The 57,671-nt window shown below is 38.2% G+C and carries 54 protein-coding genes, 2 pseudogenes and 1 riboswitch (2 of these 57 cut by a window edge); of the genes and pseudogenes, 9 read left to right on the forward strand and 47 right to left on the reverse strand.

Features of this window, described 5'->3' with window-relative positions; translation table 11 throughout:
- The 3 genes in view from paaC to paaA are tightly spaced (at most 32 nt apart) and all read right to left on the reverse strand, a layout consistent with a single transcriptional unit that may run on beyond the window.
- Positions 1 to 149, reverse strand: the beginning of a protein-coding gene (gene paaC / locus HMPREF0013_RS09090) for a 1,2-phenylacetyl-CoA epoxidase subunit PaaC (RefSeq protein ID WP_002114543.1). Its footprint begins 607 nt before the window's first position; the window shows 149 of its 756 coding nt (coding positions 1-149); its start codon is at positions 147 to 149; its stop codon lies off the left edge, out of view.
- A 12-nt stretch (positions 150 to 161) separates the two neighbouring features.
- Positions 162 to 452, reverse strand: a complete 291-nt coding sequence (gene paaB, locus HMPREF0013_RS09095) for a 1,2-phenylacetyl-CoA epoxidase subunit PaaB (protein WP_000389648.1) — start codon at positions 450 to 452, stop codon at positions 162 to 164.
- A 32-nt stretch (positions 453 to 484) separates the two neighbouring features.
- Entirely contained in the window at positions 485 to 1,423 is a 939-nt protein-coding gene (paaA, locus tag HMPREF0013_RS09100) for a 1,2-phenylacetyl-CoA epoxidase subunit PaaA (protein WP_002114317.1), read from the reverse strand.
- A gap of 266 nt (positions 1,424 to 1,689) precedes the next feature.
- Between paaA and paaZ the strand changes: the two genes are divergently transcribed.
- Positions 1,690 to 3,792: a phenylacetic acid degradation bifunctional protein PaaZ gene (gene paaZ / locus HMPREF0013_RS09105; protein WP_025464099.1), complete on the forward strand. Its 2,103-nt coding sequence runs from the start codon at positions 1,690 to 1,692 to the stop codon at positions 3,790 to 3,792.
- 43 nt (positions 3,793 to 3,835) lie between these two features.
- Here the strand turns inward: paaZ and HMPREF0013_RS09110 are convergent, their stop codons facing one another.
- On the reverse strand, positions 3,836 to 5,215 hold the full coding sequence (locus HMPREF0013_RS09110; RefSeq protein WP_002114276.1) for an L-serine ammonia-lyase: 1,380 nt from the start codon (positions 5,213 to 5,215) through the stop codon (positions 3,836 to 3,838).
- A gap of 470 nt (positions 5,216 to 5,685) precedes the next feature.
- Between HMPREF0013_RS09110 and HMPREF0013_RS09115 the strand changes: the two genes are divergently transcribed.
- Positions 5,686 to 6,309 carry a hypothetical protein gene (locus tag HMPREF0013_RS09115; RefSeq protein ID WP_002114520.1) on the forward strand — a complete coding sequence of 208 codons (624 nt, stop codon included), beginning with the start codon at positions 5,686 to 5,688 and terminating at the stop codon, positions 6,307 to 6,309.
- A 72-nt stretch (positions 6,310 to 6,381) separates the two neighbouring features.
- Here HMPREF0013_RS09115 and HMPREF0013_RS09120 read toward each other — a convergent pair whose 3' ends face one another.
- The 3 genes from HMPREF0013_RS09120 to HMPREF0013_RS09130 all read right to left on the reverse strand — a co-directional run bounded on the left by HMPREF0013_RS09120 (position 6,382) and on the right by HMPREF0013_RS09130 (position 7,940).
- Entirely contained in the window at positions 6,382 to 6,816 is a 435-nt protein-coding gene (locus HMPREF0013_RS09120; protein WP_005076719.1) for an I78 family peptidase inhibitor, read from the reverse strand.
- Positions 6,817 to 6,979: 163 nt separating this feature from the next.
- Complete coding sequence (soxR, locus tag HMPREF0013_RS09125; protein WP_002114278.1) at positions 6,980 to 7,444, reverse strand: redox-sensitive transcriptional activator SoxR; 465 nt, start codon at positions 7,442 to 7,444, stop codon at positions 6,980 to 6,982.
- A 202-nt stretch (positions 7,445 to 7,646) separates the two neighbouring features.
- Entirely contained in the window at positions 7,647 to 7,940 is a 294-nt protein-coding gene (locus HMPREF0013_RS09130) for a hypothetical protein (RefSeq protein ID WP_005076724.1), read from the reverse strand.
- Between the two features lie 455 nt (positions 7,941 to 8,395).
- Here HMPREF0013_RS09130 and HMPREF0013_RS09135 point away from each other — a divergent pair, with 455 nt between their 5' ends.
- A complete protein-coding gene (locus HMPREF0013_RS09135; protein ID WP_005802520.1) occupies positions 8,396 to 9,055 on the forward strand; it encodes an epoxyqueuosine reductase QueH in 660 nt (219 codons plus the stop codon).
- Between the two features lie 273 nt (positions 9,056 to 9,328).
- Here HMPREF0013_RS09135 and HMPREF0013_RS09140 read toward each other — a convergent pair whose 3' ends face one another.
- On the reverse strand, positions 9,329 to 10,804 hold the full coding sequence (locus HMPREF0013_RS09140) for a PLP-dependent aminotransferase family protein (protein ID WP_002114242.1): 1,476 nt from the start codon (positions 10,802 to 10,804) through the stop codon (positions 9,329 to 9,331).
- 112 nt (positions 10,805 to 10,916) lie between these two features.
- Here HMPREF0013_RS09140 and HMPREF0013_RS09145 point away from each other — a divergent pair, with 112 nt between their 5' ends.
- Positions 10,917 to 11,372: a GNAT family N-acetyltransferase gene (locus tag HMPREF0013_RS09145; protein WP_002114351.1), complete on the forward strand. Its 456-nt coding sequence runs from the start codon at positions 10,917 to 10,919 to the stop codon at positions 11,370 to 11,372.
- A 38-nt stretch (positions 11,373 to 11,410) separates the two neighbouring features.
- Here the strand turns inward: HMPREF0013_RS09145 and HMPREF0013_RS09150 are convergent, their stop codons facing one another.
- The 4 genes from HMPREF0013_RS09150 to HMPREF0013_RS09165 form a co-directional block, all read right to left on the reverse strand.
- On the reverse strand, positions 11,411 to 12,568 hold the full coding sequence (locus HMPREF0013_RS09150; protein ID WP_002114394.1) for a winged helix-turn-helix domain-containing protein: 1,158 nt from the start codon (positions 12,566 to 12,568) through the stop codon (positions 11,411 to 11,413).
- Positions 12,569 to 12,696: 128 nt separating this feature from the next.
- Positions 12,697 to 13,878, reverse strand: coding sequence for a cyanate transporter (locus tag HMPREF0013_RS09155; protein WP_002114197.1), 1,182 nt, complete (start codon positions 13,876 to 13,878; stop codon positions 12,697 to 12,699).
- Entirely contained in the window at positions 13,878 to 14,360 is a 483-nt protein-coding gene (locus HMPREF0013_RS09160; protein ID WP_002114526.1) for a nucleoside deaminase, read from the reverse strand. The genes HMPREF0013_RS09155 and HMPREF0013_RS09160 overlap by 1 nt, the downstream gene beginning before the upstream one ends.
- A gap of 16 nt (positions 14,361 to 14,376) precedes the next feature.
- Positions 14,377 to 15,045: an ankyrin repeat domain-containing protein gene (locus HMPREF0013_RS09165; RefSeq protein ID WP_002114539.1), complete on the reverse strand. Its 669-nt coding sequence runs from the start codon at positions 15,043 to 15,045 to the stop codon at positions 14,377 to 14,379.
- Positions 15,046 to 15,192: 147 nt separating this feature from the next.
- Here HMPREF0013_RS09165 and HMPREF0013_RS09170 point away from each other — a divergent pair, with 147 nt between their 5' ends.
- The gene (locus HMPREF0013_RS09170) at positions 15,193 to 16,050 is read left to right on the forward strand and encodes a LysR family transcriptional regulator (protein ID WP_002114403.1); all 858 of its coding nucleotides are present in this window, start codon (positions 15,193 to 15,195) and stop codon (positions 16,048 to 16,050) included.
- On the opposite strand, the gene HMPREF0013_RS09175 is transcribed toward HMPREF0013_RS09170, so the two are convergent.
- The 9 genes and pseudogenes from HMPREF0013_RS09175 to HMPREF0013_RS09210 form a co-directional block, all read right to left on the reverse strand.
- Complete coding sequence (locus tag HMPREF0013_RS09175) at positions 16,047 to 17,000, reverse strand: M15 family metallopeptidase (protein WP_005076734.1); 954 nt, start codon at positions 16,998 to 17,000, stop codon at positions 16,047 to 16,049. The two genes, HMPREF0013_RS09170 and HMPREF0013_RS09175, sit on opposite strands and share 4 nt — an antisense overlap.
- Positions 17,001 to 17,007: 7 nt before the next feature.
- Positions 17,008 to 17,631: a hypothetical protein gene (locus HMPREF0013_RS09180; protein WP_002114473.1), complete on the reverse strand. Its 624-nt coding sequence runs from the start codon at positions 17,629 to 17,631 to the stop codon at positions 17,008 to 17,010.
- 12 nt (positions 17,632 to 17,643) lie between these two features.
- On the reverse strand, positions 17,644 to 18,450 hold the full coding sequence (gene icmH / locus HMPREF0013_RS09185) for a type IVB secretion system protein IcmH/DotU (protein WP_002114531.1): 807 nt from the start codon (positions 18,448 to 18,450) through the stop codon (positions 17,644 to 17,646).
- Between the two features lie 17 nt (positions 18,451 to 18,467).
- Positions 18,468 to 19,622 (reverse strand): annotated as a pseudogene (tssK, locus tag HMPREF0013_RS25405) (type VI secretion system baseplate subunit TssK); the annotation flags it as partial.
- Positions 19,614 to 20,699: pseudogene (locus HMPREF0013_RS25410) on the reverse strand (biotin carboxylase N-terminal domain-containing protein); the annotation flags it as partial. The pseudogenes HMPREF0013_RS25410 and tssK, both read right to left, overlap by 9 nt.
- Before the next feature lie 2 nt (positions 20,700 to 20,701).
- The gene (locus tag HMPREF0013_RS09195; protein ID WP_000217380.1) at positions 20,702 to 21,355 is read right to left on the reverse strand and encodes an urea amidolyase associated protein UAAP2; all 654 of its coding nucleotides are present in this window, start codon (positions 21,353 to 21,355) and stop codon (positions 20,702 to 20,704) included.
- A gap of 15 nt (positions 21,356 to 21,370) precedes the next feature.
- Positions 21,371 to 22,111: an urea amidolyase associated protein UAAP1 gene (locus tag HMPREF0013_RS09200; RefSeq protein WP_002114455.1), complete on the reverse strand. Its 741-nt coding sequence runs from the start codon at positions 22,109 to 22,111 to the stop codon at positions 21,371 to 21,373.
- A 28-nt stretch (positions 22,112 to 22,139) separates the two neighbouring features.
- Positions 22,140 to 22,235, reverse strand: a riboswitch (guanidine-I (ykkC/yxkD leader).
- 187 nt (positions 22,236 to 22,422) lie between these two features.
- The gene (locus tag HMPREF0013_RS09205) at positions 22,423 to 23,586 is read right to left on the reverse strand and encodes a zinc-dependent alcohol dehydrogenase (protein WP_002114280.1); all 1,164 of its coding nucleotides are present in this window, start codon (positions 23,584 to 23,586) and stop codon (positions 22,423 to 22,425) included.
- 238 nt (positions 23,587 to 23,824) lie between these two features.
- Positions 23,825 to 24,775 (reverse strand): 3-hydroxyacyl-CoA dehydrogenase NAD-binding domain-containing protein, encoded by a 951-nt coding sequence (locus HMPREF0013_RS09210; protein WP_002114299.1) that lies wholly within the window; start codon positions 24,773 to 24,775, stop codon positions 23,825 to 23,827.
- A 203-nt stretch (positions 24,776 to 24,978) separates the two neighbouring features.
- On the opposite strand from HMPREF0013_RS09210, the gene yddG reads away from it, so the two are divergent.
- Both yddG and HMPREF0013_RS09220 read left to right on the forward strand, forming a co-directional pair.
- Positions 24,979 to 25,911 (forward strand): aromatic amino acid DMT transporter YddG, encoded by a 933-nt coding sequence (gene yddG / locus HMPREF0013_RS09215; protein WP_002114502.1) that lies wholly within the window; start codon positions 24,979 to 24,981, stop codon positions 25,909 to 25,911.
- Positions 25,912 to 26,039: 128 nt separating this feature from the next.
- Positions 26,040 to 26,471, forward strand: a complete 432-nt coding sequence (locus HMPREF0013_RS09220; protein ID WP_002114206.1) for an SRPBCC family protein — start codon at positions 26,040 to 26,042, stop codon at positions 26,469 to 26,471.
- A 50-nt stretch (positions 26,472 to 26,521) separates the two neighbouring features.
- On the opposite strand, the gene HMPREF0013_RS09225 is transcribed toward HMPREF0013_RS09220, so the two are convergent.
- From HMPREF0013_RS09225 to HMPREF0013_RS09305, 17 genes are all read right to left on the reverse strand, one after another.
- On the reverse strand, positions 26,522 to 27,088 hold the full coding sequence (locus HMPREF0013_RS09225; RefSeq protein ID WP_002114385.1) for a TetR/AcrR family transcriptional regulator: 567 nt from the start codon (positions 27,086 to 27,088) through the stop codon (positions 26,522 to 26,524).
- A 788-nt stretch (positions 27,089 to 27,876) separates the two neighbouring features.
- Positions 27,877 to 28,392 carry an SMI1/KNR4 family protein gene (locus tag HMPREF0013_RS09230; RefSeq protein WP_005070062.1) on the reverse strand — a complete coding sequence of 172 codons (516 nt, stop codon included), beginning with the start codon at positions 28,390 to 28,392 and terminating at the stop codon, positions 27,877 to 27,879.
- 268 nt (positions 28,393 to 28,660) lie between these two features.
- Positions 28,661 to 30,061: a hypothetical protein gene (locus HMPREF0013_RS09235; RefSeq protein ID WP_002114038.1), complete on the reverse strand. Its 1,401-nt coding sequence runs from the start codon at positions 30,059 to 30,061 to the stop codon at positions 28,661 to 28,663.
- An 11-nt stretch (positions 30,062 to 30,072) separates the two neighbouring features.
- Entirely contained in the window at positions 30,073 to 36,144 is a 6,072-nt protein-coding gene (locus HMPREF0013_RS09240) for a DUF637 domain-containing protein (RefSeq protein ID WP_005802541.1), read from the reverse strand.
- A gap of 46 nt (positions 36,145 to 36,190) precedes the next feature.
- Complete coding sequence (locus tag HMPREF0013_RS09245) at positions 36,191 to 37,930, reverse strand: ShlB/FhaC/HecB family hemolysin secretion/activation protein (protein WP_002122106.1); 1,740 nt, start codon at positions 37,928 to 37,930, stop codon at positions 36,191 to 36,193.
- A gap of 342 nt (positions 37,931 to 38,272) precedes the next feature.
- Positions 38,273 to 39,493, reverse strand: a complete 1,221-nt coding sequence (locus HMPREF0013_RS09250) for a chloride channel protein (protein ID WP_002163229.1) — start codon at positions 39,491 to 39,493, stop codon at positions 38,273 to 38,275.
- A gap of 303 nt (positions 39,494 to 39,796) precedes the next feature.
- The gene (locus HMPREF0013_RS09255) at positions 39,797 to 41,515 is read right to left on the reverse strand and encodes an acetyl/propionyl/methylcrotonyl-CoA carboxylase subunit alpha (RefSeq protein ID WP_002163233.1); all 1,719 of its coding nucleotides are present in this window, start codon (positions 41,513 to 41,515) and stop codon (positions 39,797 to 39,799) included.
- Positions 41,512 to 43,098: an urea amidolyase family protein gene (locus HMPREF0013_RS09260; RefSeq protein ID WP_002163212.1), complete on the reverse strand. Its 1,587-nt coding sequence runs from the start codon at positions 43,096 to 43,098 to the stop codon at positions 41,512 to 41,514. The genes HMPREF0013_RS09255 and HMPREF0013_RS09260 overlap by 4 nt, the downstream gene beginning before the upstream one ends.
- A gap of 32 nt (positions 43,099 to 43,130) precedes the next feature.
- Positions 43,131 to 43,946 carry a putative hydro-lyase gene (locus HMPREF0013_RS09265; RefSeq protein WP_005802547.1) on the reverse strand — a complete coding sequence of 272 codons (816 nt, stop codon included), beginning with the start codon at positions 43,944 to 43,946 and terminating at the stop codon, positions 43,131 to 43,133.
- 2 nt (positions 43,947 to 43,948) lie between these two features.
- Complete coding sequence (locus HMPREF0013_RS09270; protein ID WP_002163220.1) at positions 43,949 to 44,713, reverse strand: LamB/YcsF family protein; 765 nt, start codon at positions 44,711 to 44,713, stop codon at positions 43,949 to 43,951.
- 34 nt (positions 44,714 to 44,747) lie between these two features.
- Entirely contained in the window at positions 44,748 to 46,001 is a 1,254-nt protein-coding gene (locus HMPREF0013_RS09275) for an NRAMP family divalent metal transporter (protein ID WP_079377711.1), read from the reverse strand.
- Between the two features lie 298 nt (positions 46,002 to 46,299).
- On the reverse strand, positions 46,300 to 47,211 hold the full coding sequence (gene mumR, locus HMPREF0013_RS09280) for a LysR family transcriptional regulator MumR (protein WP_002163208.1): 912 nt from the start codon (positions 47,209 to 47,211) through the stop codon (positions 46,300 to 46,302).
- 91 nt (positions 47,212 to 47,302) lie between these two features.
- Positions 47,303 to 47,482 carry a zf-HC2 domain-containing protein gene (locus HMPREF0013_RS09285; protein WP_002163210.1) on the reverse strand — a complete coding sequence of 60 codons (180 nt, stop codon included), beginning with the start codon at positions 47,480 to 47,482 and terminating at the stop codon, positions 47,303 to 47,305.
- On the reverse strand, positions 47,476 to 48,096 hold the full coding sequence (locus HMPREF0013_RS09290; RefSeq protein ID WP_002163216.1) for an RNA polymerase factor sigma-70: 621 nt from the start codon (positions 48,094 to 48,096) through the stop codon (positions 47,476 to 47,478). The genes HMPREF0013_RS09285 and HMPREF0013_RS09290 overlap by 7 nt, the downstream gene beginning before the upstream one ends.
- 2 nt (positions 48,097 to 48,098) lie before the next feature.
- The gene (locus HMPREF0013_RS09295) at positions 48,099 to 48,854 is read right to left on the reverse strand and encodes a DNA-binding domain-containing protein (RefSeq protein ID WP_002163215.1); all 756 of its coding nucleotides are present in this window, start codon (positions 48,852 to 48,854) and stop codon (positions 48,099 to 48,101) included.
- The gene (locus HMPREF0013_RS09300) at positions 48,805 to 49,668 is read right to left on the reverse strand and encodes a DUF692 domain-containing protein (protein ID WP_002163211.1); all 864 of its coding nucleotides are present in this window, start codon (positions 49,666 to 49,668) and stop codon (positions 48,805 to 48,807) included. Before HMPREF0013_RS09300 ends, HMPREF0013_RS09295 begins: the two co-directional genes overlap by 50 nt.
- A 69-nt stretch (positions 49,669 to 49,737) precedes the next feature.
- Positions 49,738 to 50,046 (reverse strand): hypothetical protein, encoded by a 309-nt coding sequence (locus HMPREF0013_RS09305; protein ID WP_002122109.1) that lies wholly within the window; start codon positions 50,044 to 50,046, stop codon positions 49,738 to 49,740.
- 163 nt (positions 50,047 to 50,209) lie between these two features.
- On the opposite strand from HMPREF0013_RS09305, the gene HMPREF0013_RS09310 reads away from it, so the two are divergent.
- On the forward strand, positions 50,210 to 50,812 hold the full coding sequence (locus HMPREF0013_RS09310; RefSeq protein WP_002163207.1) for a DoxX family protein: 603 nt from the start codon (positions 50,210 to 50,212) through the stop codon (positions 50,810 to 50,812).
- A gap of 128 nt (positions 50,813 to 50,940) precedes the next feature.
- Here HMPREF0013_RS09310 and HMPREF0013_RS09315 read toward each other — a convergent pair whose 3' ends face one another.
- The 9 genes from HMPREF0013_RS09315 to HMPREF0013_RS09355 form a co-directional block, all read right to left on the reverse strand.
- On the reverse strand, positions 50,941 to 51,885 hold the full coding sequence (locus tag HMPREF0013_RS09315; protein WP_002163232.1) for a DUF4424 family protein: 945 nt from the start codon (positions 51,883 to 51,885) through the stop codon (positions 50,941 to 50,943).
- Between the two features lie 126 nt (positions 51,886 to 52,011).
- Complete coding sequence (locus tag HMPREF0013_RS09320; protein WP_005076764.1) at positions 52,012 to 52,356, reverse strand: hypothetical protein; 345 nt, start codon at positions 52,354 to 52,356, stop codon at positions 52,012 to 52,014.
- Positions 52,357 to 52,668: 312 nt separating this feature from the next.
- Positions 52,669 to 53,127, reverse strand: coding sequence for a hypothetical protein (locus tag HMPREF0013_RS09325; protein WP_002163226.1), 459 nt, complete (start codon positions 53,125 to 53,127; stop codon positions 52,669 to 52,671).
- 250 nt (positions 53,128 to 53,377) lie between these two features.
- Positions 53,378 to 53,572, reverse strand: a complete 195-nt coding sequence (locus HMPREF0013_RS09330; protein WP_002163204.1) for a hypothetical protein — start codon at positions 53,570 to 53,572, stop codon at positions 53,378 to 53,380.
- Positions 53,573 to 53,746: 174 nt separating this feature from the next.
- Positions 53,747 to 54,064: a hypothetical protein gene (locus HMPREF0013_RS09335; RefSeq protein WP_005802557.1), complete on the reverse strand. Its 318-nt coding sequence runs from the start codon at positions 54,062 to 54,064 to the stop codon at positions 53,747 to 53,749.
- 165 nt (positions 54,065 to 54,229) lie between these two features.
- Positions 54,230 to 54,922, reverse strand: coding sequence for a hypothetical protein (locus tag HMPREF0013_RS09340; RefSeq protein ID WP_005802559.1), 693 nt, complete (start codon positions 54,920 to 54,922; stop codon positions 54,230 to 54,232).
- Between the two features lie 2 nt (positions 54,923 to 54,924).
- Complete coding sequence (locus HMPREF0013_RS09345; protein ID WP_002163221.1) at positions 54,925 to 55,482, reverse strand: hypothetical protein; 558 nt, start codon at positions 55,480 to 55,482, stop codon at positions 54,925 to 54,927.
- A 173-nt stretch (positions 55,483 to 55,655) separates the two neighbouring features.
- Complete coding sequence (locus tag HMPREF0013_RS09350; protein ID WP_016803396.1) at positions 55,656 to 56,360, reverse strand: hypothetical protein; 705 nt, start codon at positions 56,358 to 56,360, stop codon at positions 55,656 to 55,658.
- Positions 56,361 to 56,645: 285 nt separating this feature from the next.
- Complete coding sequence (locus HMPREF0013_RS09355; RefSeq protein WP_002163218.1) at positions 56,646 to 57,503, reverse strand: SDR family oxidoreductase; 858 nt, start codon at positions 57,501 to 57,503, stop codon at positions 56,646 to 56,648.
- A gap of 127 nt (positions 57,504 to 57,630) precedes the next feature.
- Here HMPREF0013_RS09355 and HMPREF0013_RS09360 point away from each other — a divergent pair, with 127 nt between their 5' ends.
- A protein-coding gene (locus HMPREF0013_RS09360; protein ID WP_002163205.1) for a winged helix-turn-helix transcriptional regulator crosses the window boundary here: on the forward strand, positions 57,631 to 57,671 show its 5' portion. The gene runs 313 nt beyond the window's last position; only the first 41 of its 354 coding nucleotides appear in the window; the start codon lies at positions 57,631 to 57,633; the stop codon falls past the right edge of the window.

Genomic DNA, 57,671 nt, shown 5'->3' on the forward strand with positions numbered 1-57,671 from the left:
TGACCTAACAAGTCCAAGCCGATATTTGCTAAGGCAATATCAATTTCTAGCTCAGGTGCATGCCCGCACCATTCAGCCAAACGCTGAGATAAAACCAGTTGACTGTCGCCAATATGTAATAAGAATTTAGATAAAACTGAATGATTCATTTGCCATTCCCCTTACATGTGCTCAATGCCGTCTGGGATATGGTAAAAAGTCGGATGACGATAAACCTTGTCTAAAGAAGGATCGAAAAATTCAGCTTTTTCATCTGGTTGTGATGACTTAATCAGTTCTGAACGAACCACCCAAATGCTAATTCCTTCATTACGGCGCGTATAAACATCACGAGCATGTTGTAGTGCGATTTCATCATCAGGTGCTCTTAAGCTGCCTACATGACGGTGGCTTAAGCCTTGTTTACTACGTACAAATACTTCGTAGAGCGACCAGTTGTTTTTATCTTCCATTTTGATTTCCTCAAATTTTTCCATAAATCTTGTTAAGCCACTTTATTCGCTTCAAGCTGCTGTTTTTTCGCGTAGACCACTGCTGCATCACGAACCCATTTGCCGTTTTCCCATGCTTTACGGCGTGCTTCGATACGTTCGTGATTACATGGTCCACGTCCGGCAATCACTTCATTAAATTCGTGCCAGTCAATCTCGCCAAACTCATAGTGGCCTGTTTCTTCATTGAGCTTTAAATCTGGGTCCGGTACTTCCAAACCAAGTTGCAACACTTGTGGTACGGTGTTATCGACAAACTTTTGACGTAATTCATCATTACTAAAACGCTTGATTTTCCACGCCATGCTTTGTGCGCTGTTTGGAGAATGCTCATCACTTGGACCAAACATCATCAGTGCTGGCCACCAGAAACGGTTCACTGCATCTTGTGCCATCTGTTTTTGTTCCGGTGTACCGTTTGCCAAAGCCATCATGGCTTCAAAACCTTGGCGTTGGTGGAAACTTTCTTCTTTACAAATGCGTACCATCGCACGTGCATATGGCCCATATGAAGTACGGCAAAGCGCAACTTGGTTCACAATGGCGGCCCCATCGACAAGCCAACCAATTGCAGCGACATCTGCCCAAGTCAAAGTTGGATAGTTAAAGATTGATGAGTATTTCATTTTCCCATTAATCAACTTTTCCATCATGTCATCACGGTCAGCACCTAAGGTTTCTGCAGCGCTATACAGATATAAACCATGACCCGCTTCATCTTGTACTTTCGCGAGCAAAACCGCTTTACGTTTTAAAGTCGGCGCACGCGTAATCCAGTTTCCTTCAGGCAACATACCTACAATTTCAGAATGGCCATGTTGCCCGATTTGACGAATCAATGTTTTGCGGTAGGCATCAGGCATTTGATCCTTAGCCTCGATCGTAATTTCATTGGCAATATTTTGTTCAAATTTCTGGTAATTGTTTTCCATTCTTTCATTCCCTGTAGGCATCACCCTTAAATCTATTTTTCGATACACAAAAAAACAAAGTCAACTAATTTTTTAGTATCAAATTAAATTCACAACAACAAAACAATTCAAACCATTGAAATAAATAAAATTAAGTTAAATGTAAAAAACTTTTTTACTTTTAAAAATCAAAATAAAGTTGACTTTTATACAAATTAATCTGAAATTATGAATCATATTTTTGCAATTTTTATAATTGATGTATCAAATAAAAAAGGAGTTTGGTCATGCTTGAACAAGCACACCTAGAAGGAACCTCAACTGACACAGATTTTCAGCAGTCTGAGCATCAACTGCCTCATCTTGCTTCTTATGTCTATGGAACTTGGCATTCGTCTGACGAAGAATTACGTACCGTTTATCATGCCATTACAGGTGAATCGATTTATGCCGTAAGTAGTCATGGCATAGATATGAAACGTGTTGTTCAATATGCGAAACAAAATGGTTCAGAACTGGCTAACTGGACGTTTCACCAACGTGCCAATGCGTTAAAACAAATTGCCCAACATTTACTTGAGCGTAAGGAAGACTTCTACAAACTTGCTTATGCAACAGGTGCGACTCGTAAAGATGCATGGATTGATATTGAAGGTGGCATCCAGACATTATTTGCTTATTCGAGTCTGGTTCGTCGTGAACTCAATGACGAAAAAATTATTACCGAAGACAACTGGATTCAATTATCTAAAAATGGAACTTTCGGCGCTAAACACATTTTAAGCCCAAAAGCAGGTGTTGTCGTTCACATCAACGCATTTAACTTCCCAATTTGGGGAATGCTTGAAAAAATTGCACCGACGCTACTTGCAGGTGTGCCATGTATTGTAAAACCTGCAACCGATGGCTCTCAATTAACTCAAGCTGTTGTAAAAGCCATTGAAGAAGCACATGTATTACCAAAAGGCTCGCTACAACTCATTTGTGGTCAGACTTATGACTTGTTCGACCACTTAGGCCCACAAGACTGCGTGACTTTTACAGGTTCTGCCTACACAGGCCAAAAACTACGTAACCACCCTCACCTCAATAAATATTCGATTCCATTTAGCATGGAAGCCGACTCGGTAAACAGCGCAATTTTAAGCCCTGATGCAAATGAAGAAACTGTCGATTTATTTGTGCGTGAAGTCTTCCGTGAAATGACTACAAAAGCAGGTCAAAAATGTACTGCGGTTCGTCGCGCTTTCGTTCCTGAAAATTTGTTAGCGACTGTGCAAGAGAAGCTAACTGCCAAACTTGCTAAAGTTGTGGTGGGTGACCCTCAAAAAGAAGAAACCACCATGGGCGCTTTAGCCAGTATTAAACAAAAACATGACGTTGCAGAAAAGGTTGCCGAACTCAGCAAAGACGCAAAAATTGTTTTTGGTGGCAATGATAGCTTTACATTTAATGCAGACCATCCTGAAAAAGGTGCTTTTTTCGCTCCAACTTTATTGGTGTGCGAACAACCTTTACAAGCGACGAATGTTCATACCACAGAAGCTTTCGGTCCGGTATGTACACTCATGCCATATCAAAATATTGAAGAACTAGCTGATCTTGTTTCACGTGGTGAAGGTAGCCTAGTGGCTTCTGTCGTTAAAAATAATGATGAGAATATTGAACAAATTATTCAAAAAATTGCGCCTTGGCATGGCCGTGTGCATGTACTTGATGCAGAGTCAGCAAAAGAAAGTACAGGACATGGTTCACCACTTCCACATTTAGTACACGGCGGCCCTGGTCGTGCAGGTGGCGGTGAAGAGTTAGGTGGTATTCGTGCAGTTAAACATTATATGCAACGCACTGCAATTCAAGGTTCTCCAAACAGTTTAACGCAAATTACCCACTCATGGACTGCTGGCTCGAAAGTTAACGAAGACCGCGTACATCCATTTAAAAAGTCTTTTGATGAGTTAGTGATTGGTGAACGACTATTAACAGCACGCCGTACAGTCACTGAAGCTGATATTGTCAATTTCGCGTGTTTAAGCGGTGACTACTTCTATGCACATACTGACAAAATCGCAGCGGCCGAGTCTTTCTTTGGTGAACGTGTGGCACACGGCTACTTCATTGTGTCTGCCGCAGCAGGTCTATTTGTAGATGCAGCACAAGGCCCTGTGATTGCCAATTACGGTATGGACAACTTACGCTTTGTTGAACCGGTTAAAATTGGTGACTCAATCCAAGTTGAACTCACCTGTAAACAAAAAACACCTAAGCCACAAAAAGACCCGTCTCAGCCTGCGCATGGCGTTGTGGTGTGGGATATTAAAGTCAAAAACCAACGTGGTGAACTTGTCGCAACTTACGATATTTTAACTTTAGTTGCTCGCGAAGCTTAATGGTTAAAATGAGATGGGGTCACCTCGTCCCCATCTCATTTTTTTAGCACTCAATGGCGTTAACAGCAAGGCCACCTTTTGAAGTCTCTTTATATTTCTCAGACATATCTTTGCCAGTTTCTTTCATGGTCTGAATCACTTTATCTAGCGTGACAAAGTGTTCATCGTCATCATGAAGTGCCATTTGGGCTGCATTAATGGCTTTTACAGCGGCAATTGCATTTCGTTCAATACAAGGCACCTGAACCAAACCACCAATCGGGTCACACGTTAAACCCAAATTATGTTCAAGCCCAATTTCAGCCGCATGTTCCACTTGCTCAGGTGAGGCACCTAAAATTTCGGCTAAACCCGCCGAAGCCATCGCACACGCTGAGCCGACTTCGCCCTGACACCCTACTTCTGCACCAGAAATAGAAGCATTGAGTTTACATAAAATGCCAACGGCTGCTGCACTTAAAAAGAAACGAACCACTTTATCTTCGGAAAAGTCTTTAGAGAAAGTCACATAGTAATATAAAACTGCCGGAATAATTCCTGCTGCCCCATTTGTGGGTGCCGTCACTACTCGACCGCCAGCAGCATTTTCCTCATTTACCGCTAAGGCAAATAAATTGACCCATTCCATCGCATGAAAGGTCGTCACAATCAGGTTTGAATTTTTCTTATTTAATAACTTATCATGAATTTTTTTAGCCCGACGTTTTACATTTAAACCACCCGGTAATATGCCTTCATTAATTAATCCGTTGTGAATACATTGCTGCATCACTTTCCAGATTTCCATAATCTTGCTGCGAATTTCAGCTTCACTACGCCAGCTTTTTTCATTTTCAAGCATTAACTCGCTCACTGATAAATGATGAGTTCTACATAAGCTTAAAAGTTCAGCCGCACTGTGAAATGGATATGGAACTTTAACGTCGTTGGTTTCAGTTTGGGTATGTGTTAATTGTCTTTCACTGACAATAAAGCCACCACCAACCGAATAGTAAGTTTCTGTATATAAAATTTCTTGAGCCCCGTTATACGCAATCAGTTCCATTGCATTGGGGTGATAAGGCAAAGATTCATCTAAAAAAAGCACATCATGCTTATAGTCAAAAGAAATACTCTTTTGCTGATTAAGCTGGATGGCTTTATTTTCAAGAACATCTTCGATCAAGCTTGTACTTACTTGAGTATCAATATGTTCAGGGTCAAAACCCATTAAACCTAACAGAACAGCCTTATCTGTCGCATGACCAACACCAGTTGCCGACAGCGAACCGTATAACTTCACCTGAACTCTAACCGTGGCTTGTAAATCGTTTTGCTTCAATAAATCTTCCACAAAACTGTATGCCGCACGCATTGGTCCAACTGTATGGGAGCTAGATGGGCCGATGCCAATTTTAAAAAGATCAAATACACTAATAAACACGTGGTCCTACCTTCGATTCATTATTATTCGTATGTTCGTCATTATTTTGTCCTTTCGGATAGCTCTAAAATTATCATTAAGCCAAGTACAAATCACGAATAACTCTTCGGCAGTAGCACAAAAAGACAACGGTTGAACAATCACTATAAATAACTTTGTTCACAGCCATAACTTTTGTAGTTTTTATTAACAAATATAAATGTATTAGCGCCCCCTTCCTTAAAACAAGTACAGGAAGTTGTACAAATAAAAAACTACAAATATTAGCCATTAGTCGCACCTCCCTATTTTTATTCATTTTTGCTGGTAAAGTGCTTTACATGGTTTGATACAACCTACTTAACTCAGATGCATAATTCACCTGTTCTTGCATCTGATGTTTTTCTGCCTCTAGTCCGCTAGGGGCTTTTTTTATTATTGATTTAAAAGCTGATATATTAAATTTCTAGACATAATTAAAGACAAGAAAAATGGATCGAGTTTTCAAATTAAGTGTTTTAAGTTGCCCTATTTTATTATTAAGTGGTTGTATTGGTTGTTATAACCCAACAGGCTGTAACCGTGATGATTCGCCTTATTTCTATACAACACAAATCACTCAAGTCAAAGGTGTAACGGTTCCTGTTGGAACAAAACTGGTTTACAAATCTCAAAAGTCAAAACAGAAAAATGAGCAAACTGCACCTCTTAAAGAAGAGAATATAACGTGGATAAAGCTACCGAAAGATACGGCTATACTTTGGGGAGGAATGCCTACCAATCATCTCCTTCAGTTTGCTAATCCTGAAATGCAAGGATTTACAGCCTACCGAGCACAAGAAGCTCCAGCTGTATATTCCAATCAATTTTTAAAACTCTGGAAAGAATGTGATAGTGATTTAGATATCTCGATCAAAAATAAAAATGACTGGAGCTTTAACCCTGCAAATATGAAAATTATTGGATGCGGAATTAACTATCAAGAAAGAGCTTCATACAACACCAACAATCCAAGCCAATACAAAGTGGATATTTTTCTCATCAAAATTAATCAGGCTTTACAGAAGCTGCCACAACAAAAAGAGTATCCCCTTATCCATTATTCCGAAAATTAAAGTAAAAAAAGCCTGCATTTTCAGCAGGCTCTTTTCTTTAAAATTTGATTTAGCAAACTTTAATTAAACATATTAACCACAGGTTGCCTGAGTAATTTTCTTAGAAGCAGGATCAATAGTAACTGTAACTCGGTTTGTACGATAATCCATAGTCATTGGTTGACCTGGAGCCACTTTGCGCACAATTTCTGATTTAGTTTTTTGTTTAATTTGATCATCAGTAAGGCCAGATTGACCCACTAATTTTTGAGCTTCTTCTGCTACACAGTTCGCTTGGTTATCACGGAATAATTTCCATTCTTCCACGACTTGGCCATTTGGTAAGTGACAATACCCAACCTGACCATTTGCTTCATTTCTAATTTCTAATTTCCCGCCTTGTTCAACACAATATTGACTAGCTGGGTTTGGTGAACCAATTTTTGGTGGAGTTGGATCTTTATGTTGTACAGATGAACAAGCCGTTAACGAAACAAGCGCTAAACCAAGAAAGATAATTTTTTTCATAAATTTTTGCTTCTTAATAAAAAAATTAAAGATATCAAAAAAATTCATGTTTCATGTGACTTGTTTACAATAAAAAACTCACTTAGAAGTTCTATTAACCATATATTTAATTTATTGGAATTTAAGATATTCCCTCCTAAAAATAATTATTGAAATATTGCAATTAAGGCCTTTCCAAAATTCGTGGTCCAGATCCCTCTTGCCCCAAAACATCTTCTGGATTTCTTAAAGGGCATTGCTCTAGTGATAAGCAACCACAACCAATACACCAGTCCATTTCATCCCGTAACCTCGTTAATTTTTGAATACGATCATCAAGATCTTTTCGCCAATGGCTTGATAACTCTTTCCACTGTTTAGCTGTTAATTTGCTCCCCATAGGATATGCGCTAAGAGCCTCTTTAATTTCATTTAAAGGAATTCCTACTCTTTGAGCAACTTTAATAATCGCAATATATCTTAAAACGATTAATGGAAAGCGACGCTGATTACCATTGGTTCTTATACTTTTTATCAGCCCTTTCGCCTCATAAAAATGTAGGGTCGAGACAGGAACTCCACTCCTTTTGGCAACTTCCCCCACCGTCAAAACTCGACTAGAGTCAGTTTTTTTATTTTCACTTATCATGCTTAACCTCAACGTTACTCGAGGTTTATAAAAGAGCATCTTTACTTTGTCAAATAAAAATCCAAACACCTTAACTGCTAAAAACCACTTTGATGAGCTTATCTGTCTTGGCTTTTCTATAAACGCTGTGAAAATAAATTTGATACGATTATTAATTCAATTAAATTTATAAAATAAGCTGCTGACATTTAAATTAAAAAAATTAATTTTTTAGGGTACATGGGCACCCGCAAACCCAAAACATGTTGTAAACGAAAGGCATTGGTGCTCCTAATGGATAGACCTTAGCTTGTTCGATCTTATAAGTTTTTTTGCGTGACTCAATGTGAAGTATATTATCGTAGCGAGCAACTACAATTCCCTTTTTATATAATTTTTTCCGTTCATTCTTTGCATCAAATTTATATACCAAAAAGTAAACTTTTTCTCCTACACTGATCTTTGAATGATTAACCATAATGTAACCATTACAATACTTACATTGCCAATCTTTCATATCTCAAATAATCACACACTTAAATTTAAAAACACATCAAGTTTTATAGTATAGATTTATTAAAGCTACAAATCTAAAGAAATATTTTAATTGAAAAAATAAGGTTTATCTGTGACACACATCACAATAAAAACATAAAAAAATTTCAAATTATATTTAGAAACATCAATCACTTACCTAGCTATCTTTTAATATTATTATTTTAAAAAATATTAAATTTATCTATATTTTATATTACTATATAGTATTTCGGTTAATAAATTTAAAAGCGACGATATAAATAATTTTAATATTTAATAATCTAATTATTTCATTATATTCAACTAAACCACAAATAAAGTAATAAATAAATTTTAAAATATTAAATAAATTTCATGTTTAATTGAAAATAATTCAGTTCACATTATACAAAATAAAAATATATAATTATTAGAATTGCAATTTATTTTTTTATTATGTCAACCCAACGTTTAAAATTAGAACTCCCATCTGGACATGATCAATTATTACTTCATTCTTGCTGTGCTCCTTGTTCAGGAGAAGTTATGGAAGCATTAATTGATTCTAGAATTAAATTTTCGATATTTTTTTATAATCCTAATATTCATCCGGTAAAAGAATATCTCATCCGTAAGGAAGAAAATATTCGTTTTGCAGAAAAGCATAATATTCCATTTATCGATGCCGATTATGATACGGATAATTGGTTTGCTCGAGCTAAAGGTATGGAAGATGAACCAGAACGCGGTATTCGTTGTACCATGTGTTTCGATATGCGTTTCGAGCGAACCGCCCTTTATGCACATGAACACGGCTTTAGTCTCATCAGTAGTTCGTTAGGAATTTCTCGTTGGAAAAATATGGCTCAAATTAATGATTGTGGAATTCGGGCAGCATCCCATTATCCAGATATTCAATATTGGGATTATAACTGGCGAAAAAATGGTGGCTCTAGTCGAATGATTGAAATCAGTAAGCGAGAGGAATTCTACCAACAGGAATATTGCGGCTGTGTATATTCTTTACGTGACACCAATCGCTGGCGTATGAGTAATGGACGAGATCGAATTAAACTAGGTGTTAAGTTTTATAGTAATGCCATGGAAGAAGATTAAATCTTATTCTCCTTAAAAAATTAATTCATTCTAAGCTATATTTATTCCCAATAAAAAAAGGCCACATCTGGAGAATGTGGCCAAAAGGTGTACTGTACTGAGCTTTGATATTATTAGAATAATGAAGTTAGCTTAAAATAAGATTAATAAATCTTTTAAATTTAAATTTTTTAAAATTTCATCAAAATATTTAAATCAATAAATACTTTACCCTTCTCATTAAAAATAAAATCACTCTAAAATCCAGATATAATTTTGAAAAGTTTAGCTATTTTACTTTTTGATACTCATGGCTAGTCTCTTAATATTTTTCACCATTTCCTCAGGTTGATGGGCAGCATAGCCCAAAAGAACCGCTGCTTTTTTCGACTCAAGTTGACAATATCTTGATAGAGGTTGAATCTCCAAATCCAATGCCGAGCAATGAGAAATAAACTCCTGCTCAGTCCATGATGCTTTTAACCAACATATAAGATGAATGCCTGAATCTGTTGGCTGAACATCGAGTACATCTGAAAGGTATTCATTAATAGCGTTAATCAATACTTGTTGACGCTCATAGCATGCTTTTCGAACTTTACGTACATGTCGAGCATAGTGGCCTTGTTGAATGAATAGAGCTAAAGCGACCTGCTCTAAATATGAACTTCGCACGTCAGTATAATATTTAGCTGCACTAAAGGTTTCAATTAATGCTTCAGGTACAACCATGAACCCTAAACGAAACTCTGGAAACATCATCTTGGTAAAAGTGCCAGAATAAATGACTCTTTGCTGCTGATCTAAACCTTGTAGAGCTTGAATTGGGTGAGTGCCATAGCGAAACTCACTATTATAATCGTCTTCAAAAATCCATTTTTCTTGTTTGTTTGCCCAATCTAATAAAGCAAAACGGCGAGCTAAACTTAAAGTTCCTCCTAAAGGAAATTGATGTGAAGGTGCTGTATATACCAGTTTGCTTTTGAAGTAATGATTTGTAATGTCAGAGATTTGCATTCCCTCCTCATCACTTTCGATCAAATTTACCTGCGCACCAAAACTTCGAAAAATCTTAAAAGCTGCATCATATCCCGGCTCATCCAAACACACTTCATCATTTGCTTGAAGTAAGGCATAGGCCGTTAAATGAATAGCTTGCTGCGTTCCGTTTACGATAATAATTTGCTCTTCGTTGCAGTTCAGCCCTCGAGTGGAGCGAACATATTCAGAAATTGCCTGACGCAAAGGTAGATAGCCACGTGGGTCGTAAAATTGACCAAGCTGATAATACGACTGCCGCCAAGCTTGCGTTAATAACTTGCCCCACAGTTGATGAGGAAATAAATCAATACAGCCTACCCCTACATGAAACATCTTTTTCTTTTTACTTAACCATGACTGCTTTCGCCATGAATCCAATAAAGTTTCAAGATTTGGATTAATATTTAAGGAACGATGAGTATTTTTAGACGTTTCTTTTGAATTTTTTTGAACATGTATTAACTGATCTGGCACAACCTCAGCAACATAGGTACCCGAACTTGGTTTGGTAAATAAATATCCCTCATCCAGTAATCGTTCAAGAGCCGCCAATACAGAATTCCTTGAAATTGACATCATCTCTGCCAAAGCACGACTTGAGGGTAATTTTGTTCGGGCAGTTAGCCTTCCATCTAAAATCGCATCACGCAAAGCCGTATATAACCCATCTTTAATCTGGCCTTTTGGCAAAATTAAATGGGGAAAAGATGCAGAAATCGAAGCTGCCATATCAAAACTGGTACTGTAAAAAATATCAAAAGTGTATCTTATAAAAATACCACTATCAAAACTACACTCAAGTTGTCGATTTTTTATTACTTTAAAACAGAGTGTAATTATTATGCAAAATCAAGGTCTTCAAATCGTTCCTGTTCAGCAGCAAGATTATTCACAATGGGAAAAATATTGGCTTGCTTACCAAAATTTTTATCAAGTGAATTTACCCCTTCATGTCACAAAAGTAACATGGGAACGTTTCTTCGATGAGAATGAACCTATGTACTGTGCCGTTGCTAAACAAGGTGAGCAGGTTTTAGGAATTGTGCACTATGTTATTCATCGTTCAACATGGGCAGAAAATAATTACTGTTATCTAGAAGACCTTTATGTTTCACCTGAAGTTCGTGGACAACACATTGGTAAGCAACTCATTGAATATGTGCAGAAGCAAGCAATCAAACACAACTGTGACCGTTTATACTGGCATACTCAAGAAACCAATGTAACAGCGCAAAAGCTTTATGACTGGATTGCACAAAAACCAGGAGTTATTCAATATCGTATGCCTTTGAACTAAAAAAGTGAAAACACCAAAAGCTGGAGTGCTTTTGGTGTCTAAATTTTAGTACGAATACGCTGAATCACTTTGTCATTAATAGTTGAGCATTGATTAAACGCAGCAAAACGCTTGAACTCTTGTTCCAGTTCGAAGAAGAAGAGCTCCTTATTTTTTACTGTTTTTTCCAGATGTAGGCTAATCACTTCTAATTCTTTGATAGAACGATGCGCTTTACAATCTACTCGGCCTACTAACTCATCTTGATATAGGATCGGCAAACAAAAATAACCATATACACGTTTGGCTGCTGGTACATAGCATTCAATCCTATAATCAAATTCAAATAAAGAAGCTAAACGGTCACGATGAATAAGAGAATTATCAAAAGGTGAAAGTATTTTTAAACCAAAATCAGTACTAACCTTTTGTTCCATTGCAGCAACATCAACATATAAAGTTTGACCATTCTCAAGCTTAATTACAGATACTACACCTGCGTCAATCTGCTCTTTCAGAACGATGCGCATAATTTCTTTTAAATCATTTTTCTTTAGATGAACTAATTGTTTCCATGTAAATGCACCATGCGCTCGAAGCGTATTATTAAACAAATACTGCGCATATTCATAAAGCGCAGGCATACTTAAATCAATATTTTCAGGCAAGCAGCGCTCGGTCAAATCAAAGACCTTTTCCATTCCGTTACGCTCACAGATCATCAGGTCACCCTGCATATATAACTGCTCAAAAGCACGGCGGCCTGGTCCGGTATTCCACCAGTTTCCCAAACTTTTTTTATTATTTTTATCAATATCACGGAGGCGAATTTTTCCTTCAGCACGAACACGGGCTAAAATTTCATTCATAAGGTGTTGATCACCTCTATTGAAATAACGGCTTTCTCCGTTTCTGACAGACATCATGGCAGGCAATGCATAGCGATAATCTTTCATAGGAAGATAAGACGCTGCATGATACCAATATTCAAAAATCTGCCGCTCGCCAACCAAACTATTGAGATGACTTAACTCATAATCAGGTACTCGGCTCCACAATATATGGTGATGAGCTCGCTCTACAACCGATATGGTATCAATCTGCACATATCCTAAATGCTCAATAGCCTGTAAAGTTCCATCCACGCCTTTTGCAAATCGACTGGTTTTTCCTAAGCCTTGATTAAATAAAGTGAGCTGTTTCAAAGAAGAAGTCATAGAAATCAAATATTGTTGTATTCATTTAGAAGCGGAAAAATTTCAGTTCTATCGTATCACTATTTCCTCATTTGCTTGTGATTATAGGAGTAGCAATTCTTAAAAAGAATCTTGACTAATTCAACGTTTTACAGACTCACTTTAAAATAACTTTTGGGATTCAATCTAATTACTAAAACAACTACTAATATCACACTGGCTAAATGGAAAAGCCATCCCGCTTTGTAAGCCCCCGTAAGATCATGCAAGATTGCAATAATCCACGGCGGGATTGCTGCGAGTAAAAAACCACCACCCTGCATCAGTGCAGATAAAGCACCTGCATGTGTCGGTTCATCAAAATGATCTAATGCAACTATAAGCGTTAAGGCAAAACATCCTCCCAAGCCCATACCTAAACAAATTGCCCAAAGCATAGAGGCAAAATCAGGGATAAAAGCCATTCCAGAAAAACCGACTAGTTGCATTGCTAACGTAAACCATAACCATGGACGTCGATCTTTATATTTCCTAGCTAAAACAGGCAAAATGAGCGCTGAAGCTGCTTGGCTCAAGGCCAGCAAAGCGAGTAATTTTCCACTTTGTGCTGCACTCCAACCCTGATCTTGAAAAGAAGGTGCCAACCACGCTACTACTGACGAGTAGCCACCATTTACAAGTCCAAAGCACATCATTAATAACCATGTTCGAGGTTGATTTAACAACTTGCGTACAGGCGGATGATGAATGGATGAACTAACTTTTATAGGTAAAAAGACAAGCGCCAATATAAATGCAAATAAAGCTGGAATGGAAAAAAAAGCTAGGCCAATCGACCAGACACCCGTTATATTTGAAATTATGGGAGCTAACCATGCACCTAGTGCTCCTCCTCCCATGAGCATAGCCGAATAAAGCCCCATCATCGGCCCAATATATTGGCTAAATTCTCGTTTAATCATGCCGGGAAATGCCACTTGTATCATCGCAACGCCAAATCCAATTACTATTGCGCTAATAATTAATCCTTCGGATGTAGGCAATAAAAAACGGACAGCACATCCTCCACAAATGGCCAGCAATGCACCAAGAATAGCTTTTCGTTCGCCGACATAGTTCTGCAATATTGGGCCAACAAATGCAATGAGGCCCATAAGCATCATCGGTAACAAAGTAAGTAGTGCTATCCCTTGTAAGCTTAAACCAGTAGCTGTTCGAATATTGGCAATCAATGGTCCAATACTTGTTATAAATGGTCTTAAATTAAGGCCAACTAAAGCCACAGTTACAATGAGCATCGGCTGGGTCAAAAAAGCTCCAGGCTGCTTCATTATTTTGAGCCTGAATGATTGGCTTGATAATTCTTCCAATGCGCATAAAGATCAGTGCGGTTTTCAACTCTGATCGGTATATATTGAATTTTCATTGATTGCTCAGCAAAGGGCTTGGCAAGCTCAATATATATTTCAGCTGTAGACAAACCAAATGGTGTTCCGTCTTCATTAGAATAAGCATAGCTCACCGACTTTATACCGGCCAAACGCATTGCAGCCATACACATTGGGCATGGATGTCCACTTGCATACACAGAACAGCCTTCTAGGTTGGCAGATCCTAAAACTTGACTGGCTGCACGAATCGCCAGTAATTCAGCATGTGCGGTTGGGTCATTCGTTACCAGAATCTGATTTACGCCTGAAGCAATAATTTCTCCATTCTTTACAACCACAGCACCAAATGGCCTGCCACCTTTTTCAATATTTTTATAGGCAAGCTCAATCGCCTTACGTAAAAACTGTTCACCTTTTTCCATCACATACTCTCACTTTCTATTTTGCACCAGCTGCAAGAAGTCTTTTTTCAATTTCGCGATATCCTCGTGACCGCGCATGGTGTAAGGGAGTTATGCCGTCTTTATCAGCCAAGTTCGGATCAGCACCTGCCTTTAATAAAAGCTCTACAATATGTTGATATTTAGGTTCTCCATTTCCCAAAATGATGGCCTCAAGTAATGCTGTCCAACCCAAATTATTCACATGATTAACATCTACACCGGCCGCAATTAATGTACGGACTGTTTCAACATGGCCTCGTTCCGCTGCTGGAATTAGCGCAGTTCCACCGTAACGGTTAATACTTTTTAAATCGGCACCATGCATGAGTGTCATTCTTAGAATTTTTAAATATCCCTGTGCACCAGCATATAAATATGGACTGTCTTGAATATTGTCTTTTGCATTTACATCGGCACCAGCCTCTATCAGCATATGAGCAGCATGTACATTATTTGCTCTTGTAGCAACCATCAAAGCAGTCGAACCAGTTTCATCTCGCTCATCAATTAAAGCTTTTTGAGATAAAATCCGTTTGATAGATTGTGTGTCATTATTTATCACTGCCTGATGTAAAGGATACTCACCCATTGCATTCGTCATATTTGTAAAACCCGACGCCCCTAATGCGACAATCAGATTCATCCATATTAGTGACTTACGCATGGTGGCCTCCCAATAGAAATTTTTGGCTAAACATTTTGCAAATAGAATAAACACGACCAAAAGTATTTGGAAATTAAATTATTGAATCGATAGTATTAAGATTATAAATATTTATCTTATCGGCTTTTAAGTGTGGCGGTACCTAATATGTTTGATCCTCGCCTTTTACGTGCTTTCGTCACTATTTTTGAAACTGGCGGTTTTACCGCAGCTGCCGATCGATTACACCTGACTCAATCAACAGTTAGTCAGCAGTTAGCACGACTTGAAGAATCTGTCGGTCATGCCCTTATAGATCGGACAGCGAGACCTTTCAAATTGACGGCATCTGGAGAGTATCTAATTGGTTATGCGCAAAGGATTTTGACTCTCCAACAGGAAGCTGAGGCCCTACTTAAAGATCCGGCAGGAAGTATTCCCATTCGTATTGGTTTACCAGAAGATATGATGAGTCCTGCAATGGCTGAAGTTTTCGGTATATTTGCCAAAGAGCATCGCTCCATTCGTTTAGATGTAACCTCTGGCTTAAGTCGGAACCTAACAGAACGTTATCGGAATGGTGAGTTCGATATTATTATTGTCAAAGAACCTGCTGCTAGTGCTGATCACCACGCTACATTCCCAGAAGAAATGGCATGGTTTGAAAGTTCGAATTCAACAACTGAATGGTCTGATCCCATGAGTTTAGTGACCTTTCCTCAAGGCGGACTTTATCGGGATGAGATGTTCGCAACCTTAGAGCGCGAACGGCGACGTTGGTATATTGCCTTTACGGGTAGTAGCCTAGAAAGCGTGTTAGTCAGTGTTGAAACAGGATTAGGATTATCTTTATTGCCTGTAGCTACGACCAATGGACGAAGAGTACGTCGATATGATTCATTAGGAGATGTGCCTCCTATGGCCGTTTCAATTTACACATGGGAAAAAGCTGGGATAATTTCCCAGCTTGTAGATAAAATGACGTCTGTTTTACAAGAACGTTTTCAATCATCAATCAATATTTAACTTATATCATTCGAACTTTCAGCAATCAGCTTTTCTGCCATTTCTTGAGTTTTTCTTAAGCCCGGCATACGGAACTCGGTATGCCCATAATCTTGGATAGATTTCCAACGTCCACCCCAAGTTAAACCAACCGATTCGGCGACTTGCCCATATAACCGATAGCCTTGCATTGCCCATGGATCTCGCTCAGAAATAACCACTTTTCCATTTCGCTTAAATGCTACATCGGCTGCTAAACCAAATTGGTGATAGCTTTGATACCCCCTCGCTCTAGTCGTGTTAGGATTGCCCGCCAACATGTTCTGACGTGCTGGGCTACGATAGCCTTCCAATAGAACCAACTCATAACCGTACTGTTCTTTCATGATTTTAAAGACCATGAGTAAACGCTGTTTATATCGTGGGTTCATTTTGTCCCATTTACGATCAACTAAATTTGTATCCAAAATAGCTCGACCATCGAAACTTGCATTATCAATCGGTGAAGAATTAATAGCTCCACTATTTTGAGACGAATATTGCTGCTCTAACTGCGTGGCCTCAACAATTGCAGCTTCAATTAGGCTCTCATCCACTTCTGGCGGTGGCGATAATATTTCACCATTTAAAAGTGCATAAATTTGAGGATCTGTTTTTTTCAGATATTCAGCTTCAATTCGGGTTGAGCTAATAGGCCGAGTTAAAGCAAACACTAAAATACTAGCAAACAAGAAAAAGCCCGCAATAACAATCCACCACTGCTGTAAATGCCAATGAGATTGTAATTTTTCAGGAGCAGCTGCCTGATTCATGGTTTGAGCAAATTGTTTAACCTGATTAAGCTGTTTACGCCCTTGGGGCAGTAATGACAAAACAAAATCTTTGCTTCTACTCCTGAGTTCATAAGACATTAAAAACGCTAAACCAATTGCCAAACATGTAAAGCAAAAGAAAATGAGAAAGATTATCATCAGTTCATTAATTCACGGCAAAAGGACTTCGTGTAATTTTAATATCTACCGATGCCTTAGGCGGCTCAACCTCAGGTTCTGGTTCGGCTGGAGCTTTACTCTCAACTACTGGTTTAGCCTGCGCCACTTGTTGTTGCTGCGGCTTACTCACAGGTTTTTGCTGAGCTGGCTGTATTTTGGGTTGAGCCGCTTTAGCTGCACCCGTTTGTAGCTGAGGCACAACCTGAACTTTCTTTTCACCTGTTAGCTGTTCATCAAATGGTGAAACTCGTTGTTCATTCGTAGCAACAGTTTTATGCGGAACAGGTTTAAAAATATTGCTTAACTCATTATCTTTTGGCTGTTCAAAGCCATCACGACTCATTGAGTCCGTCTCATTATCTTGACTTACAACAACCTGATTTTGTTCATCTGAAGAATGTACAGCATCTTGATTTAAAATTTGCTCTTCCGTTGATTTACTCTCAATTGCTGCTGATTCTGGCGAATTCGGTTGAGACAAGAACAGGAATAGCGAGATGCTGACAAACACCCCTGCAATCACACCAATCACAATATAAAGTACTGGTGATTTCGGCTTTTTTTTATTCGATTGTAAAACTCGAATAGAAGTTGGTTTTTCCTGAGCCATTTCGTTCCATCATCAAGGTAAATAAATTGTAATATGTGCTTGCTCTTGAGGAGCAGAAATCACATTTTGATAGTTAGATAATGCTTTATCATTTTGATTGTTCAGCATAAATCTTAAACCCGCAAAGGTAAGTAATGCAAAAATCAATAGAAAGATCAAAATCCAAAAGAAAGGTACTTCGCGATGAATAATATTTCGTATTTGATCGGGAATTGCCGAGAACGGCGAAAACGCAACTTTTTTCCCTTTTAAATAGTCAATTTCATCACCCACTCTTGATACTAGGTGGTTGAGACTTTCAATAGATTCAATTCGGTACTTACCCTGAAAACCGAGCAAAAGGCAGTAATGAAATACTTCTAAAGCAGCTAGACGTTCTTTTCCACGACTACGTAATTGTTCCAAAATTTCAAAGAAACGATACCCAGCTAACTGAGAACCAAACAAGCTCAATTGCAATGGGCTAATTAACCAAGCATTTTGTAAATTAAAATAGCTTGGGTCTTGTTGCGTTACGATAGTTTCATCAATCAAAGCACAAAATGCATATTTAGCATCATGAATATCATCAGCTGAAAATTGTAACTTTTTAGCTTGCTGCTCAAATTGATTGAGTAAATTTAAGATTTTTTCACGAAACTGCTGAGCGTCTGCCGGCACATACTGATTTCGAATCAAAAAAACCAAATAAAAGCCATCATGCAATAAATCAATAAGATTGATTGCCTGTAGCTTTGCCTGAGACTGGCTATTATTGTTCCCACCCGTTCCAATTTGCCCATCGTCAAATAAAGAAGGAGCACCAGTGGATTGTGACATTTTTCTCTCCTTTACCCTTAAGCGTTCATAACCGCAATCAGTTCAATACTGATATCTTGGAAGCCAGCCGGAACATAAATACAAATCGTCTCTGAATCTAACATGCGTTGGTATAATTCATGATGGGGTTCAACTTCAAAATAGCTCACACCAGAACGTACAGGAATCGCTGTTGGAACCTGAATCAAGTGATGCAATGGAATTGCAGGTAATGCTGCAACTACACGTTGCTCTACATCTAAAGTGCTACCAATCTTGAATCGTAAAGGTACAATCTGGATCAACTCATGTGTCTGCATTGCGCTACTTGATACTGCAATATAAAGTCGAGTATCTCGAGTAATCTTATCGGTCTCAAGACTTCCCACCCAATATGAAGGGCGGATTTCTTTAAGTGCAATACTGATGTAACGGCTCGAAATAATCGTATCGAGTAAATCACGTAGAATCGTGTCTAACTGCGAAAAACTTTCTTGTAAATTATGGTGTTTATAGGCAGGCAACTGATCAACATCATACGCCGTCGAGAAGGTTAATAAAGAACCTGCTAAACGTAACAATTCGAAGAACAAACGTTCTGGATGGATTTGTGGATATTGCACAAAATGATTCAGGCCAGCATGAGCTGTATTTAAGGCATTTACTAACCAGAATGAAACGATATCACCTGAACGGAATTCAATTAACTTCTGTTCATTTTCTCGGTTATTGGTTTGAATAGTCTTAATTTTTGCCTTAATCACATTCAGTGTTCTTTTTAAGTTTGAAATGAGTGATTCAGAGGCATCCACATGCAAAATTGGTGGAATAAACTTTCGGTCAATTTCAAAAGCACCAGAGCTTTGACGCTTAATTTTTCCAATCGGCAGATATAAGAAACCATCTAGATTGTGGTCTGGATTACTATGTACATCTAATAATTTAAAAACAGCACGTCGGCGTAGCAAACTAATATCTGCTTCAGTAGCATTAGTAAATAGATCATGCGTTTCGACAAGGTGAGATTGATATCTACCCTTTTGCGCTTGGTTTTGATCAATTAGATTTTGCTTATTTGCTTGTAAAAGCGGCAATGCTAAATAGATTAGCATCTCACCACGTAAATTAAGATCGTCTAATAAAATTGGTTCAGGCAATAGATCATATGCAGGTGCCTGATAAATTTCCGGGTCAAATTTAACATGTGTGAGTAGACCTGCACTCGGCTGAAACTGTTTAATTGGGTCTTCGGCATAAAGACGAACTTGAATGGAGTGCCCTGTTGGCTCTAACTTTTCAGTCGGTGCTGACCAGTCACCGCTTGCCAAAGTAACCATCCATTCAACTAAGTCGACACCAAATACTTGCTCAGTCACGCCGTGCTCGACTTGCAAACGCGTGTTGACCTCTAAGAAGTAAAATTCTTGCGTTTCGGTGTCCATGACAAACTCAACTGTGCCTGCCGAGCGGTAGTTCACTGACTGCATCAGTTGAATCGCAACTTTTTGCAAATACTCACGTTGCTGTTCATTTAGGTGTGGTGCGGGTGTTTCTTCAATGACTTTCTGATTACGGCGTTGCACTGAACAATCACGCTCACCCAAGGCTAAAACTTGTCCTTGCCCATCACCAAAAATTTGTACTTCGATATGGCGCGCGTGTTGTACAAATTTCTCTAAATACAAACCCGCATCTTTAAAATTGACCTGCGCCAAATAAGACACGGTTTGATAGGCATCTTTTAACTCGGTTTCGTTCCAGACCAGACGCATGCCAATACCACCGCCACCCGCGGTACTTTTCAGCATGACTGGATAACCAATATGGGCAGCTTCGGTCAAAGCCTCGGCTTCATCGGAAAGTAATGAGCTACCCGGAAGTAGAGGCACATTACTTTTAATAGCGAGTTCACGTGCAGTATGTTTTAAACCAAAATCGAGCATTTGGCTTGAAGTTGGCCCAATAAAGGCAATTCCTTGGCTTTCACATAAATCACAAAATTCGGCATTTTCAGACAAAAAACCATAACCGGGATGAATGGCTTCTGCTCCCGACTGTTTAGCAACCTCAAGGATTTTTTCAATATCTAAATAACTTTGATGGGCAGGTGCAGGTCCAATCAAAAAAGCTTCATCGGCCAAAGTCACGTGTAACGAGTCACGGTCGGCTTCGGAATAAACCGCAACCGAAGCGATCCCGAGTTTTTTAAGAGTGCGAATGACGCGACATGCAATTGCACCGCGGTTGGCAATCAGAACTTTTTTAAACATGCTTACACCCCTTCCGCTTCACGGACAACCAGTTGAATTTTGGTTGGGTTATAGGCATTACATGGGTTGTTTAGCTGCGGGCAATTGGAAATTAAAACAATTAAATCCATTTCTGCCCGAACTTCTACATATTTACCGGGGCCTGAAATTCCGTCATCAAATTTAAGCTGGCCGTCTGGTGTCACAGGCACATTCATAAAAAAGTTAATGTTTGGACCGATATGACGGACATTTAAACCATGCTTTTTTGCAATCGGATGTTTTGCCAAGGCATACATAAAGTTGTTACGGCAACTATGCATAGGGTACGTTTCATGTGCATAGCGAACCGTATTACTTTCACAAGAACAGGCACCGCCAATGGTGTCATGGCGACCACAGTTATCATCATGAATAACGGCAATTGGACGGCCAAAGTTACTGTAGAGCTTGGTACCCTTTTCTAAATAGATTTGTTGGTTGATGGCCAAAGTATCCATTGCGCTATAACGCTCAGTTGGATTTTCGGCACTCATAAACAAAGTATCGACCGCTTGGTTTCCCTCAAGGTCAATAATTCGAAAATATTGGCCCTTTTTAACCTCGCACATCCACGCTTCACCCGCAGGACAAACTTCATTTAAAACTGCTTTTTCAAATGATTGTAAAACTGTCATGATGCTTCTCCTGATTTAAATATTGCTAAGCGCGTAGTAGCGGGCTGTGTTTTGAAAGGCACGCTGATTTTGTGAACACGCATCACGACAAATATCGCTGTCTGTTAGTGAATTGGCTTTAAATAAACTGAGTTGAATATCGGCGGGTTGATAGCTTGGACTGGTGTCTAAACCATGCGGCGCAGCAGATAAAAATAGCAAGCAGTCCATTTCAAAACGCAGCTCAATGGTTTGATCGGTGTTGTCAGAACTGACATATGACAAAGCACCGCTTTCATCTGGCACAACTTTAGAAAATAGATTAACCGTAGCACTCAGGTCTTGGCTGGCAAGTCCGTATTTACACATTTCAATGAGTAAGCTGTCTAAGCCGTTTTGGTACATATCATTGCGGGCATCTTGAAATGTACGCGTACCAAATTGCTTTTCAATTTGCTCAGGTCGGCTTGGGCCACAAAGTGCATCGTTCCAGCCATGGTCATCATGAACAATGGAAGCCATGACACGGCCAAGGTCTGAATAGAGCACATTGGAAGCTTTTAAATAGGCGGTGTGTTGCCCTTTTAAACTGTCGGGCATGTTAAAACGTTCAAGCACATCGGCAGCATTTACACAAAACAAAGAAACATTTGCCTGAGCGCCAAGCGATGTAAATCTAAGAATGGTTCCTTTTTGAATTCGACCCGACCAGTGGTGTCCTCCGGGTAAAAGTTCGGTCCAAATCGCCTGATTGTTATGATAACTTGCAGTGTTCATAGCTACTCCTGTCGGATAGTTTTAGACTTCCTCCCGGGCTTTTATCCCTCCGTGTAGTTCGCTAGGAACCGTGAACTCTCGGTCCAGACATACTGTAAGTATCGGAACCCTAGATCACTTTTGATTGGTTATGACTATGCAAAGGACATGCCAGCTTAGTATTACGGTTTTGGTTAAAAGTAATACTAAACTTGAGCCGTTTAGGTGCGATTTAAGTTCAAAAATAAAAAACTGCATTCAAAATTGTGCATCTTGAAAATAAAAAAGCCCCTTTTACGAAGAGGCTTAAGACTAAATTATAAGAGAGCGTATTAAGGAAGCAGAATCACCTTACGGCAGTCCTCTTCTCTTTCATTAAAAATACGATAACCCTCTGCGGCATCTTCTAATTTCATTCGATGGGTAATAATCGTTTCAGGTGTTAATTCGCCACGCTCAATCAATTCCAAGAGTTGCGGTAAATATTGATGCACATGGGTTTGCCCCATTTTAAAAGTCAGCCCTTTATCAAAAGCATCGCCAAATAAGAAACCATGAATCGGGCCTGCGTATACACCTGGTACGCTGACCACACCACCACGGCGAACTGCCGCAATGCATTGACGCAGTGCTGCACCACTTGAACCTTCAAGTTTTAAATTGGTCAGGACTGTTTCAATCACACTGCCTTTTGCCTCGAAACCAATTGCATCAATCACCGCATCGACACCGCGGTAATTGTCGGTATGTTGAATAATAAATTCGGCCGCATCGACTTCATCAAAATTAACTGGAATGGCACCGTATGTTGCCGCTGCATAGTTCAATCGATAGTCATTGTGATCGACCATAAATATCTTTTCAGCACCGAGCATCTTGGCACAAGCAGCGCTTAACAGTCCGACTGGACCAGCACCATAAATTGCAACGGTTGAGCCATGTTTCACTTGGGCATTGGTCACGGCTTGCCAAGCAGTCGGTAAAATATCAGTCAAGAAAAGTACTTTTTCATCTGATAATGAAGTGGGTACTTTAAAAGGGCCTTTATTGGCTTTTGGCACGCGCACATATTCTGCTTGCCCGCCTGGTACACCGCCGTAAAGATGGCTATAACCAAACAAAGCCGCACCTGGTGGAATCTGCTTTTTATTAATAATTGCACCGCGCCCTGTATTAGTTGTTTCGCAAGCAGCAGTTAGGTCAAGTTGGCAAAAGAAACATTCACCACAGGCAATCACAAAAGGAACAATTACTCGATCCCCCTTTTTGACTGCGGTGACAGCTGGGCCGACCTCTTCAACCACGCCCATAAATTCGTGCCCAAAGATATCGCCCTCCTCGGTTCTAGGAATTTTGCCTCGATATAAATGTAAATCAGAGCCACATATCGCTGTGGCAGTCACTCGCAAAATAATGTCATCTGGTTCTTGAATAATAGGGTCTGCTACTGTTTCTACTCGAACATCTTCTGCACCGTGGTAAGTTAGAGCGCGCATATTTTTATTCCTCTATTTTCTATCATGTCCTTTGATTATGAGGAGGCTTTCTTTACGGTTTGCAACGATTCTTACTTTTCACGTAAGGCATATAGTTCAAATGCAACGCGATAGGAATTTCAGTAACATTTAATGAATCTAGGATTGTTTCAGCTAGGCATGTTTTTATTATTTGCCTCAACAAAAAAAGCCAATCATCTCTGCAATAAAATGATTGGCTCTATTCTAATATTTTGAATTAATCTAATTTAAGTTGCTGTCTGAGCTTTAAGATATCGACCAGACCTTTATCTCTGGTTTGATATAAATCGATATCTTTATATTGTGTTAACAGCTGGTTAGTTTCTTCTTCCAATAATTCTGTTGTCTCGTCTGAATGTTGAAATGCGTGCATATCATTCCACCATTCTGTCATTGGTGGGCCTAAATGATGAATTGCTTCTTTAAAACCCTTTTGGTTGGCAAGCTGCATATTAATGTAGGGGCCAAAGAGCGCCCATCTTAAACCTGGCCCGCTGGTAATCGCGACATCGACATCTTCAGCAGAGCACACGCCTTGTTCAACCAATGAAAAAGCTTCTCGCCATAACGCAGCCTGCAAACGGTTTGCGACATGCCCTTTTACTTCTTTATTTAAAACAATTGGATTTTTGCCCAGTTGTTTATAGAACTCAGAAGCCTGTTTTAAAATTTGAGGAGCTGTCAAATTACCGCCAACGATCTCGACCAAAGGTAAAAGATGAGGCGGATTAAAAGGATGACCTAATAAAATACGTTCAGGATGTTTGGCCTCTTTTTGAAAATCAGACACTTTTAAGCCCGATGAACTTGAAGCAATAATGGTATGTTCAGGGCAATATGCTGTGATTTCTTGATATAGCTGTTGTTTTACATCGAGACGTTCTGGGGCATTTTCTTGAATAAAATCTACATCTGAAACTGCATCTTTTAAGTGATTAAAAATTTCCAGATGAAGTAGTACATCTTGCTGAGAATATGTGTGTTCCGCGTTTTGATCTAAAGCCAATAAATCATTTAAATTTGCAGATATTCTTTTTTTAAAGACCGCTTCATCTATAGGATACGGGTCGTAAACCTTAACTTTAAATCCTTTATATAAAAATAAGGCCGTCCAACTTGCACCTATTACACCTGCTCCAACAACACCAACCGTTTTAATGACTTCCATATTTTCCTCGTACAAATGTTGTTTTATCCGAAATTTCGTTACTCAATTGAATGCTAAATAAACATAGCAGATTCAACCAATCAATAAATTTAATTGTTTATATTTTATATAATTTGTCCTATATTCCTTAGCTTGAAAATTGATTCCTTTCATCTATATAGCTTCATCTTTTACCATTTTTTTACCGTTATTTACTGAATTTTATGTCAAAAAATCTAGCAACATTGATTGGTTTAAGCGCCATTTTCATGTGGGCATCTCTGGTCGGTCTGATGAAGCAAGTCAGTGCCGCCATTGGGCCTGAGCTAGGTGTTACGTTTATTTATTCTTTAAGTGCGCTACTGTTGCTTGCCATTTTCAAAGTTCCAGATTTTAAGCAGATCTCTAAAAAATACTTAATATTTGGCACAATTCTATTTGTCGCTTATGAGGTGTGCTTTTCATTTGCGATTGCTTATTCTCAGACAGCAAGACAAGCCATTGAAATTAGTATTGTTAACTATCTGTGGCCGAGTTTAACGGTTTTGGCTTTCGTTATTTTTAAAGAATTAAAGTTTAATTTTCTTATTATTCTCGGCTTACTTATTTCAATTTCTGGCATTATTTTTATTCAAACTGGAAGCGGTGATTTTAGTCTAAATAGTCTTGTCGATAATTTTCATAGCAACCCACTTAGCTATATTTTGGCATTTACAGGTGCCATCATTTGGGCTTTTTACTGTGTACTCACCAAAAAATTAAGTAATGGGCAAAATCCAATTTCCATTTTCTTTGTTGGTGTCGCGCTCACTCTCTGGCTCAAGCTGCTTGTCTCGGGGCACTTTGCCATCCCTTCAATGGATATTCCAGCTCTCCTCACCCTTTTAGTTGCTTCTGCTGCCATGGGTTTTGGTTATGCCGCTTGGAACATTGGCATCATTCATGGAAACATTACCGTGCTTGTGGTGGCCTCTTATTTCACCCCGATCATTTCGTCTATTTTGGCGATGTTTGTTTTACAAACTCAATTATCGATGAGCTTTTGGCAAGGAACAGCAATGGTGACGGCTGGTTCCTTTATTTGCTGGGTTTCAACCAACTGGTCTGTGATTCAGCCCTTCTTTAAAAAATTAAGAAAAGGCCAAAAAGCATTGTAGATGTACCAAAGTGAATTTTTTAAGTATGCGATAACTCCGACGAAGAAGAATTCCCCCATTGCCCAAAGCATGCTAACATCCAAATTCTGACAATTACCAATGTCAAAATAATTTCTAGAGGGAATAAGATGTTAAAAACTCAAAAAATCAACATCGTACAAGAATTTGATGCACCCGTAGACAAAGTCTTTGCAACCTTAAGTGAGCATGAAAACCTAAGTAAACTTTTCGCTCCTGCTAAAGTGACTCGCATTAGCAACGGAAAAGACGCTCGTAATGGTGTTGGCTCTGCGCGCAAAATGTCTATTCCATTGACCCCTTCATTTGTAGAAACCAATTTAGTCTACAAAGAAAATGAACTGATTGAATACGCAATTACGAGCGGGATTAGCCCAATTAAAGGTCACCGTGGTGTCATGAAATTTACTGACTTGGGAAATAATCGAACTCGTTTGGATTACACCATTAGCTTTAAAGGCCGCGTACCATTTATTGGCCCTATTATTAAAGCCGCTCTACAAAATGGTGTGAGTCGCGGACTTAAAAAACTTAAGTTTTAATCGACCAATATCTACAAAAAAGCCCAATCACGGGCTTTTTGTTTTAAGGTTTAAGTTGAATGCTCAGATAGCATAAATAAAAAGTAATCTAATAATTTATCTCGTTCATCTACGCTATTGGCACTTAACAGCTGAACCATTGCCCCATCAATTGCAAATAGAAACATGTGGGCATCTTTTATTGAAGCGGTAGTTTTTACAGTAAGGAGCAGCTTATAAAGCTCATTTATAAACCAGTTTCTATAAGCAACAACCACTCGATAAGCCGTTGCATAACACTTTTCAATTTCAAAAATTGCTTTAAATGGTAAACGGTAAAATCCTTCTAAATTGGCATGTAAAAAGTAAATTTGCTTGAGTTTATCGAACACCATAAGTTCGCTGTATGAATTGATAATTGAAAGGACTTTTACTTTGAGCGCATCCGTTTGAAAGGTTAAACACATCTCGATCAGTCGTGCTTTTGAATGAAAGATGTTATAGAAAGTCGCTTTGGGGATTTTGGCTTCAGCAATAATTCGGTCAACCCCGACCTTGTTAAATCCATCTTGATTAAATAAATCTTTTGCTGTGTGCAGCACTCGTAGTGCTCTAAATGAAGATTCTAAATTGTTCATATATACCGCTTAAAATAATTTTTTGTTGTATGTAAAAGAGATAGAAATGCCGTCACTCTTAAATTGAGTGCTAAAAACAGGCATACAAAAGCGGCACAAAATGGTGTGCTCGCCTATCTCTGGTTTATTGTTGCTATGATTTTTGAGTCGTAATGATGTTTAGGCGTAAAAACCTAGAGTCGTCAAAACCGATTTATAGAATGTTTAAACGGTATGAATAGAAAGAGTTTGGGAAAGGCCAAAAATTGAGAAGAATTAGTACGCATAGCGGACTCCTTTGGCTATAAAGAAGTTTCACCGCATTACTGCTAAATAATGGTGGTGAAACGAAAGAGGGTTAGCAGACTGGAGCCAAAGAATCCAGCACACCCGAGGGTGTCCCCCTTCCGTTCCACCGCAAAGGGGGCACACAGGGATTTCCACAAAAAAGTTAGACTTTTTCGTGTACTTTGGCTGATGGTCTGCTAAAACCAACTGGCAATGTAGGCCAGCCCGCAAAGGATAGTATCCGCTTTTGTTGTCGTCAAGCGTGGGAAATGACATTTGTTTTAAAATAGATCCTTAAAAAGAAAGAAATTAGCCATCGGAAATGGGCTTATATATTCATAGAAAAATAAGGATATACCTTTCTTGCTTTATTAATTTAGTAACTACATAGCAAACTATAGATTAGCTCTAGAGATGACTTATATATTTAATTTTAAGCATTAATCTTTGCAACATAATTAGAATAATAAATAAAATGGGATATGCTAAAAAAACTAGCCCTTGTTAGAGCTTCAATAAAATTATTTTTTTGTTCGCATCTCCCAGAATTTATCGCCCTCAAAATTAACATAGTCAGTTATAAAATATTCAAAGTTGACTGAACAATACCAATCTGAGCGATTATCAAAAGGTAAAGCGATAAGTACAACGCCATAATCCTTACTTTCAGGATCACACCTTAACAATAACAAATCTGAATCACCATAAAACTCACCAATTATCAAATCCCCCTTAGTGAAGTCTTTAGGCCTTAACTCTCTATAATATTTATTAGATGACTGTAACTCATCAATACTAAATATTCTCGCTCCCCATTGCCCATATTCCTCATCCTTGAATAAATCAGCCCCATTACTAACTAAGAGGAACTCCTTAAACTCTGTGGGTAATTGCAAATCGATATCATCAAATCTATCTGGTGAAATACCATTATTCAAAATACAACGAAACTGAAAAAAAGTTTTTTCTCCTCTATGAACAGCGTGCTTTAGTTCTTTACTCCAAAGAATCTCTATTTTTCTTAATGCTTCATTCACATTTTTCTCCAAAAAGAATTAAATTCTTGTTAAGGGTGTCCCTAAATTCTTCACAAGAATTTTTTGATCGCTTTTTAAGGCATCAACATTTTTAGCTGCCTTTAAATCCACACGTATTGATAATTCAATTAAAGCAGATGTTCTGTCATCCATAGTGGATGACAGAACATTCAACAGCTATATTCGCTGCTATATATTTCTTGTACAGAATAAAAATAAGGGGCTTCATCCCCTTATTTTTATCAATAAAAGTCTTTTTATATAAATATTACTTAGCTTTAAACAAGTTAAAAATTGGGTTAGAAATTTCTTGAGATTCACTCAAGTCATTACACCAATAATCCATGAAAGTGACTTTAACAAAAAACCGCTCAAATACAATTACTTTAATTGCTATACGAAACAAATTAAACTCTTGTGGATCGATTTGGTCTAAATAAACTTCTGAATGCCCCTCAAAATGATCAACTTTACTTTCTACATTTGACCATTCTGATTGCGCTAATGGGTAATTACTAGCTAATACTTGAAGTATGGATTCAGCATACTTCTGACGGCTCATTGTTTCTTGCTCTGGTCGATCCCACGCTCCAATAAATAGTTCCTTTTCTATAGGAGAGTCATATCCATCGGGTTTATAAAAAAACTCTATTTCACTTACCTCACCATGATTATAAACATCCTCAACACCATAACCAAGCGCTATAGGATCAAACATGCGTAATAACCATGCTTGAGACAATTGAACAATCCATTGATCGGTACCAAATTCCTTTATTCCCTTCAAATATGTATAAATATTTTCCGGCGGCACTTCTGCTTGCATATAAGCATCTGATATTAAATTAAAATGAGGCACACGGAAGACATCAGTATAATTAGTCTGCAAAGGAATATTAATTACATTATGTTCAGATAAGCCTTTTAAAACTCTATAATCCGTGTTTATTACATAAGCCTTTTCTGGTGACCAAAAGGCATCAGTACCCAAATGATGTTTAACTATTTCACGCTGTTCATCCACATGTTCTGTTTTTTCAAATATATCTTGTACTTGCTCAGTTAATTGAATGTAAACAGCATCATCTGATAACTTTTCTACTTTATACGCGGGGGTAGACAATAAACACTCTAAGCCAAATAAATCGACATAAGGTTTACCAAATACCGTTCCCCAATACATATCTGGTAACCAATGTTTTAGTTCATAGGAAAAAGGTGTTACCCCACGCCATCCTTCTTTAATTCCTAACTGTGGTTCCGAATGCCGATTTGCATCAATAATTGCTAAGTCCGCATTAAATTGTAAGGTAGTAGTTTTCAGATAATTTATCAATTTATGCTGATCAATTTGAGTAAACTCTGAGGTAAGATATTCCTCACTATGCGTCTCTCCATGCAGTGAAGGCCAAAAACTTCCTTGATAACGGGGCTTTTTTAAACGTTGGCACAATAATCGATCAGCAGCTCCCCCTCTGTCATTAGGAATCAGTTTTTCTATTATGTCAGGTGAAAATGGGATTTTTAATGGTTCCCAAAAACCATACTTTTCTGGAAGCATTTCTGGAAAGGAATTACAGTAGTGGTGTATCCGTTTAAAAAATTCTTGGGGATCTCTCAACATATTTGGAGTAAAAATTTTGCTATAAATAGGACGCTTAAACTTCATTTGATAATTTCCTAATATGAGTGGAGAGTATTTTTGATAGGATCAAATCTTTGAATTGTCCCCTTATTAGATAAAATACTATTCTTCACTGTTTCAGATATCTTTGTATTCATATTTACTACTAAAGTAACTGGTTTTCCTGTTGCCCCATACCCCCTGAGTTGCTGGGTATCTGTAAGATATTGGACATTCTTGAACTCAACTAATGTCCCACCATTACCGAATGCATCTGGAATAATATTAATCTGTCCATCTCTCTCAGTTTTTATGGTAATCATTTGTCGATCGGTATTTCGCTTTACCCCCAATTTACTTGCAGCACTCATTTCAAATTCTTTACCGTTTAATCGGTTTCTGGTAACTACGTCTTTTTTTACTTGTAAAACTTTTAAAGTATAAGCTTGATCTACTTTTAATTTATCCAATTCAGCTTGAGCAAGCTTTAATGATTCAGCCTTCCCCGGTTTTAAATCTGTTCCAATAATAAGGTCAAAAGCTGCTAAAGCTCTATCAAAAGGAGTACTGGCAGGACCAAAAACAGTTACCAAATCATCAGCTATTCCAACAAGCTCACTTACGCCTTGATCTTTAAGTTTTTGTACAAAAACCTTTGAATCGACTATACCCTTATTTGCTTTCTTAATATCACCATAAATTTCAGCTGCTTTTACTAATAGCTTACCTGTGGTAGTTGCTAATCTAACTAAGGAGTTATTCTGAATCGCAGTATCAGCACTGTTCGCAGCAGTGTTTACATCATAACCAGTATATGCTGCAACCGTTCCAGAAACTAATTTACCTATATTCCGGATTTTTAGTTTTTCTGCATCAGTATATTCAATACCATTGGCTGGTTCTGGCATTAACCCTGCAACTATTTCACCTACACCGGCACCAATCGCACCTGCCTCACAACTAGACTTCGTTGCAGCAGCAGCAGCACATCCAACAGCGGCGTGAGCAATTTTATGAATTGTATATTCAAATATATTCGGATCGACTTTATCTAAACTCGTTCCAATCTGACTAGCCAACTCTCCTTGTAAGGCCCCTGCTAAACCGGCTAGTAATGCAACTTGTAAATTATCGCCAAGATTCCCACCATTAATGGCAGTTTGTACTAAGGTGGATCCTACAGAAGTGGTAAAATTATTTACTAATCGGTCTGATAGGAGAGTACTGTCTGGTTTTAAATTTAGAGCAGTACCAACTTGACTTAATAAACCTGCTGTTACCACAGATGCAGCCAGATTTTTAATGGAATCTTTACTTCCCATCTCTTTTAGGGTCTTGCCAATATCCCCACCGTTATTAATCAGACCAATACTTGCCTGAGCAGCTAGACTCGTGACTGCTGCATTTGCCATTGCCCCTAATGTTGATGGAACAATTGCGCCTGCCGCTGTGGTAGTCACCCCAGCCGTACCAAGCATGCTTGCCCCAAGACCGACCGTAGTACCACTAGCAGCTGTTCCTCCTGCTGCTCCAGCCGCCGCTGCTGTACCAGTACCCATTGTCGCAATAGTGACGATGATGACAATTAAAGCCGCTCCTGCTCCAGTTAGACCTTGTGATTTATAATCCCAATCCTTTTGAGTAAGGAGGACCTTCTGCCAATCCACATCATTACGATTGACTAAATCTTTAAGGTAAGTATTTCCAGGTTGGTTTGCTAATTTTAAAATTTCATCCCGAAGTACTATTTTATTGGCATCTTTTTCACTTATCGGTATTTGTACGCTCAGCCCACCAGCAGCCTTAAATGTAGGCGCAACAGGTCCATTAAAATTTGGGAGTTTGGCTGTTTCTGTAATGGAGCCTTTATCTTGCATAGATTGCCAAACAACAGAATTACTTTCTTTCTTTAGTTTTGTCGAAATATTAGTAATAGCAGGCTCAATAAAGATTTTACCACCTGATTCAATTGTTGCGCCTTTTAAATATTCAAAATCAGTCCCTACTAATCGTGTATCAAAGCCTGATTTTGTACCGATATAATCAGCAACTAATTTCGTCGGTATTTGTGTTACTACATTATGAGTGGAATTTGTCTTTGAACTATTATATTTAATCCCCATTATTGATGATTTACTATTCACATCAATTGTTGTTTTTGAAGATTCAGGAGCTGTATAAAAATTCAAATTACCACCTGAACGAACTGAAATCATCCCTCCATTCGCTGTGAGCTTACCTCCATAAATATCTATACTATTTTGTGGATTTACTTCTTTACTTTCTATATAAATATTTTTTGCATCAATATCAACTGAAGCAGGTCTTATTAACTCGTTTTCCATTACAGTTGTTATTGTCTTTTTCTTTAATCCACCCCAAGATTTTTTCTTCTGTACCTTTGTTGACCGATCAAAAATTTGCTCGAGTGCTACATCAAACAGAATATTCTTTTTCGCTTCTATCTTTACTTGATTTTTAGCTGAAATACCCACTCCTTGAAGTACAAGATTATCACCTGCACTATTTCCTACTGTTTTTATATTTATATCAGCTCCTTCAATAGTAGTAGGGCTTACAAAAGAAATTGCTTTATAATTAGAATCTGTATCATTACCCTTGTCATAAAAGTCATTATGTCCAGCTATAATAATACTAGCATTCATATTTATAGGCTGGTTATTCTTGTTTAAAACCGTAGAATTATAAATTTTATCGCTTCCCCCTTGAGCTTCAATATTTACTTTTCCATCATATCCTGCCTGGATTGTTGCTCCAGTAATTTTTATTCCCTTTTTTGAAATAAGGTTAATAATTCCATCACCTAGACTTGTTCTAAGTACAGTTTCTGCATGTTCGAATCCATTTGTCCCATTTTCTAAAAATGTGGAGGCATCTTTTAGATCTGCTAATTCTTCTTGCATTTGACTAATTCTTGAAGCACTATATTTTTTTAAACTTTCAGTATTAGATAAGATCATTGTCAAATTAAAAATTTTTTCAAACAATTCAGAGCTATATTTTTTACTAGCATAATTATTAAAATTATTCTTAATTCCATCAATATTAATATCACCTGAACTAGAAAAAATATTTATATTTCGACCAGAAATAAAAGCCCCTTGAATATCTACTTTTTTTCCTTCTACGTGAATATCTCCTGTACCACTAATAGTAAAATTCCTCTCAGAACCATTACCTTTACTCCCCCCATATCCAAGTAAGGTTAAATCTCCATTTTTTGAAATTAACTCAATATTATTATCACCTTGAATTTTAATTTTTTCTGGATCCAATACAAGAGTATTATTTGTTTGAATTGAAAGATTTCCCTGTATCTTCTGTAATTGAGGATCACTTGCTAAAAATTTATCAGACTCTTGATTAGAAAATATATTCCTTGCTGAGTTTAGTTGAACATCCTTATTTATATTAAATGACCCATCAGTTTCAATATTGATTGCTCCTCCTTTAATGCTAGTAGAGTTAAGAGCTTGTGAGCCTTTACTTTTTAATGATAATAAACCAGCTGCTTTTAAATTAACTAAACTATAAGATTCCCAAATTGTAGATGTTACTGTAGGGCCCTGTTCACTATTCAAATAGATATTTTTTTGACTATTAAGCGCCATGTGTTTATCAGCATTCGCTTCTATATTTTGTAAAGTCAAATGATCTTTGGCGGAAAGCTCAATATTCCCTTTAGAGTTTAATTCGCTATTTGATAATGTCGTTTTACCCTCGCCATTAATAGATAAACCACCAACAGAAGTTGTTAAATTGGTGCTATCAATAACGATATCTGCTTTCTTATTCTGAATCTGTAAGGATTGTCCTTGTAAAACATTCTTTCTTACATTGTCATATCCACTATCACCACTAATCGTAACATCGGTATTCGCCTGTAAAGAAACACCATTACCAGCAACTAGTTGAATATCACCCTGTTCAGCAGTAATACGAGTAGATTTTAATTGTACATTCCCATCCCCAATTGACCCTAATGTAACCCCTTTATTACCATTAATGAAGGTCATATCAGTTGTTGCGCCATCTTGATCTGCCCAAGGAGCTGATTCTATTTCTTGCAGTGAATTTAAAACTAGATTTTTATTCGCAAGAATCGAAATTTTGCCAGCATTAGAATTGGCTTTGAGGCTATTGGCAGTAATCCCACCAGTTAAAGCTGAAATGTTGATATCATTTTGAGCATTTAATACATTATTTAGAAATAAATCAGTTGTTTCTGTGATCAGATTAATATCTTTTTGGGAGGTGAAATTCGTATTTAATGTTAATTGACCTGCTTGTAACTGGATACTATCTTTACTAGAGACCCTTTGAGCTGAAATACTTAAATTATTCTCGGCATCCAATGCAACTTTCCCTGTAATCTGGGGTAGAACTTTTGTTGCATTGTTCCAAACCAAGTTTCGTCCACTATGAGCATTAATGTTCTTGACTCGTGTTGCAGAATTTTCAAGTGCAAATCCAAGATTTTGTAAATTTACATCTCCTGAACTATATAAGTTTAAATCTTTACCCCCATAAATAGTCCCACCTCGAATATCAATTAAACCATCTGTATTTGAAGAATCTGCTTGTAGGTTTATTGAACCCAAGGATGCCTGTATCTGATTTTCGTTCAGTGAGAGCTTACCTTTTCCGGATACATTCAAATTTTGTGCTGCTATTAATTTTGCACCTTGAGCTGCAACTACATCTTTTTGCGACTGGATATAAGCAGAACCCCGATTACTGGTGATACCTGCATTAGTTGCCAGATTGATGTTCGCTGCATCAACATATACATCTCCACTCTGTGCATCATTAAAAATTCGACTATTTGTCGCTAAATTTAAATTCCCTTTGCTACTAATGATTAAAGGAGAAGCAGCCAAGCTACCATTATTAATAATAATTTCTTTAGCATTTACATTCAGGTTATTACCTGAATCAATATTTAACATGCTATTACTATTAATACTGCCTGATGAGTTGATATCTGCAACAGCACCAGTGCCTGTTGTTTGTAGACTCACTAAACCTTGGGTTTTACTGGTCGAACTGATAGTACCGCTATGCTCAATTTTCCCGGCACTGGTAATTACCAGATTGTTGACTGCCTGAAGTGTCCCCGCATTAGTAACGCCTAGGCCCTTTTCTGTACCCATCAAATAAATATTATTAGCATACATTCCACCCAGCGCTTTAACATCTACTGCCAATGTCGGTGCGGTTCCTGTGCCTGTTTTAGCAGTAACATCCTGTAAATCTGCACTGACATTATTTGCTCCGGCAATGACCTGAATATCATTTTTGGCACGTAGCTCAGCACTAAGCTCTAATGCACGGGTATAGAGGTCTACATAATTTGCATCATTATTATTTCCCCCCAAGCCAAATTTAGAATTAGGATTCGCTGAGACCGTAATTTTTCCTTGGTCAACTGTAAACTGCTTGATACTGCCATCGGCATTTAACTGAGGCTTACCCGTAGTAAAAATTGCCTTATTGGCATTAATAAAGCCACCACCTTTAATATTAATACCAGACGGGTTGGCAATAATCACATCTGCCATTTGCCCTGCAACTTCTAAGTTCCCCTCAAAGCGTGAAGCAGCTGTTGAATTTACCTCATTTAAAATAACTCGAGCTTCGCCTGTTGCTAAAAATGGGTTTGCTCCCACTGTCCCTACAGTTTTAGTGGTGGCTCCTGTTCGGCTATTATTTAAAACAGCGCCTTCAGCCAGAACATCAAACTGTTTGTAAATATTATGGGATATACCATTTTTAGGGGTCTGGATATTGACCACCGGAACTGTTGTGCCTGCTGAGTTCTTACCAGCACCAATGACAGCCCGATTCGCAGCATTCGCTGCGCTATCTGCAACAATAGCAGCATAGACCGGAGCAAATGGCACCAACAAGCTGATACTTGCCACCAATGCCTTAACGTGCCACAGTTGATGAAATGATTTTTCTTGCACCAGTGATTGCCCAGAGCTCACTATTTCTGAGGAGGTAGATTGTCCTGCCGCCTTGCTCTGGCTTCTAACATTCTCCGCAACAGCCATAAACATGTTACGAGCTTTGTTAAAAACAATTCGATAAAGATTTTTATTCATAAGTCAGTTTTCTCTAATTAAAATTAATTTTGTTTCTTAAGGAAACTTAATAAAAAGCATTTAGGCTAAATCCCAAAATCCAGTCTTTTTTTATATTTTTAGGTGCGATTAGGCCTCGCCCTGTAAAGGCATCAATATAAAAATGGTTGAGATAACTTCGTAGTCCTACGACACTTCCCATCAGATGACGCTGCCCAGCAATACTGTTCTCACCGTTCACCCATCCCTGATCTACAGCCATGTAAAATTGAGTATTAGGAATTTGTGTATTTACACTGATTTCCTGTTGTAAATACTGTCCGTTATCGCCTGATAGCATCAGTTCACCATCAAAACCTCGAACGCTATAACGACCACCGATATAAAAACGATCATTAGGTACTAAAACTCGTGGAGCATATTGTCCACGCCAGTTCAAACGGTATTGAGCAGGCGTATCTAAAAGCAAAAATGGCATTTGAAAACGTAAATCGGCACTCCATATCGGTGCACGGGAATACCCTTCTGACGGTAATGGATTTTTATCAATGTCCTTAATTTGTTCTTCTGGTGCTAACAACGCATCAAATGCGCCTGTGCCATGCCGATAATCCAAACCCGCATCTAATACAGCATCACCCAGATATTGGCGATGTTGTATCCCGGCATTCCAGCCTGAAGTTTTTCTACGTTGTACTTCGATTTCAATATCATCAATAAAGTTTGAATTTTGCTTATGGTAGAGCTTGCCATAGAGGCTGGTTTTATGTTGCCCACTTCGGCTAAGTACACGGGATACATTCAAATTACCCTGCTGACTTAAGCCGTGATAACGTAGTACACCATTTGCACCCAATACATTTTGCTCGTATTGATAACGGCTATAGCTAGTACTGAAATCATAATTTCCTAACGGAAGCTGATAACTTACAAAGTAGTTTTTATTTAAGTCTCGATGTAAGTTATCTAATGAATGACTAAAATTAAAAGAAAGAGAATCACTTAAATAGAATGGATTATTAATATTGAGTCCTAGACTACCTATATAACGACCTGTATCTTTACTCCCTGAATTATCCAGAGCAAAATTTAAATTGATTTTTGATTGTGGCTGTAACTTAATAATCAGATCACTATACCCTTTAGCTTCCTGAACAGACTCATTTGACGGCACAATTTGTATATCTACCGTATAAGCTCGTTTTAAGTTTTCGAGACCCTGATCAAGTTGTTGTAGATTAAGGACATCGCCTTCTTTAAATGGTAAAGATGCTTTAAGTTGTAATAAGGAGAGTTGCTCACCTTCTACGATGATCTTACGTAAACGCCCAATCTGCACACCAAGTCGCAAAGAACCTTGCTGAATATCTTGGGGGGCAACAGTAACCTGACTGGTAATAAAACCCTTTTTAATCAATTCATTTTGGGCGAAATTAACGAGGTTACGTAAGCTTTGCGTACCAATACACTTGCCAATAATCTTCTGCGGATGATTCCAGATTGCCCGAAGCATAAAGTGAAATTTATAGTGTTCAGGGTCCTGTAACGTCTTTCTATCAAAATCAATATTCTTGACTTTAACGCATGGCTCTTCCGAAACGACTATAGTTTTAAAATCCTGCAATTGGGTAGTGACAGGTTTAGGTACAAGCTGAGTGATTTGCTCTTCTAATTGTTGATTAAGCTCTTTTAAACGTTGTTCCTGACGTATACGATCTGGTAAAGAAATATCATCGATAGCATAAGCATGTGTAGCTAACCCATACAAAAGAAAAAAAGCGTGAGTAAAAAAAATTTTGTTTTGCATAAAATGTTATTTTTAATTTACCAAATGGATAAAAAATCAAACAAAAACTACATGAATCATTCACAATCAACAATAAATGTCATAAAAAATTCATAATTGAAACATTTTGGAAATTTTTTAAATATTTTTAATTTTTATTAATGTATATCTATAGTTTAAATATTTAGGAAACAATAGTTGTTCATTAAAATTAATTTATATCTTCTTTTATAAAGATATAAATTCAATTCTTTCATATTTTTAGAAGTATTTCATTTACTAGGCCAATTTTTATTATTAAAAAAAGAAGATTTAATAGGAGTTAAGCAATTTGAAATCACTCAACTCCTTAGAAATGCTTAATCAATCCATCAACTTTTTACGGCGATACAACCCACAATTCCCTGAAAATAGCGCTGCCAACAAACAGGTAATAATGGCGTAAGTGGCAACATTCATTCCAAATAGCTCAACAGCTAAAATAATAGATGTTAACGGTGCCTTACTCGCCCCAGAAAATAGACTCACCAAACCTAAGCCTGCAAGCAATGAAATTGGCAGGTTTAAAACTGCTCCTAAAGCATTCCCTAACGTCGCACCTACATAAAACAACGGCGTAATTTCACCGCCTTTAAAGCCTGAACCTAAAGTGATGGCAGTAAAAACAGTCTTGTTAAAAAAGTCGTAAAACTCAATCGGCACATAAAAAGATGAAATGATTTTATCTGTACCCAAACCGTTGTATTGCTGATGCGCAGTGAACAAGGTAAGTAGCATAATGACAATACCACCCGCCATCGTTCTTAATGGCAAATAACGCACATATTTATAAAAGACGTCACTCGCAAAATGAATGGCAGCAATAAAGAAACGTGCGACTAAACCAAAGATCAGACCTGCCACAATTAAGTTCATAAGCGTGCCAAAATGAATGGCCGGAAACTCACTAATCACATAGAAAATATGCGGATGAACAATATCAAATAGCTCAGGGATGGCCGATGCAATCAGCGCCGACACAAAACATGGAAAAATAGCTGAGTATCTTAAATTACCTAAAGCAGTAATTTCCAACCCATAGATTGCACCCGCTAGAGGCAAGCCAAACACCCCTGCAAAGCCTGCACCAATACTGGCGATTAAACAGATTTTTCGGTTGTCTTCCGAGATTTTTAATATATGGCTCAAGTGGTCAATTAAGGCACCCGAAAGCTGAACCGCTGGGGCCTCACGCCCTGCCGAACCACCAAACAACTGCGTTAAAATTGAGGTGATAAAAATGATGGGGCTCATTCGTTTTGGAATGAACGACTTCGGCTGGTGAATTTCATCAATCAGTAAATGAGTTCCCCGCTCAATCGGTGATCCATATTTTTTAATGAGATAGCCAATACCAAAACCCACAAAAGGTAAAAAGTAGATCAGCCAGTGATGCAGACTTCGAACTTTGTTTGAAATATCAAAAGCCACAAAAATTAAGGTCGAAGCTAGCCCTGCTACGACTCCAATCACGATCGAGATGACGAGCCAATAGACACTGTATTTTAGAATTTGATCATATTCAGATGAAGGTAGAATTTTCATTCGCTTTCTTCAATTCGCCTTTGAGTGAGTGCCAAATTCTCAAATTGTTTTTATGCTGCCAGCTCATTAAGTGAGAAATGCTTAAACTGGGCTAAAAATTAAAGCCCGCATAAGCGAGCTTTCAATACAGTGATTAATTTTCACATCACTAAACTGTGAGGAATATCTCATAATTAGTGCTAATTTTCAAGCTGAAAATGGTTAACGAGTACTGCGAAAAATAACGAACTAAGTGAATAAATAAGCATTCGATTTGACCCAATTAAACTGATGCTTAAGTGAGCCAAATCATTTATTCAAAACTTAATTAATACTCGCAATCACAGTTTCTGCATGACAGGTCGCGCCCTTCTCTGCGCCAATCTGAATAACGCCACTGCGGTGTGCCAGTACCTGTACTTCCATTTTCATGGCTTCCATAATGGCAACCACTTGGCCTTCTGTGACTTGCTCACCATTTTCGACTTTCCAAGCGCTAATCACACCATTAATTGGAGCAAGTAAATGCTCGGCACTTACTTCTGGCTCGGCAGTCTGCGCTTGAACTGCAGTTGCTGGGCCTTGTGCAAACATACCCGCAGGTAAACCTAAACGGTGTAATTTGCCATCAATTTCAATGTAGCTGAGCAGCATTGGCTGTTGATGGTTTGGAATGCCACGTTTGGTTGGCTTTAATTCTTGTTTAAAGTCGTTTTCAATCCAGCGCGTGTGTACATTAAATTCATCTGTAAAGTCAGGTTCATTAAGTACCGCGCGGTGAAAATCTAAAACCGAAGCTACGCCTTCAATTTTAAATTGTTTTAAAGCACGTTTAGCGCGAGCAATTGCAACTTCGCGGGTTGGACCAATCACAATTAGCTTTGCCATGAGTGAGTCAAAATGGCTAGACACTAATGACCCAGTGCGAACACCTGTGTCGACTCGTACACCGTTACCAAACGGCGCTTCAAATAAACTCAACACACCAAAGGCTGGAATAAAACCACGTGCTGGGTCTTCGGCATTGATACGAAACTCAATGGCATGGCCTTGTGCTTTTGGTGTTTCTTTAATAGAAAGCGCTTCACCTTGTGCAACACGAATTTGTTCCACCACCAAATCGACTTTCGACGTTTCTTCGGTAACAGGATGCTCAACTTGCAAACGAGTGTTTACTTCTAAGAATGAAAGCTTACCGTCACGACTCAGTAAATATTCAACTGTTCCCGCACCCACATAGTTTGCGGCCTGACAAATGTTTTTTGCCGAGCTTAAAATTTGCTGGTAAATCTCATCGCTAACAAATGGTGCTGGTGCTTCTTCGACTAATTTTTGGTTACGGCGTTGCAATGAACAATCACGTGTGCCAAGCACCACAATATTGCCATGTTGGTCTGCTATCACCTGCGCTTCTACATGGCGCGGTTTATCAAGATATTGCTCGACAAAACATTCACCACGACCAAAAGCAGCTTTTGCCTCTCGTACTGCCGACTCATAAAGCTCTTTCACTTCTTCGAGTTTCCACGCGACTTTTAAGCCACGCCCACCGCCACCGAATGCGGCTTTAATTGCAATTGGTAAACCATATTGTTTGGCAAACTCTAAAGCTTCATCTGCATTATTGAGTGGGTCTTGCGTACCCTGAACCAAGGGCGCACCAACCGAAGCTGCAATTTTACGTGCTTCGATTTTATCGCCTAGTTTTTCAATCGCACTTGGTGATGGCCCGACCCATTTTAAGCCTGCATCAATCACGGCTTGAGCAAACTCAGCACGTTCAGATAAAAAGCCGTAACCCGGATGCACCATAGTTGCTTTCGATTTCTTTGCAACTTCAATAATCGCAGGAATATTTAGGTAAGTCTCGATAGCAGTTGCACCAGCCAAGCCCCATGCTTCATCTGCAAGTTCGACATGCATGCTGCCAATATCGTCATCTGCATATAATGCGACCGATGAAATTCCCATGTCACGGCAGGCATGAATAATACGAACGGCAATTTCACCACGGTTAGCAATCAATAATTTTTCTGTATTCATCTTTCATTCTCAAAATCTGTAAATTCAGCAATTTTTTTAAATTTGATGCGGCAACCTGCCGGAATCTGTGCCACCAAATCCCAATGGTGTTTAGCAACAGAGCCAATGACTGGATATCCGCCCGTTAAAGGGTGATCATTCATAAACAAAACGGGTTGGCCACTCGGTGGAATCTGCAAAGCGCCAATGCAAGTGCCTTCACTTTCCAGTTCATGGGTAATTTTGCGAGTTAAAGGCTGTTCACCTGAAAGTCTTAGCCCGACTCGGTTGCTTTCATTTGTTACCAGCCACTCTTGCTGACAGAGTAGTTCAATACTGTCTTGTTCAAACCAGTCTGTACGTGGGCCCATCACAATATCTAGCTCAACGACTTCGCCAGCTCGCGGTAAGTCACTTTTGCCCACTTCATTTACGCTAGTATTGGCTGCCTTTACCTGCCCTTGGTAAATGGTATCTCCAAGTTTTAAAGGCTCTGGCCCTAACACTGCCAAGCTGTCAAATGAGGCACTATTGAGTACAGGTTCAACGTCTATGCCTCCACGAACAGCCAAATAATTTCTTAAGCCTGCTGTTGGTGGCTGAATTTGAAATTCATCGCCTTCATCCAAATCAATCGGTTGATAGCTTGCAAAGTCTGCGGTTTGACCATCCGCAAATTTCACACGAATGTTTGAGATGGCCCCAGCCACCGCAATAACACCTGCATGTTGCATCTTTGCTTTTAGACCGCCATTTAAAACTTCAATGACGGGTGTATTGGTTGGATTACCGACAATACGATTAGCACTGTGCATGGCAGATAAATCCATTGCACCCGCTACGCCAACCCCAATATTGGTCTGGTTTAAACGCCCTTCATCTTGAATAAGCATTTGTAAACTTGGCGCAGTGATCGTAAATAGTGGCACCGATTGTTTCGGCTCAACCGTACGCGTGATTTGCTGTGGTATATTTACGGTTGTCGGGCTATGCGTCACATCTTCAAAATGTACGGTCATACCCGGTAAAAGTAGTGCTGGATTTTTACGCTCTAAATCCCACATTTTTTCTGATGTAGTACCAATCAGCTGCCAACCACCCGGACTGTCTTTTGGGTAAATACCAGAGTATTTTCCAGCCAAGCCCAAAGAACCTGACGGTATTTTTTTACGCGGAACCGTTAAGCGCGGAATATCAGTAAAAGGCTTATCGGGACTGCTCATATAAGCAAAACCCGGTGCAAAACCAATAAAAGCCACATTCCATACGCTTTGGTGATGTTTTCTAATCACATCGGCAACAGATAAACCTTGCAACTCGGCAACCTGCGCAAGGTCTTCGCCGTTATAGCAAATCGGCACAATCACTTCTTGGTCGCTACGCTCAAATCCAGAATCAATTTTGAGACTCTGAATTGAAGCAACCAGCGTTTTAAAGTTGGTTTCGATCTCATTAAAGAAAACCAAAATTGTTTTTGCAGCGGGGACTAAGTCTTTAATTCCATTCAATTGCGTATTTTGCAATTTATTGTACAACGCCAAAGTTTCCTCTAAGCTCGCAAGCTCAATCAGGAAACAGTCGGCGTTTACCGATAAAAAACGCATTTGCTTATCCTTTTAATTCTTCTTTAGTCCAGTTAGTCAATCCAAGCACGGTCAGGAATGTCGGTAATAAACATGTAACCCGGCGCATGACTAATCGCAAAAGGAATTTTCGAGTTCATGACGGCAGCTTGCGGCGTTACTCCACACGCCCAAAACACTGGAATTTCACCCGCTTCAATACGAGAAGCATCGCCAAAGTCTGGCTTATTTACATCCTTAATGCCTAAGCTTTCAGGGTGACCAATATGTACAGGCGCGCCATGTACACTCGGCATACGTGCTGTAATTTTTACCGCTTCACTAATTTGATGCGATGGAATTGGTCGCATGGAAACCACCATATTTCCTGAAATACGGCCTGCTGGTTCGCACTGAATATTACTCAAATACATCGGCACATTGGTGTCATCATGAATGTGGCGAACTTCAATACCCGCTTCTTGCAAAGCTGTTTCGAATGAAAAACTACAGCCAATTAAGAATGTCACCAAATCAGGATGAGCGTTATAAATCTCTCTTGCATCGGTCACTTCATCGACCATTTCGCCATCTTTCCAAATGCGATAACGTGGGAAGTCAGTGCGGATGTCTGAGTCAGCTGCAAGCTTAGTTGCATAGATGCCTTCTTCGAGCACATCAAGCACTGGGCAGCTTTGCGGGTTACGGTGTGCATAGAGTAAAAAGTCATATGCCCACTCTTTTGGCACCGAAATCATGTTGACTTGCGTCATGCCCGCAGCCATGCCTGCTGTCGGTTTATCAAAACCTGCACGGATTTTTAAACGCGCCTCTAACGCGGCTTCAAGCTGAGCTGGGTCGACTTTAATATCCTTATACATGATGCTCATCCTTATGCTTTATTTACAAACGGGCGAATTTCAATATTATTTTTTACAAGCTCGGCTTTAATGGCAGCCGACATCTCTAGCGCACCGTCGGTATCGCCATGTAGGCAAATGGTATCGGCTTGAATTGGGGTAAATACGCCATCAATTGACTCAACTCCACCATTTTTAAGCATAGACACCACACGGGTCGCAACAAATGCCGAGTCGTGTAAAACCGCACCTTCTAGACGGCGGGAAACCAATGAACCATCGCTGTTATAAGCACGGTCAGCAAATGCTTCTGATACAACTTTTAAACCCGCTGCTCGTGCCTGTTCGACTAAGTTAGAACCTGCCAAAGCCACTAAAACCAGTTCAGGGTTATACATTTTAATGGCATCAATCACGGCTGCTGCCTGAGCTTGGTCATGTGCAATGGTGTTATAAAGCGCGCCATGTGGTTTAACGTATTGCACTTTTGAGCCTGCCACTTTAGCCAAACCATCGAGTGCAGAAATTTGGTAAAGCACATCGGCAACCAATTCGTCACGTGACAAATCCATATTACGGCGGCCAAAGCCTACAAGGTCTGGATAAGACACGTGAGCGCCAATGGTCACACCAAGCTCAACGGCTTTACGAACCGTTTTTAAAATGCCGAGTGGATCGCCAGCATGGAAGCCACAAGCAATATTGGCACTGGTCACGACAGGTAAAATCTGGTCATCATTACCCATTTTCCATGAGCCAAAGCTTTCACCCAAATCACTATTTAAATCTACAAACATGGCATTATTCCTTTATCACTTCACGCAGTCTGGCTTAAAGCTTGGTCAAATAGTTAAACACAGTCGTAAACGACATGTAGCCCATCCACCACGTTAACAGACATGTTAACCCACCCAAAATAAGCAACCATTTTGGATAGTTATAATTACCCATCAAATCTTTACGGCACGCGGCAACATACACAAAAATTGTAAGGCCAATTGGCAACACCAAACCGTTAAAACCGCCTACAAAAATAAGTAGACCTGCCGGAGTTGCACCCAATAACACATAGAGCAATAAAGCCAATGCAATAAAGGTAATGGTCGTATAGTTGGTTTGTTTTGGTTTTAAGTTCTTTTTAAATGCAGTAAAGAATGACACTGAAGTATATGCTGCGCCGATCGTGCTACTAATACCCGCTGCCCAGAAAATTAAGCCGAATAATTTAAAACCAAATGTACCCGCTGCATATTGGAATGCTTGAGCTGCTGGATTGGCGTCATGGCTGGCTAAATCAATGGTTGCACCGCTCACCACCACACCTAAAAAAGCCAAGAACAACACATAGCGCATGATGCCGACCACAACAATGCCCTTGGTCGCAGCTTTAGCAACTTCATCAATATTTTCAGGGCCAACAGCACCTTTATCGAGTAAACGGTGTGCTCCCGCGTAACAGATATAGCCACCAACCGTACCGCCAACAATGGTGGTAATAATGGCAAAGTCGATCTGATCTGGCGCAAAAGTTTGATGTACAGCTTGCCCGACAGGAGGCATCACAATGACAGCAACGATAATAATCAGGAGGATTTTAAGTAATCCCAACACGATCATGCTTTTATCCATGGCAAGCGTTGCTTTTCTTGATGCAAAAATCAAAATGGCTAATGCACCACTTAAAATACCGCCCCACTTTGTGTCTAGGCCAAAAAGCGCATTTAAACCTAAAGCTGCACCGGCAATGTTACCGACACTAAAGAAAAACCCGCCTAAAATCACCAGAAACGCCAGTAAATAACCACTACCCGGTAATGCTTTATTGGCAATATCAGATGCACGCATTTGAGTAAGTGTCACCACACGCCAAATGTTTTGTTGAACCACATAATCAATCAGAATGGAAACTAAAATGGCAAAGCCAAATGCCGCGCCTAACTTGACTGTAAATACAGCAGTTTGGGTTAAAAATCCGGGCCCCATTGCAGAGGTCGCCATCATAAAGATCGAGGCCACAATGGCCCATTGGCGATCTGATAAAAAAGAAGATTTCAGTAAAGACATATTAATGCGTTCCTCATCCATTTGAGCTTAACAACGCTATTTTCAAGTTGAACCAAGAACACCATTTTTTGTCCCAAACGATATTCTTTAATCCTTTAAAATGACAAAGATTCCCTGCTCCCCAATCAACACAATCGGTGATCAAATCTTGTGTCTAAAATAAAAACATAGCTAATCCCTACGGACAATAAGACTTTTTACATAAAATTAAAAATTCAAATATTTGATTTTTAATAATTTATTAATTATTAGAAGATCAGGATAAGCTTTACTTATTGAAGTTAATAAGCTGCCTTTATTGTTTTACATACAAAACAGCTTATTTTTTTATTTGCTCATTGAGTCTTTTCATAGCGCATTCAGATACTTTAACCGCGACTTCGGTCAATTTCTCTTTTAAGGCAACATCATTTCCTTGAATGTAGATCGAGGTGAAATGAAAGGTTTTTAACTGAATAGGCGTATTTAATATTTCTAGTCGCCCATCAGTAATTTCTTTTAACGCCGTTAAGGTCGGCACCACCGCAATACCTAAGCCCTGCTCGGCTAAACGCAACAGCGTTGCCAATGAATAACTGGTAATTGAAAGTGGTTCATCAATCCCTTGCTCTTTCATTCGTGCTTTCAATTCTTTATAGGGATAGGTAATTTTTGGATAAGTTAAAATGGTATGTGACATTAATGTTTTAAAAGACATTTGAGCAACTCCACCTTTAAATGAAGGTGAAGCTAAGAAACTGAGTTCAAAGTCACACAAAGCTTGTTCAATACACTCAAAAGCTAAAGTTGGCCCAAGTAAAAAAGCCATGTCTAAGTCACCTGTCCGAACACCTTCTTGTAAGTTAGGCGTAAGGTCCACTACAATTTCTACTGAAATTTTGGGGAACTCTTGCTGAACCTTTTCGATATATTCAACCAACCATGTATAAACAATAGTTTCGGAAACTCCCAAACGAATGGTGCCAGTCAGGTGCTGATTTTCAGTCAGTTCAGCCACCAGATCGGTCTCTAGTCGCATAAATTTTTCGGCGTACTTAAATAAAGTTAAGCCTTTGTGTGTTGGTTTAAGCTGCCGATAACTTCGATCTAAAACTTTAAAGCCTAATTCATTTTCAAGAGCTGTGATTTTTTGAGAGACCGCAGGCTGGGTGGTTTGTAATTTAGTCGCGGCCTTATTGAAGCTCTTTAAAGTCACAACCCAATAAAATGCTTCAAGATTCTTTAAATTCACGTGTCATCCTGTCTTAAAAAACTCCTTTACTTTTATAGTATGGGAGTTGTTAGCGTAATTAGGCTAGCAATAAATAAATTTTTAAATAAAATTAGCCATCAAAACTTTTAAATGCCTTAGAAAGCTGACTAATTGTTTTGATCTGTTTTGAATAACGGCGGCATGAGCGGCACGCCAATAAATGCAGTTGTAAACCACTTTGCTCACGTAATAACAATGGTCTATCTTGCTTTTCAGACAACAGTTGAGTGGCTTGTCGACATGTCAGCATGAACAATCCTCCTTCAATAACCATTTATTTTCTAAACATTCACGTAGTCGGGTACGACTCCGATACATCAACACATTAAAGTTTGAGATAGACAATTCCAACTTGCTACAAATCTCATTAGAACTCAGCTCTATCACCTCTCTCATCATAAAAACTTGAGCATATTTGGCAGGTAAATGATTTAAACAAGCTTCAAAAATCATCCAGAAATATGCCTGCTCCATCATTTCTTCAGGGCTTTGCCATGCTTGAGGCGCTTCATATTTATGCCAATGTCCGGAAGCATCAAACAGTGCATCAATACTCAGTTCACTTTCCTCATCTTTAAATAATTCTGTCATTGAGACCAAACGCGATTTTTGCCGAATCACATCAATAATTTTATTTTTTAAAATCGCGAACACCCATGTTTTAAACGCAGCACGTCCTTTAAATGAATCTAAATGCTGGAAAGCACTCGTTAATGCCTCTTGCACCACATCTTCAGCTTGAGGAAGAGAAGAAAGCTGTAAAAAAGCAAATTTTATCATTTGCTGTCTTAAGTCTTGTAAAAAGGCTGGATTATGCAGCTGATCCCCTATTTCTTCATGATCTGATGCCACGGCTGAAGTCATCCTTATACCTCTTTAAAATCATGGGGAGTTTGAATCAATCGCATTCGAGTTAACAGTGCTTTTAGTTCTTGAATCTGCAGATAAATATCATGTTCAGATAAATCAGTGAGTACAGATTGAATCAGTGTATGAATATCTTGGTCAGTTAACTTTACATTTTGAGTCAACTGTTCAATCACCATAGCAAACAAAGGCGAAAGCTGTTCAATACACACTTTGTCTTGTTCATCTCGCCAAACCATAATTGCTCCAGGCATAGGCTCAGCCTGTTCTGGAGTCATTAAAATTGTCCATGTATAAACGGGATATTGATAAACCAATACCCATACCTTTGTGGTTAACTGCCAATCACAGTTTTCCTGCAAAACTATTTTTTCAACTTCAACAGTGTCTAAATACAACTCAAGCCATTCAAACTGCAACAACTCAGCCAACCAAGGGTATTCTTGCAATATCGGGTGCTGCTGATCTGTCAAATACTCTCTAAACTCAAGAGAAATATCATTATACAAAGGCGAGCGACACTGGGTTTTTTGAAAAAACTCCGAGAGTAATTGTTGCCACTTTAACTCTGGCAACATCGCACGAGCCACGGGATAAACTAAATCAATAAATGAACAGACATTATTAAAAAGTAAGTCTCGATAAATATGCATTCGTCCGGCAGGAAGAGCTTGAGGTAATTCCAAATCAGGATCTCTAATCCAGTCACAAAACTGTTGTTGCATGGTCTGAAAGGATATTTGATTTTCCTTCATAGCCACTCTCCTGTTGTTGAATTATTTTAATTTTGGCTAGCTCCTCTTCTAGCTCTCGCCATGATGGAATATTAAAGTCGCGCTCAAGTAAAGTTGCTTTCACACCACACACTTGATAGGTATATCTCAATAGTTCCCATACGCGATCACAAACCTCTGCACCATGCGTATCAATTAATAAATTTTTCTGAACTTGCTCATGTCCAGCAATATGTATATAACGGATTCTTTCTTTTGGCATGTCCCGAATAAATCCAAATGCATCACTGCCATGGTTAATGCTGTTGACATAGACATTATTGACATCCAGAAGCAAATCACAGTCTGCATATTGAAGAACCTCACGGATAAACTCCGCTTCACTCATTTCAGCATTGGGCATTAAATAAGTAGAAACATTCTCTATGACTAATCGTCTTCCTAAAATATCTTGAACACGTAAAATACGTTCAGCGACATATTGAACAGCCGGTTCAGTCATAGGAATGGGCAACAAATCATATAAATAGCCGCCATCATTTGTATAACTTAAATGTTCAGAATAAATCGAGACATCATATTGTTCTAAAAAGTTTTTTATTTTTTCGATAAATTCAAGATTCAGTGGATGAGGACCGCCAATAGACAATGACAAGCCGTGACAAATTAATGGAGCTTTTTCAACACACTGTGCGAGTAATTTCGCGTGTCGTCCACCAAAACCTAGCCAGTTTTCAGGAGCAACTTCAATAAAATCTGGACATGTTTTTGCATCTAAAAACGAGTCTATAAAATCACGCCTTAAACCAAGTCCTACGCCTGACAAATCCATCATGGTGATTTCTCCTTTTGGAAACGATGCCGACACTTACCAGAAGGCCGACATCATCCATGATCAGATTGTTTACTTAGCGCCGCACTTACCGTCAGCGACTTTTTTATCTGCACCGCACTTGCCGTCTGCTGCTTTTTTAGTTGCTCCACATTTTCCATCTGCTGCTTTTTTATCTGCACCACATTTTGCTTCGGCAGACTTTTCATGGTTTTTCATTTTGTTAGCACCGCATTTTGCTTCACCGCATTTTCCATCTGCTGCTTTGGTTGCATGTGCTTCGGTTGTTGTATGGGTTGCTGCTACCGCCACTTGTGTAGCGCCAGCAACTGATAGTGCTAATAATGCCGCCACTGAAGTCATTGAATTGAGCTTATTCATGTTAGTATTCCTTTAAAGATAAATTCTCGGTTTGTACATTTGTACGTATAGTTAGACGGACCAAATCCTTTTTTATTACACCGTAAATAAAATTTTTTTTATGTAAGAAATACAGTTTTTATCCGACTAATTAATATTCAATCGCATCGGATGTGAAATTATCATGAAGAATTTTATTTATGGCTTATCTCAATATTATCAAAAACTGGGTAAAACTCTACAACATGCGGACGGCATCGCAGCTCTGGCTCTTCGATTATATTTAGTTCCTATATTTTGGATGGCTGGCACAAATAAATTAATGCACTTTAACGACATTGTAGAATGGTTTGGCAACTCAGATGGAGGTTTAGGACTTCCTTTTCCGTATTTAATGGCATTACTTGCAACAACGGCTGAGCTAGCAGGTGCAATACTATTAACATTTGGCCTCTTTACTCGCTTAATTAGCATCCCGCTCATGATTACCATGTTGGTTGCCATATTTACTGTCCATATACCAAATGGATGGCAAGCGATTGCTGATCCGAATGCACCCTTTGCAAACATGCAGGTCTTGGCCTCGGCTGAAAAGTTAGAGAAGGCTCGCGAAATATTACAAATCTACGGCAATTATGATTGGCTCACTTCCAGTGGTTCGTTTGTAATTTTAAATAATGGAATTGAGTTTGCCGTTACGTATTTAGTCATGCTTCTCGCACTGCTTGTTCTTGGAGGCGGTCGTTATTTCAGTTTAGATTATTGGATTAAAAAGAAGCTGCTCTAATTACTCATTACGCCAAGAATCCTACTGACAGCAACATAGGGCATCTTTTTCTTATTGTGTGCCATGTCTGGTTCATGACACACAATCAATATTGAGCCAATTTGGTCAAACCAGAAGCCTGTATGAAGTTATCTAACTCTCACAAAAATAATATCTAGGTCTTTTTTAGGTACAAACTTAGTCTTGGTCATTTGAAATTGAGTTGGACTAATTTTTTTAACTGGCCCATCCCAACAAAATGAAACCAGCTCATCCTTATCGCGCTCAATGGTTAACTTAAAGTTTTCAATTGGTTTTGCCCAATTTGCGCCCGTCGTCAAAATATAACCCAAAGCACTAAACGGCGAATTTTCTGCACTGGCTTTTTTTAAGCCCTGCTTAAATTGTTTATCCATACAAAATTGCTGGTTATATTCATCTGGATAGAGAGCTACAGAGCCACCGACCAAAGGTTTATATTCATGATGAATTTTAGTCAAACCATTTGCTTTAAAGGTCTGCTTCCAACTATATATCACTTGAGATGACCACGGAATCACATCATCTTTTTTAAATTTGGCTAAAATTTTCTGTATTTGCGGCTTATTACATTGTTTTAGCTTATCTACATAATATTCATAATCATAGTTAGTACGAGTCCACGGATTTAGCATGTCTTTTTCACTAAAACCGCATTGCTTAAACTCATCCGTAGCATCAATCAGGGGAGATTTTTCATCTTTTTGAATAAAAGTTCTGACATGCATCTCTGGCTTTATATTTTTACCATCCACCACAATTTTAAAACTTTTTAAAAGCTGTTCGGTGTGAGCAAAATCAGCCTCAAAAAAATTATCAATGCGTGGTAAGGGAAATAACATCGTTTCCGTTACATCTTTATTGCTTAAGTTTTTATAGAGGTAGTCGACCTTAATAATCTTTTTACTAATAAATAGATCTTCACTTTGCATGGCAATTTGCGAATTTTTGAGATATTGAATCCCACCCGTCCCCACGTAACCCGTAGAATCATTGGCTAGACCATAGGTTGAGAGTTGAACCAAAACAGCAAAGGTTATTGCAAGCTTTTTCATTTTAAAGTGCTCTATGTCATTTTCTAATTATGAAATATCCATCTGCAATAAAGCATAACTGTTTAAGTATAGACGTTGTTGATTTTTTAGTGGTGACTCATCTATCTCTTTAAAATTTATAAAAAGTTAATTAAAGCTTAGTTTTTGTTTCATCATCTTTTTAGGCACACTAATTTTTCCAATAAAGTTGGTTAACCATAAAATGCATTCATCACGATGTTCAAAGTGAGGGATCAAACTTAGGTCAATTTTTATATCCCGATCTGCTATAGGCAAACTCAAGCAATATTCAAAGTCGATCGAGTTATATTTTAATCTCAGATTTTTTTCTGCGGCCTGTTTTTTTATTTCAGCCATAATTCGGTTAAGGTTAACGATTAAATCATTTGAAATTTGATTGTTCTCATAGACACGTTCATAGACGTTTTCAGCAACGTCTATATATTTTATAAGCTCTGCGTTTTCATTCATCTCATTCATACTCTCTTTTTTTTAAAATTATGAACAGCTAAATGTTTAATTGCGTTACTTGGCACGTGGGTTATGTGAAAAACGTATATTTTCATTTACCAAAAGATTAATTTAAGATTTTGATATTTATAAAAAACATTTTATATTTTCACATTTGCATACATTTAAGATTTTCCGAATATTAAACTTTGGTTATCAAAATAACTCAGCCTTCATTTATTTTTAGATAAAAAAAACCGCCCCAGAAGGCGGTCGCTGAGTTAAAACCAGCAGGTATATAGAAGTAAGGTGGACGTTTACTTCTATATTCTTTTATGAAGGAGTTTTATTGATTTTAATAAAATCCTCAGATTTAAAATAATTGATAATCATGTCTGCATGCTCTTCTTTTGGAGGAGTGACAGTCATAGGAAATGCCTCTTTCGACATCTTAAAACCTGGGGGTAAAAAGTGCGAAATTGGCGGTAGTTTCGGTTTTCCACCTTCTGTGATTCGCTCGATAAAACCAGCTAACCAGAGAAGATATTCACCTTCATTTGCGAACTTCGGCATAACACTCAGATCAATTTGAACTTTGCATTCACTTAACGGTTTCGTTAGGTTTTCTTCAAAGTCGATATAGTTGAACTTGAGCTTAAACTCTGTTCCTTTGATGGCTTTTCGAATCTGACTAATTAAACAGTTAAGGTTCTGAGTAATGTCATCAGTGAATAAGCTATCTTTTTTAATATTTTTATAAACCTTTTCGGCTACAGCTAGATACTTTGGCATTAACCTCTCTCCATACTATTGTTATAAAGTTCTGATCTATGAATGTTTTCTGTCTTTGATTATGCTTAAAGTAGTGTAATTAAAGGTATCCTTATTAGAGTGGTTTGTAAGTAGTTTGCGCTTTATGTAAAACACTTCATAAAAACACCTAAAAAAATTATGGTTTTGATAACTTATCCGCAAAAAAGCATGGTTGAATAGAGATCGTCAGAAATATTTACTTTCATATTATTTTGACCATTTGGTAAAATTAATATGTTTTCATTTGCTTATCTCGTCTTACCAACCCTAAAACAGCTCGACGCACTCGTATTTCTTCTTCAGAAAAAGGTAAATGCTCGATGAGCTCGTAAATTGAGAGAGAATTATTTTCAATCAAGAAACAGTCTTGCTCTGTTGTCCAATTAGACGTTGTCGATTCAGTTTGTTTTAAGTAGCGTTTCATATTTCCTAGCAGACTTGTTTACACATACAAAAAGCCTGCCTTTAGGCAAGCTTATATTTCAGGTTTTGAATTGGTTATTATTATAGCAGTCTATACATGATATGTTCAGTTAATATTGTAGCTGCCCTAACTAAACATTATAAAAAAGCCCACTCACTGTGGGCTTCTTAATGGTTATTGTGCGGCATTTACCCCAACAATAAACTGACTACAATTAGAGCCTTCAGATGCATTGCCTAATTGTTTTTCAGAGAATTTAAATTTAGAGGCAACTGACTCGTAATCTTTTTTAAGGGTTTGGCCAGTTAACTCTCCAAGCTCTTTGACTTGTTCTGGTTGCAAGATGCCATGTTCAACTGCTTGATTTACCATGACACATGCTGTGGTCATTGCGTCATAACGTGCAGCAGTTTTAGAGTAACCTAGAGCACCGATTACACCACCAATAATTAAGCCAATAATCACCGCTAAAGTTACGTGCATTTTATTCATTTTTTAAATACCTAAAAAATCTAACTAAACTAAAAAGGAGCACTTCAAAAGATTGTGCTCAAGCCCAATTAGGATAGTCGCCTTTATAGGTTATAAGAAATTAGATTCTGTCACATTTATTGATAGATTTAGTGAAATGCGTTTAATCAGTTCAAAAGGAAAATATCAGACCTTCCTAATTCTCTTTCGTTTTTTGCTTGGCACTTCTAAAGGAATTGCCACCTTACCTGTACCTAACCCGCGAAAAAAATAATTAATAATATATAAAAATAACAAGCCAAAATAAAAAATAGGAAAAATACTAAAGGCAGTACTTATGATTTCCCAAAACATAACCCCGACTCTATAGTTATAACAAAATGATATGAGTCCACCTCTACGTCTAGGCCTTTGCTGAGTAATATCATCCTCAATAAAGTGAAGTATTCCCATGATAAAACATAGGGCAAATAAACTTGAGACCAATGTCTTTTTAACTAGAGGCTTTTCTAACCAAGGGTATTTTTTTGAAGATTCAAACTCGGCTTTAAAAAAGAATTTATAAATTTCTTCTTGATAAGCTTTATTAATCCCGTGTTCTTTAATAAAAAAATAGCATACTGCACAGCCTAAAAAGAACATGACTATGGTTATATAAATGCTATAAAGAATCGTAAAAAACGGTAGTGGGCCTTTTGTACCAATAGTCACATGCATAGTTTGTGTGATGTATTGATATAGCTCGTACTGCCATTCGTTTTTAGGATAAGCAGGAAATACAAATAAAGGAATAATAAAAAGAATAGAGCATAAGGCTATATTTCCTCTATTTTCTTTACTTTTCCCTGCAATCGTAGAAAGAAAATTTTTAGAAGCCATATCTATATTTTACAATTTGGAATCATGTGTTTAGCTTTATAAAACTCATCAAAAGCCTTCATATCATTTAACCATGGAGAGATAGTTTCCAGATTACGTTTATTAATTTTTTTTGATGCCAATAGCCTTGATGAAGAATAATTTTTCTGCTGAATTTTTTGATTATATTGTTGTACAAACATAAGCTTTAAACATAATCCTCGAATGCCCTTATTACCAAAATATGAATACTCAGAATATTTATTTAAGACATCTTTCATTTCTTTATGTTCACCATTCCAAACATAAAATGAGCTTAAACCATTCAAATCGTTAATATATATCTCATCATTAATAGGGTTTAACTCTAGCCCTTCTTTTAAAATAATACTGTTTATTTCCACTTCATCAGATAAGTCCATCCAAAAAAAAGAAGCCATGACTTCTTCTGAAAATCTTATTCTAGCTTGCTCTGTATCCTTAGGATATACAATAAAAAAATAATACAATCCTAGAAAAATAATAAAACCTAATATAATAGAAAGTAATCTCCAAAAATTAGTACCTTTTATAATATTCATAACAAGCCATTCATTTTATTTAATATCTTGTGAACGAACTTTACTCTATGTTTTAGATGAAATCAAAAGAAGAGAGAAGGTTTCCTTATATGAAATATATACTTATTTTTACTGTGCTTTTTTATGTTTAAAAGAGCACTTTCTGAAGGGAACTTTGAGATATTTCTAAGTTATTAAGGTAAAAACGGTTTTGTTAAAAATACAAACCCGACAGAGAAAAAAGTATTATCGTGATGAGAAATTTGGTCGCCATAACTTGCGTTTATTTGAACCAAGCCTTTATAGACCATGTATCGAACACCTGTTTGGTAAAAGGCATCATTTCGATCATTGCCATATACTTCGGCAGTGAATGTTAATGGATGGGTAAGTTGTGTTTCGGTTCCAATTCCCCATGTGGTTTGATTTTTATGTGTGGTATTTTCACGTAACCAACCAAGATTGGCATGGATTAAAAATTTATCATCTAATGTAGAAACACTTAAGGGAACATTAATCGTCCAATCTTTGTTCGAAGAATCCTTAGTATTGATTTGAGTGCCAAAAGAAAAGCCGATTCCCCAATCATTCGTTTCTAAAGGTTTTAATAAGGTCTTGCCTTGTAGAGTTGCATAACTGACATGCTCAGTATCATCATTTACTCTCCCCAGCCCTACAGCAAATTCAAAATTACCACCAAAATTACAGGCTGGTGTCGCCCAATATTCTTTGCTGTCAGAGTTATGCTGTGCCCATGTTTCTAGCTGACAAGTTTTTGGAGAAACCAGAGCAGCATCGTCAACAACCATAGGTCGTCCACTATGGCTCGCGCTAGATAATGCGAATAAACAGAAACCAGAAATAAGTGAGCGTTTCTTTAAAGTAAATAACACTGGCATCACTCCCATAAGTCATGGAGCACATGCAAGTACTGCAACCCGTCATGAATAAATCATGGGTTAATAATAGAAATGAAAAGATGTAAATAAAAAACCTCTTCTTGCATCCACAAAAAGAGGCCTATCAGGACTTCAGTGGATACTTAGACTATTACCGATCGACTACTGTCACTCGAGCAAGTACTCACATTGAAGCTCCTAAAAATTAGTTGGGCGGATTCTAAAATTACCGTTGTTAAATATCAAGTTAAAATTTCGTGTCAGTCTAAGCGATAGAATAACAGCTTATTTTAAAAACTCTTTCACAGTTTCTTGCATACTTGTCGTTGCGCGGCCAATGAGCTGATGCAGATCTTTGCTATCACTATATAAACCGTCTTTAGACACGCCTTCATCCGAATCTGCCAATATATGAGCAAACCCTTCTGGTACACCAACTTGTACTAGGAATGCTTTATATTCTTCTTCGGGTAAATCTTGATAAGTTATATCTTTTTTAGTGATTTCACTTGTCCATTTTGCTACATCATCAAGCGTGTAACTTGTATCACCTGCCAGCTCATAAATCTTATTTTCATGCCCATCTTGCGTTAATACCACAGCGGCCGCAGTTGCATAATCTAGACGTGAAGCAGAAGAAACTTTACCGTGATGAGTTGCTCCAAAAATTTTGCCATGCTCTACCGCTTGTTTAAGACCCATTGCATAATTTTCGTTGTACCAGTTATTACGTAATAACGTGTAGGGAATATTTGATGCTTTTAAATATTGTTCAGTTTCAACATGTTCTTGTGCAAGTAAAAGTGGTGTTACATCTGCTTTTAATAAACTTGTGTAAGCGATAAATTTTACATGTGCGAGTTTTGCTGCATTAATAATATTTTGGTGTTGTACCGTACGTTGACCAATTTCATTTGATGAAATTAATAAAAGCTTATCAATACCTTGTAGTTGCTCTGAAAGTTTTTCTACATCATTAACATAATCAAAAGGACGAACTTCTACCCCTTTTGAGCTTAAATCCATAGCTTTTTCTGGATTACGGACTAATGCCACAATATTTTTTGCTTCGGTCCGTTCAAGTAATTGAGAAATAACGAATTGACCAAGTTGACCTGTTGCACCAGTAACTGCAATACGCATGATGATCTCCATCTGATGTAGTTGAAATATTTCAATCATCGTAGTATCTTCACTTACTAAAAGTAAGTACTTACCTAAAAGTAAGTTCAGCATTAAATGTAAACTTTTGTAATGCAGGTAATGAGCAATGAAAGGTCAGGTTTTTGCAGCAGATTGTCCATCCAGAAA

Source organism: Acinetobacter sp. SH024, assembly GCF_000163635.1.
Lineage (GTDB): Bacteria > Pseudomonadota > Gammaproteobacteria > Pseudomonadales > Moraxellaceae > Acinetobacter > Acinetobacter pittii.

Coding starts and splice junctions, on each gene's coding strand:
- HMPREF0013_RS09270 (WP_002163220.1), bottom strand. CDS start 44,713: ATGTTTGTAGATTTAAATAGTGATTTGGGTGAAAGCTTTGGCTCATGG.
- HMPREF0013_RS09195 (WP_000217380.1), bottom strand. CDS start 21,355: ATGACAGTTTTACAATCATTTGAAAAAGCAGTTTTAAATGAAGTTTGT.
- HMPREF0013_RS09345 (WP_002163221.1), bottom strand. CDS start 55,482: ATGAATATTATAAAAGGTACTAATTTTTGGAGATTACTTTCTATTATA.
- HMPREF0013_RS09320 (WP_005076764.1), bottom strand. CDS start 52,356: ATGAATGAAAACGCAGAGCTTATAAAATATATAGACGTTGCTGAAAAC.
- HMPREF0013_RS09250 (WP_002163229.1), bottom strand. CDS start 39,493: ATGAAAATTCTACCTTCATCTGAATATGATCAAATTCTAAAATACAGT.
- HMPREF0013_RS09150 (WP_002114394.1), bottom strand. CDS start 12,568: ATGACTTCTTCTTTGAAACAGCTCACTTTATTTAATCAAGGCTTAGGA.
- HMPREF0013_RS09210 (WP_002114299.1), bottom strand. CDS start 24,775: ATGGAAGTCATTAAAACGGTTGGTGTTGTTGGAGCAGGTGTAATAGGT.
- HMPREF0013_RS09305 (WP_002122109.1), bottom strand. CDS start 50,046: ATGAATAAGCTCAATTCAATGACTTCAGTGGCGGCATTATTAGCACTA.
- HMPREF0013_RS09245 (WP_002122106.1), bottom strand. CDS start 37,930: ATGCAAAACAAAATTTTTTTTACTCACGCTTTTTTTCTTTTGTATGGG.
- HMPREF0013_RS09325 (WP_002163226.1), bottom strand. CDS start 53,127: ATGCCAAAGTATCTAGCTGTAGCCGAAAAGGTTTATAAAAATATTAAA.
- HMPREF0013_RS09120 (WP_005076719.1), bottom strand. CDS start 6,816: ATGAAAAAAATTATCTTTCTTGGTTTAGCGCTTGTTTCGTTAACGGCT.
- HMPREF0013_RS09295 (WP_002163215.1), bottom strand. CDS start 48,854: ATGAAGGAAAATCAAATATCCTTTCAGACCATGCAACAACAGTTTTGT.
- HMPREF0013_RS09235 (WP_002114038.1), bottom strand. CDS start 30,061: ATGAAGTTTAAGCGTCCTATTTATAGCAAAATTTTTACTCCAAATATG.
- HMPREF0013_RS09180 (WP_002114473.1), bottom strand. CDS start 17,631: ATGGCTCAGGAAAAACCAACTTCTATTCGAGTTTTACAATCGAATAAA.
- HMPREF0013_RS09255 (WP_002163233.1), bottom strand. CDS start 41,515: ATGAATACAGAAAAATTATTGATTGCTAACCGTGGTGAAATTGCCGTT.
- HMPREF0013_RS09355 (WP_002163218.1), bottom strand. CDS start 57,503: ATGCGTATTGCAGTTACTGGTGCAACAGGTCAACTTGGTCAATTCGTT.
- HMPREF0013_RS09340 (WP_005802559.1), bottom strand. CDS start 54,922: ATGGCTTCTAAAAATTTTCTTTCTACGATTGCAGGGAAAAGTAAAGAA.
- HMPREF0013_RS09200 (WP_002114455.1), bottom strand. CDS start 22,111: ATGAACACTGCAAGTTATCATAACAATCAGGCGATTTGGACCGAACTT.
- HMPREF0013_RS09220 (WP_002114206.1), top strand. CDS start 26,040: ATGTTAAAAACTCAAAAAATCAACATCGTACAAGAATTTGATGCACCC.
- HMPREF0013_RS09335 (WP_005802557.1), bottom strand. CDS start 54,064: ATGAATAAAATGCACGTAACTTTAGCGGTGATTATTGGCTTAATTATT.
- HMPREF0013_RS09265 (WP_005802547.1), bottom strand. CDS start 43,946: ATGAGCATCATGTATAAGGATATTAAAGTCGACCCAGCTCAGCTTGAA.
- HMPREF0013_RS09130 (WP_005076724.1), bottom strand. CDS start 7,940: ATGAAAGATTGGCAATGTAAGTATTGTAATGGTTACATTATGGTTAAT.
- HMPREF0013_RS09315 (WP_002163232.1), bottom strand. CDS start 51,885: ATGAAAAAGCTTGCAATAACCTTTGCTGTTTTGGTTCAACTCTCAACC.
- HMPREF0013_RS09165 (WP_002114539.1), bottom strand. CDS start 15,045: ATGCGTAAGTCACTAATATGGATGAATCTGATTGTCGCATTAGGGGCG.
- HMPREF0013_RS09330 (WP_002163204.1), bottom strand. CDS start 53,572: ATGAAACGCTACTTAAAACAAACTGAATCGACAACGTCTAATTGGACA.
- HMPREF0013_RS09290 (WP_002163216.1), bottom strand. CDS start 48,096: ATGACTTCAGCCGTGGCATCAGATCATGAAGAAATAGGGGATCAGCTG.
- HMPREF0013_RS09140 (WP_002114242.1), bottom strand. CDS start 10,804: ATGGCAGCTTCGATTTCTGCATCTTTTCCCCATTTAATTTTGCCAAAA.
- paaZ (WP_025464099.1), top strand. CDS start 1,690: ATGCTTGAACAAGCACACCTAGAAGGAACCTCAACTGACACAGATTTT.
- paaA (WP_002114317.1), bottom strand. CDS start 1,423: ATGGAAAACAATTACCAGAAATTTGAACAAAATATTGCCAATGAAATT.
- HMPREF0013_RS09170 (WP_002114403.1), top strand. CDS start 15,193: ATGTTTGATCCTCGCCTTTTACGTGCTTTCGTCACTATTTTTGAAACT.
- HMPREF0013_RS09145 (WP_002114351.1), top strand. CDS start 10,917: ATGCAAAATCAAGGTCTTCAAATCGTTCCTGTTCAGCAGCAAGATTAT.
- paaB (WP_000389648.1), bottom strand. CDS start 452: ATGGAAGATAAAAACAACTGGTCGCTCTACGAAGTATTTGTACGTAGT.
- HMPREF0013_RS09285 (WP_002163210.1), bottom strand. CDS start 47,482: ATGCTGACATGTCGACAAGCCACTCAACTGTTGTCTGAAAAGCAAGAT.
- HMPREF0013_RS09135 (WP_005802520.1), top strand. CDS start 8,396: ATGTCAACCCAACGTTTAAAATTAGAACTCCCATCTGGACATGATCAA.
- HMPREF0013_RS09160 (WP_002114526.1), bottom strand. CDS start 14,360: ATGGAAAAAGGTGAACAGTTTTTACGTAAGGCGATTGAGCTTGCCTAT.
- HMPREF0013_RS09300 (WP_002163211.1), bottom strand. CDS start 49,668: ATGATGGATTTGTCAGGCGTAGGACTTGGTTTAAGGCGTGATTTTATA.
- HMPREF0013_RS09175 (WP_005076734.1), bottom strand. CDS start 17,000: ATGATAATCTTTCTCATTTTCTTTTGCTTTACATGTTTGGCAATTGGT.
- HMPREF0013_RS09260 (WP_002163212.1), bottom strand. CDS start 43,098: ATGCGTTTTTTATCGGTAAACGCCGACTGTTTCCTGATTGAGCTTGCG.
- HMPREF0013_RS09205 (WP_002114280.1), bottom strand. CDS start 23,586: ATGCGCGCTCTAACTTACCACGGTGCAGAAGATGTTCGAGTAGAAACA.
- icmH (WP_002114531.1), bottom strand. CDS start 18,450: ATGTCACAATCCACTGGTGCTCCTTCTTTATTTGACGATGGGCAAATT.
- HMPREF0013_RS09310 (WP_002163207.1), top strand. CDS start 50,210: ATGAAGAATTTTATTTATGGCTTATCTCAATATTATCAAAAACTGGGT.
- HMPREF0013_RS09275 (WP_079377711.1), bottom strand. CDS start 46,001: ATGGATGAGGAACGCATTAATATGTCTTTACTGAAATCTTCTTTTTTA.
- yddG (WP_002114502.1), top strand. CDS start 24,979: ATGTCAAAAAATCTAGCAACATTGATTGGTTTAAGCGCCATTTTCATG.
- HMPREF0013_RS09155 (WP_002114197.1), bottom strand. CDS start 13,878: ATGAAGCAGCCTGGAGCTTTTTTGACCCAGCCGATGCTCATTGTAACT.
- soxR (WP_002114278.1), bottom strand. CDS start 7,444: ATGATAAGTGAAAATAAAAAAACTGACTCTAGTCGAGTTTTGACGGTG.
- HMPREF0013_RS09350 (WP_016803396.1), bottom strand. CDS start 56,360: ATGCCAGTGTTATTTACTTTAAAGAAACGCTCACTTATTTCTGGTTTC.
- HMPREF0013_RS09115 (WP_002114520.1), top strand. CDS start 5,686: ATGGATCGAGTTTTCAAATTAAGTGTTTTAAGTTGCCCTATTTTATTA.
- HMPREF0013_RS09225 (WP_002114385.1), bottom strand. CDS start 27,088: ATGAACAATTTAGAATCTTCATTTAGAGCACTACGAGTGCTGCACACA.
- HMPREF0013_RS09240 (WP_005802541.1), bottom strand. CDS start 36,144: ATGAATAAAAATCTTTATCGAATTGTTTTTAACAAAGCTCGTAACATG.